Source organism: Photobacterium frigidiphilum (genome assembly GCF_003025615.1).
GTDB lineage: Bacteria > Pseudomonadota > Gammaproteobacteria > Enterobacterales > Vibrionaceae > Photobacterium > Photobacterium frigidiphilum.
The window spans coordinates 1-57,671 of sequence record NZ_PYMJ01000029.1 but is presented as its reverse complement, the minus strand read 5'-3'; the positions used below and the strand labels follow the sequence as shown (position 1 = coordinate 57,671).

The window sequence follows — 57,671 nt, the reverse complement described above, 5'->3', positions numbered from 1 at the left end:
ATTGGGCTTGTTGCTCCGCTTGTTGGGTTGCATTTACCAAACGGCGATTCAATTGTTCCAGCTCTTGGGTTCGCTTTTGTACCCGTGCTTCTAGGTGTTCATTGGCATCTTTCAACGCTTGCTCTGCTTGACGAAAAGCGGTGATATCAATAAAGCTCATCACAAAACCACCGCCCGGCATCGGGTTACCTTGTACTTCGATAACCTGCCCATCAGCACGAACACGGGAAGACGTATGCGCAGTACCTCGCAGCAAGTGCTCTACCCGTTTGGCAACATGCTTTTCAGGATCGCCGGATCCACATAATCCCTCCATCGCATTATGCCGGATCACATCCGCAATAGGTCGGCCCACTTGAATTAAGCCCGGAGGAAAGGTAAATAGCTCAAGATAACGTTGATTCCATGCCACCAGCCTTAATTGCTTGTCTACGACAGTAATACCTTGGCTAATATGTTCAATAGCCCCTTGCAATAAACCTCGGCTGAAATCGAACAGTTCAGAGGCTTCATCTACAATGGTGGCTACCTCCTCAAGCTGCATATTTCGCCCTTGCAACGCAGACGTTAATACCAGACGAGCAGAAGATGCCCCAAATACCCCAGCAAGTACTCGCTCGGTATGACGAATTAATACGCCAGATGCCTGCTGTTGAGGTAATAATGGATCTTGATGCTGTTCTGCGAATTGACGAAAAGCATGATGTACACGTTTACGCCCGACAAAACGTGCCGCTAACATTTCTAATTCTGCCACGGTGACACGCGTCTGATATAAGCTCGCATTTTCAGCTTCAGGTAACGGGGCACCAACAAACGTTGCCGCTTGTAATCGTTCAGTCAACGACGAACGAGTCATCAATGATACCGACGTATATAAGGTCACATTCGCTAAAATACTGAGTAACATGCCCCAATCAACCGATGTAATACTCTGTAATACAGGGATTTGCGGTGGGGTAAGTAACCAAAGTAAAACATTTGTATCAGCATTACCTGCCAACATGCTTGTTTGAGCCATCATGGTAATAACCCAAATAATTGAGCCACCAAACAAACCAGCATAAACGCCTTTTTTATTCCCTTTTCGCCAATAAATACCGCCCAACAATGCCGGTGCAAATTGCGCAATGGCAGCAAAAGACAACAAACCTATCGCTGATAGTGATGGAATATTATCGAGTATCTGATAAAAACCCCAAGCCGATAGTAACAATAATAAAATCAATGCTCGGCGTACATTCAGTAGCAACCCAGAGAAGGCACTAAAGTTTTTTCCAGACACTCTTAAACGGCGTAAAACTAACGGTAAAACTAAGTCATTGGAAACCATAATCGCCAACGCAATGGTCGATACAATCACCATGCCACTAGCAGCCGATGTGCCTCCTAAAAAAGCCAGCAGCGCAATACTTTCAGCCCCTTGCTGTAAAGGCAGACTTATCACATACGTATCAGCAGACACACTGGGCATCATCAGCGCTTGTCCGGCTAATGCCAGCGGTAAAACAAAGATCCCCATCAACACGAGGTATAACGGAAAAATCCAACGGGCTTTATGTAAATCTTGCGCCCGACTATTTTCGACCACAATGGTGTGAAACTGGCGAGGCAAACAAATAATTGCCGCCATCGTCAGTATGGTATGAATCAACAAGCTGCCCATATTTGGCGTTGATGATTCTAAATACGATGCTTTAACCACTTGTAAATCAGGTAATTCAAATAACAAGCCCACTGCAAAAACACCCACAATCAAGAAGGCGGCGAGTTTCACCAATGATTCAAATGCAACAGCCATCATCATGCCGCGGTGGTGTTCAGTGGTATCAATATGGCGGGTACCAAATAACACCGTGAAAGCGGCTAATGCAAGGGTGACCAACCACGCGGTGTCCATTTCATTAATGCCCATCCCGCTGCCTAAACTAGGCGCGATTTGATCAAGCCCCATCGTAATCGCACGCAGCTGCAAAGCAATATAAGGCAGAATACCCACAACGGCGATAATTGTGACTAATACCGCTAATCCTTGAGACTTGCCATAACGTGCCGCGATAAAATCAGCAATAGACGTAATGTGCTCGCGTTTCGCAATTAAGATCAAGCGGGCAAGAATGCGCCAACCGAGGGTGAAAACAATAATAGGGGCAAGATAAATAGGCAGGAATGACCAAGTATTTTGGCTGGCTTGACCAACCGTGCCATAAAAGGTCCACGAGGTACAATACACCGCGATGGATAAGCTATAAATCCACGGGCGATATTTTGCCATCCATTTGATTTTCTTATCGCCATACCACGCGATAAAAAACAGCAGCCCTAAATAGGCTAACGAGACCGGCACGACGATCCATCCTTGCGCCATGATACTTCCTGATTGTGTTAACGATAAGTTAACCCATACTAACCAATCTGGTTAACTACACCAATCAGGGTAGATCACAGTTCTTTCTGTGCCGATCTGTAATACGTTAAAAATGGTCAATTAAGACTAGAAGAACAATGTCTTACTCTCTTAATTTGTCGACATAGGTTGTGCTAACTCAGAAGACTGATCATTACTGTGTGGTTTTGATTCAATTTTCATCAGTAATACTGGAATACCCATTACAGCCATTAACCAGAAAAGATTCGCGCCCCACAAACCGTATAACCAACCACTGAGTGCTGTCATAATTGCCATAAATGCCCCTAATGGCAATGCATTATAAAGGGCTTGTAATGCCACCATCTGATTGCTTTTAGCATGCTGAATATAACGAATCGCCGCTAAGTGTGCCGCCGCAAAAGTCACACCGTGCAGCGCTTGTGCCATCACCAGTGCTGGCAACTCTGTCATGGTTGCGGTTACACCCCAGCGTAGTAATACGCCTACAGCCGCGAGGCGAAACATCATGCCGACGCTCCACTTAGCAAACAAACGCTGACTAAATGCAAATACGCACACTTCAGCAACCACACTAAAGCTCCACAGGTAACCAATAATGGCTTCGCTATAACCGACTTCTTTCCAATAAATCGCACTGAAACTGTAGTAGGCCGCATGACTACCTTGCAACAAGGCTACAATAATTAAAAACCGCATAACGCTATTATTTTTGATGATATCGATTAACGCTGGGCGGGGCTGGTCATGATGTTCAATTTCAACCGGGACAATGGCAGGAGTTCGCATTGAAAGTAATAATGCCACCACCAAGCCTGCAATCGCAACCCAAGGAATAACACTCGCCCCATATTTAGCCGCTAAGATCCCAACAATAGTTGAACCAGCAATAAAGGCAATTGACCCCCACAAGCGAGTACGCCCGTAATCAAGGTGTTTCCCTTTTGCATAGAAATTAGCTAATGCATCAGAAAGTGGAATAATTGGCCCAGCAGCCAAGTTAAACAACACCGTGACCGCCGCTAACGCCCACAGGCTACCGCCACAGAAAATATAAATAACACAAGCAATCAGGCAGGCTAATGTAAACCAACGCAAGGCTGGAATGAGGTGCTCCACATTATGAATGCGCGGTGTCAGCACAACATTCGCTACGCAGCGAACTCCAAGACCTAAACCCAGCAATAAACCAATATCAGAAGCATCCACCCCTAAATGCGCAAACCACAACGCCCAAAAAGGAAGGTAAACACCATAAGTGAAGAAAAAACCAAACAGATATTGCGAGGTCCATCCATAGGGACTACTACGAAACATGCCAATTCCAAAATGCATAATAGGAAATAATGCCGACATTATGCCCAACCTATCGCCATAACCCCAAAGATAAATAAGGCAAATCTTTCAATCTCTTTTTCCCCCTTTAAATATACGGGACCTTGCATATTGATCGCGCCTTCAAACACCTCACCAACAGCCACAATAAAAATGGCGCGATGGCTCATATACCCAAGCTACCTCAAGGTGCTCGTTTCAGCGAGAATTTATTGGGATCTAGGCTAGGCGCTCATTTATAGACCTAGTGGTTCTACGTTGAAAATGAGCAACACCGTATAGAGCCCAATAAAACTCGCCCTTCGGGAGTGACTCAACGTGTCTACTTCAGTGTCAAATATGTTTGAAAGGGAGTGCCATTCCTACACATATTTTCCTTGAATTAAACACGTTGAGGTCACTCTGAACCCTGCATTTTGAGGTAGCTTGGGTATAGACTAAAGTCGTCTAGAGCTTATCGCCTGCATCGGCGACACTGGCTATATGAAGTAATAGGTTATATGAAGAAATAGGTTCTAAGACGAGGTATAGCATGCCGGATAAATTCGACACATCAGTCACACCCTTTGATCGTCTTCATCATGCTCAGCAAAAAATGCTGAAAGATGCATTAGATGTCGCTTATTACCGTGAAGGCAATAAAATCATCACAACCGGTGAAGCTTGCAACCATTTGTTTATTATCATTAAGGGAGGTGTTGAAGAAACCTCTTCTGATGGTACGGAAACCTATGCCCATTACGTTACTGACGATATGTTCGATGTACGTGCTCAGCTTGAAAATAAAAGCCGTCATGATTATATCGCGCTAGAAGATACACTCTGTTATCTCTTACCTCGTGAAATTTTCATCGAGCTGTATCGTTCTAACGGGCAATTCGCCGCCTATTTCGATAATAATTTAGCACGTCGTCAAAATTTAATTGAAGAGGCACAGCGCCAACAAAATCTCGCCGAATTCATTTTGACAAAAGTGGATGATGACAACATTCAACCCTGCCTAATTGTGCCCCATGACACCGACTTAAAACGGGTGACAGAAAAAATGCGCACCCAAGGCTTCGATGCCGCTCTGGTCGCACTTAATTCAACACCGCAATATGGCATTGTTACCCGCACCGATTTACTGCATGCGGTAATGTTAGACCAACTGCCTTCTGACACTCCTGTTAGTCAAATCGCCACGACGCCAGTTATTAGCGTCAACAAAGATGATTTTTTGTTTAATGCCATGATTGCAATGACCCGTCATAAAGTGAAACGGGTACAAGTGCTTGATGCTGGGCAAGTTGTTGGCATGTTAGATTTAACACAAGTCTTGAGCTTATTTTCCACCCACTCTCATGTACTAACATTACGCATTGCACGTGCTGAAACCATTGAAGAATTATCGCTAGCAGCCAGTAGCCAACAACGTTTAGTGGCTACCTTGTTTAATAACGGCATTCACACGCTATTTGTGATGGAACTGATCGCCTCGGTAAATGAACAGATTATCGAAAAAGCATTCCAATTAATTGTCCCGCCAACAATGCACAATTATTGCTGCTTCGTTGTAATGGGATCTGAAGGACGTGGTGAACAAATTTTAAAAACCGATCAAGATAATGCACTCATTATTCAAGATGGTGTCGATTGGCCAGATTGTGCCAATGTCATGGATAAATTAACCCTTACATTACAACAACTCGGCTATCCACTTTGCCCAGGGAAAGTCATGGTGAACAACCCTAAATGGGTGAAATCACAAAGTGAATGGTTACATACGATTAGTCGCTCTTGCCAACAAGCAACCGAAGAATCCATGATGGATTTAGCGATACTTGCCGATAGTCATGCTGTCGCAGGCAATCGCGTTTTACTCAATCCACTGCAAACCTATTTGCATCAGCAGTTAGCAGAAAAAGAACTGTTGTTATCTACTTTTACTCGTCCTGCTTTGCGCTTCAGCGTACCTTTAACTCTATTTGGCAAAATAAAATCAACCAAGCAAGGAGTCGATATTAAACGGGGTGGGATCTTTCCAATCGTTCATGGTATTCGGGCATTAGCCTTAGAAAATAATATTGAACCCAATAATACCTTTGAACGCATTCATCAACTCGAATTGCGCAAAGTCTTAGAGCCAACCACAGCGTCTAATTTAAGCGAAGCCCTTAAACTATTCATCAGAACCCGTTTACGCCAACAGCTTAACCACCAAGCTGGTGGACAAAGCCAGCAATTGAACGTCAGTGACCTTAGTCGTGCTGAACGAGACCTACTGCGCCACAGCCTTCATGTGGTAAAGAAGTTTAAAGAATGGCTCAGTTATCATTACCAAATAAGGGATTAATGATGAACCTATTACGACGTTATTGGTATCAGCGAAAATTAAAAGATAACCCTTATGGTCAGCTCTTTAATCGCTATCAGGGTGATGAACTTGTCTCTGTAGATTGTGAAACCACCAGCCTTGATCCGCACAGTGCAGAGTTGGTTACCATTGCGGCAACCGTTATTAAAAACAATCGCATACTCACCAGTAAATCGATCCATTTGACCCTAAGAGCACCAAGCAGTTTAGATGCAAACTCGATCGCGATTCATCGCATTCGCCATCAAGATTTACGCGCAGGGTTAGGTGAAAAAGAGGCCTTAACCACACTGCTTAATTTTATTGGTAATCGCCCTTTAGTGGGTTATCACATTCGCTATGACAAAACGATTTTGGATCGCTATTACCGACGGTTATTTGGTTTTGCATTACCCAATAAATTGGTAGAGGTGAGCCACCTGTATCATGACCGTTTAGAACGGCTTCTTCCGAATGCTTATTACGATCTAAGTTTAGAAGCCATTAGCCGCCACCTTGACCTTCCAGTACCAGAGCGGCATGACGCGCTCGAAGATACGATTACTGCCGCTTTGATTTATGTACGGCTAAAACACGGTGATTTTCCGACGCTTCGTTCAGCGTAAATAATGCAAGAAGCCTTGTGCGGTGCAAGATTTTCTATGTAATTTCGATGTAATACCTACAATGTCTACATTGATCATGATCTCTAATCCTAAAGTCTAATTGTGGCAAACGTTGATCTATCGGAAGTTAGTATCAATAGCGACAAACGATATTATCCGGTCCCAGATTGGACAAAAAAACGGAAACACTAAGGAGAGTACGATGAGTGAAGTTCATGTTTATCCAGTCAATCAAGAGATTGCAGCTACAGCCCACGTAAATGATGAACAATATCGTGAGATGTACCAACAATCGGTTATCAACCCTGAAGGTTTCTGGCGCGAACACGGTCAGATTGTTGACTGGATCAAACCATTCACTAAAGTGAAGCACACTTCTTTTGATACTGGCCATGTCAGTGTTAACTGGTTTGAAGATGGCACACTGAACGTTTCTGCAAACTGTCTTGACCGCCACCTCGCGACCCGCGGCGATCAGCCCGCCATCATTTGGGAAGGCGATGATCCTACCGATGATGCCACGTTCACGTATAACGAATTACACGAACAAGTTTGTAAGTTCTCTAATGCACTGAAAAGCCAAGGCGTACGCAAAGGCGACGTGGTGTGTCTTTACATGCCTATGGTGGCAGAAGCGGCAATTGCCATGCTGGCTTGTACACGAATTGGGGCGATACATACCATTGTATTTGGTGGTTTCTCTCCAGAAGCACTTGCTGGTCGTATTATTGATTCCAACGCAAAAGTCGTTATTACTGCCGATGAAGGCGTTCGTGCTGGTCGCGCAGTACCGCTGAAAAAGAATGTCGATGATGCCTTAGCCAATAAAGGTGTCACAAGTATCGAAAAAGTCATGGTACTGAAACGTACAGGTGGCAATGTTGAGTGGCACAGTGAACGTGATGTGTGGTGGCATGAAGCAACAGCAATCGTGTCTTCTCACTGTGAGCCTGAAGAAATGAATGCAGAAGATCCTCTTTTCATTCTATATACCTCAGGATCGACCGGTAAACCTAAAGGTGTTCTTCACACAACAGGTGGTTACTTAGTGTATGCCACCATGACGTTTAAATATGTTTTCGATTACCAAGAAGGGGATGTGTACTGGTGTACCGCCGATGTTGGTTGGATCACCGGTCACAGTTACTTGGTGTATGGCCCGCTGGCTAACGGTGCGACAACCGTGCTATTTGAAGGTGTGCCAAACTACCCATCAACCAGCCGTATGAGTGAAGTGGTTGATAAGCATAATGTCAGTATTCTTTATACTGCACCAACAGCCATCCGTGCATTAATGGCAAAAGGCACAGAAGCGATTAAGGGTACGTCACGATCCTCACTGCGTATTATGGGATCAGTCGGCGAGCCCATTAATCCAGAAGCGTGGGAATGGTATCACCGTACCATTGGCGACAGCCGTTGCCCTATTGTTGATACATGGTGGCAAACAGAAACAGGCGGTATCTTAATTACGCCATTACCTGGCGCGACAGCGCTAAAACCTGGTTCTGCCACTCGTCCATTTTTCGGTGTTCAGCCAGCCATCGTTGATAATATGGGGAATATCTTAGAAGGTGTCGCTGAAGGTAACTTGGTTATGGTTGATTCATGGCCTGGGCAGATGCGTACTTTATGGGGTGACCATGAACGCTTTGAACAAACTTACTTCTCAACCTTCCAAGGTATGTATTTCACCGGTGATGGCGCACGTCGAGATGAAGACGGTTACTACTGGATCACTGGTCGTGTCGATGACGTCTTGAATATCTCAGGCCACCGTATGGGTACAGCTGAAATTGAATCCGCATTAGTGGCTTTCGATAAGATAGCAGAGGCTGCGATTGTTGGGGTGCCACACGATATTAAAGGCCAAGCAATTTATGCTTATATCACGCTGAATGATGGTGAAATACCCAGCGCTGAGCTGCATAAAGAAGTGAAAGATTGGGTACGTAAAGAAATTGGTCCTATTGCGACCCCTGACTTCCTACATTGGACCGATGCCTTACCGAAAACACGTTCGGGTAAAATTATGCGCCGAATTCTCCGTAAGATTGCCACGGGTGATACTGGAAGTTTGGGTGATACATCAACGCTCGCTGACCCTAGCGTGGTTGATAAACTGATCGCAGAAAAACAAACTATTTTATAACAGCACACTACCCGCTTAAAAAAGCCGCCGTCTGGCGGCTTTTTTATAAATGCAGCAATAACACTGACTATTTTTTTACCGTAATACCAACTGAAATAAAGATTTGCTTACAAAACGTACCGCTGTACGTGTGAATTTTTAAACCTTGGTCTCGATATCTGCGTAACAAAACCGCTACACTAAAAAAATGTATGCAAAAAACAAGTCGATTACGGTAGCAATAATCACTCACTCAAATTGATTAAACAGCTTCAATATGTGTAAAAAGTGGAACCATCCCTATATTTTCGCCTCTATTCTGCTGAACTTGCGGTAAAAATAGTCATCTAATAAAACCATAGAATACGCATACAGCTTACAAGTGTACGCGGTAAGTTCGGTGATTAGACCAGTATTTTGCTGCTATTTGCGGTGATTTCTCTATAATCGCTCAACAAACATTGTTTGGCAGTATAAATTAGTTCATCGGGATACAACTTTGCAGTTTACTGCATGTTGTTAGAGTAAAACCTCAAAAACAAGTGGATATACGTCAAGATGTCGACCGTTAAACGAATTTTACTTATTAACGGACCTAATCTAAATTTACTAGGTCTCAGAGAGCCAGGCCACTATGGTCATCACACATTGGCTCAACTCGTTGCTGATTTAACTGTCAAGGCAACCAATCTAAGCGTCACATTAGATCACATTCAATCAAATGCAGAACATGAATTGATTGATGCAATCCACCAAGCTCATGGCAATGTGGATTTCATTATTATCAATCCCGCAGCGTTCACCCACACCAGCGTCGCCATTCGTGATGCTCTACTCGGTGTCGCAATTCCATTTATTGAAGTGCATTTATCTAATGTTCACGCAAGAGAACCATTCCGCCATCACTCTTATCTATCAGATAAAGCAGTCGGTGTTATTTGCGGTCTTGGTCCAGATGGTTATGAATTCGCCCTGAATGCTGCGGTAAGACGCCTGCAATCAGAAAGCTAACTGAACAACATAAAAAGAGAAAGATAGATGGATATTCGTAAGATTAAAAAGCTAATTGAACTGGTTGAAGAATCTGGTATTACTGAATTAGAAATCTCTGAAGGTGAAGAATCAGTACGCATCAGCCGTAATATACCTGCATCTGCATTACCTTCACAGCAGTACATGGCAGCACCTCAATTTGCGGCACCAGCTCAAGCAGCACCTGTAGAAGCGGCTGCGCCAGTAGCACCTGTTGCCGCTGAACCTGCAGGCCACCAAGTTCTTTCTCCAATGGTAGGTTCTTTCTACCGTGCGCCAAGCCCTGAAGCAAAATCATTTGTTGAAGTGGGTCAATCTGTAAACGTTGGTGACACGCTTTGTATCGTTGAAGCGATGAAAATGATGAACCAAATCCAATCTGATAAAGCAGGTGTGGTTACTGCTATTCTTGCTGAAGACGGCGACGCTATCGAATTCGATCAGCCTCTTGTTATCATCGAGTAACAGAGGCCTATTATGTTAGATAAATTAGTTATTGCGAACCGAGGCGAAATTGCCCTTCGTATTCTACGTGCTTGTAAAGAATTAGGCATTAAGACTGTTGCGATCCACTCAACAGCTGACCGCGATCTTAAGCACGTATTGCTTGCAGACGAAACGGTATGTATTGGTTCTGCCAAAAGTACTGAAAGCTATTTGAATGTTCCACGCATCATTAGTGCAGCAGAAATCACAGGGGCAGTTGCAATTCACCCTGGTTATGGTTTCTTGTCTGAGAATGCTGATTTTGCAGAACAAGTAGAGCGCTCTGGCTTTATCTTTGTTGGTCCTAAAGCGGAAACTATTCGCATGATGGGTGACAAAGTGTCAGCAATTACCGCAATGAAAAAAGCGGGCGTTCCTTGTGTGCCGGGTTCTGATGGTCCATTAGATAACGACGAAGCAAGAAACAAATCTTTTGCTAAGCGTATTGGTTTCCCTGTCATCATCAAAGCATCTGGTGGCGGCGGTGGTCGTGGTATGCGTGTTGTTCGCACTGAAGCTGAACTAGCAGAAGCTATTGCGATGACACGTGCTGAAGCTAAATCGTTCTTCAATAACGATGTGGTTTACATGGAGAAATTCCTTGAAAACCCTCGTCATATCGAAGTTCAGATCATGGCTGATGGTCAAGGTAATGCTATTCACTTAGGTGAGCGTGACTGTTCAATGCAGCGTCGCCACCAGAAAGTTGTTGAAGAAGCACCAGCCCCAGGCATCACAGAAGAGATGCGTAAGTACATCGGTGAACGTTGTACGCGTGCTTGTATCGAAATCGGTTACCGTGGCGCTGGTACGTTTGAATTCCTATACGAAAACGGTGAGTTCTACTTCATTGAAATGAACACCCGTATTCAGGTTGAGCACCCAGTAACCGAAATGGTAACTGGCGTTGATCTGATCAAAGAACAGCTTCGTGTTGCTGCCGGTCAGCCACTATCATTCAGCCAATCTGATATTCAAATTCGTGGCCATGCTATCGAATGTCGTATCAATGCTGAAGATCCTGTGCGTTTCCTACCTTGCCCAGGTAAAATCACGCGCTTCCACGCGCCAGGTGGCATGGGTATTCGTTGGGAATCTCACATTTACTCAGGCTACACAGTACCACCGCATTATGACTCCATGATCGGTAAGCTGATTTCATACGGTGAAAACCGCGATGTGGCAATTTCACGTATGCGTAACGCATTAGGTGAATCAATCATCGATGGTATTAAAACCAACATCCCGCTACAGCAAGAAATTATGGCAGATGAAAACTTCCAGCATGGTGGTGCAAACATCCACTATCTAGAGAAGAAACTTGGTCTACAATAATTTCGCGATAAACGCGTGAATAAAAAATCGAGGCTACCTTTGGGTAGCCTTTTTTATGTGCCTTTCACTATATTTGCCCTCTATTTCACGGTTATTTCCTTTTTCTTCGACACGATTTTCTGACAAATTGATACAGGTCAGTGGTACTGATAAATAACTTTTGCCACAATACCCCCCTTTTTCATTTGTATGAGCATTACTCTCCTTCTCTCAATCCCTTTGAAGTAGTGCCAACACTATTGGAGACAACAGTGCATGAAAACACTCTCTGCGCGTTATCGTCAGGCTCATAAAGAAGCTAAATGGGCGGTAGGCTTAGCGATTGCCTATTTCATCTGGTGGTATATTTCGGCCTATGCTTTCTCATCGACAGAGATTACAACAACTCTGCCAGAGCTCTATTGGGGCTTTCCGCTGTGGTTTTTACTCGCCTGTATTATTGGCCCCATTCTCTTCACGGTACTGTGCGGCTTAATGGTCAAGTTCATCTACCAAGATATGTCTCTCGAAATTGAAAAGGACAGTGATCATGAATAGCCAAATACTCATTCCTTTAGCGATCTATTTGCTCGCTGTGTTTGCCTTGGCATTTTTCAGTCAACGTAAAAGTACCTCATCTAAAGGCTTCTTAAACGAATACCTGCTTGGCAATCGCAGCATGGGTGGCTTTGTATTAGCCATGACATTAGCAGCAACCTATTCCAGTGCCAGCTCGTTTATTGGCGGGCCAGGCGCCGCATATAAAATGGGACTCGGTTGGGTATTACTTGCCATGATCCAGCTTCCTGCTGCGTGGTTAACGCTGGGAGTACTTGGGAAAAAATTCGCCATTGAAGCCCGGCGACATAATGCCTTAACCCTTAATGATATTTTATATGCGCGCTATAAAAATAAAGCCGTCGTCATCTTCGCTTCTTTAGCGTTATTGCTCGCTTTCTTTGGCACCATGGTGGTGCAATTTGTAGGTGGTGCACGCTTATTACAAACGGTCACCGGATTACCCTATTCACAAGGGTTAATGATCTTTGCTGTGACTGTTGGCTTGTATACGACCATTGGCGGATTTCGTGCCGTTGCAATGACCGATACGTTGCAAGGGGTTATGATGATTATTGGCACCATTGCCCTGCTAGCAGGAGTGGTGCATGTCGGTGGCGGTGTCGGTGAACTGATAACGGAATTACATCACATTGACCCATCATTGATTACCCCCTTTGGTCCTGATAATTTTCTAAGCCAGCCTTTTATGTTGAGCTTCTGGATTCTAGTCTGCTTTGGGGTGATAGGCCTTCCTCACGCAGCTGTACGCTGTATGGCATATAAAGACAGCCGTTCATTGCATAGAGGAATGGTGATAAGCACTGCAATGGTGGCTTTCCTCATGTTAGGCATGCATTTATCCGGCGCATTAGGTCGTGCTATCGTGCCCGACATTGCCAGCCCAGATCAGATCATGCCCACCTTGATGATGACCGTTTTGTCCCCTTGGGTTGCAGGTATTTTCTTGGCGGGCCCTATGGCGGCTATTATGTCGAGCATTGACTCACAACTGATCCAAGCCTCGGCTACCTTACTGAAAGATTTGTACCTCAATTACATCAACCCCAAAGCCGCTGAAGGACCTAACGCCAACAAGCACCTTTCTAAGCTATCGTTGTGGGTAACCGGAATTTTTTCTATTTTGGTCTTTATTGCCGCAACTAACCCGCCCGACATGATCATCTGGTTAAATCTATTAGCCTTTGGGGGCATGCAAGCGGTGTTCTTATGGCCACTCGTGCTCGGGTTATACTGGGAAAAGGCATCGGCGACAGGGGCGTTAGCGTCAATGATATCCGGTCTAGCGTGTTATATTAGCCTATCGGTTATTAAGCCTGACTTAGGCGGGTTACATGCCATCGTGCCGACATTGGGCATTGGGCTGATTGCTTTTGTGCTTGGCAGCCTTACCAAACCGGCGATGGTAACCGCACCGCAACATTGATTCAGGTAAGTCTCTGCAATACATCTTAAAGATGGCGCCAACGGTGCTATCTTTTTTTATATCAATAAAAACGGCTGATGTGATTACGTACTATAGGTGTGGATTGCTGAAATTTCATGCTAGAATCTCGCCCTTATGTTCAAACCGTAGCCAAATAATAAGCGAATTAACCATGCCTTGGATTCAAATCAAACTAAACGCAAATGCTGAAAATGCTGAAGCGATTGGCGATATGTTAATGGAAGAAACGGGGGCTTTATCTGCCACTTTCCTTGACGCACAAGACACACCAGTATTCGAACCAATGCCAGGTGAAACTCGCCTGTGGGGTGATACTGATGTTATTGGTTTATATGATGCTGAAGCCGACATGGATTTCGTGCTGAACATGCTAAAGAACAGCCCTCTAATTGCTGACGATTTTGCTTACAAAGTTGAGCAATTAGAAGATAAAGATTGGGAACGTGAGTGGATGGTTAATTTCCACCCAATGCGTTTTGGTCGTCGTTTATGGATCTGCCCAAGCTGGCGTGAAGCACCAGAACCAAATGCTGTTAATGTACTACTTGACCCAGGTCTAGCATTCGGTACAGGTACTCACCCAACAACGTCGTTATGTTTAGAGTGGCTTGACGGTCAAGATTTAGTTGGAAAAACCATTATCGACTTCGGTTGTGGCTCTGGCATTCTAGCCATTGCAGCACTTAAGCTTGGTGCAGAGAAAGTGATTGGTATCGATATCGATCCACAAGCAATCCAAGCATCACGCGATAACGCAGAACGTAACGGTGTTTCTGATAAATTAGAGCTTTTCCTACCTAAAGATCAGCCTACCGACGTACAAGCAGACGTGGTTGTTGCAAACATTCTTGCGGGTCCATTACGTGAACTTTCACCAGTAATAAAAAGCCTTGTGAAGTCGGGCGGCAAGCTAGCAATTTCTGGTGTATTAGAAATTCAAGCTGAAGACGTCTCCACATATTACAGCGACGAATTGGCATTAGACCCAGTTGTTGCACGTGATGAATGGTGCCGAATTTCAGGTTGTAAGGCGTAATTTTCGCCATTAGTCATTTTAATTTACCTTTTTTATTGTGCGAAAAACATACAATCGATTGAAAAACATACGTTTTTGTTAAACAAAAACTAAATGCTCAATTATTGGTCTTTTCAGAAAGGGAAAAAATGCGTAAAATGCGCGCCCTTACTGGCACAGTCAGGTACAGACATTGCAAATCGGTCCATATCAACTAAACAACCAGCTGATAGTCGCGCCAATGGCGGGTGTGACCGATCGGCCATTTCGTGAACTATGCCTTCGCTACGGCGCGGGAATGGCTGTTAGCGAGATGATGTCGTCGAATCCAGATCTATGGAAAACGGCTAAATCGCAGAACCGAATGGTTCATGAAGGTGAATCGGGGATTCGCTCGGTTCAAATTGCAGGAGCAGATCCAAAGCTGATGGCTGAAGCTGCACAATTTAGTGTTGAGAACGGTGCGCAAATCATCGATATCAACATGGGTTGTCCAGCGAAAAAGGTTAACAAACGCTTGGCTGGTTCTGCATTACTGCAACACCCTGCGCTAATCGAAGAGATTCTTCGTAGCGTTGTGGGTGCAGTCGATGTACCTGTTACGCTAAAAACGCGTACGGGTTGGGATTTAGACAACCGTAACTGTGTCGACATTGCTAAAATCGCGGAACAATGTGGCATTCAAGCTTTAGCGCTTCATGGGCGAACGAAGTCTTGCATGTACAAAGGTGAAGCGGAATATGACTACATCAGAGCAGCTAAACAAGCGGTATCCATTCCGGTAATTGCTAACGGTGATATCGATTCACCGGAAAAGGCTCGCTTTGTACTCGATTATACGGGTGCAGATGCTTTGATGATTGGCCGTCCTGCACAAGGGCGACCGTGGATTTTTAGAGAAATCCAGCATTACTTAACAACCGGCGAATACCTGCCTGCCCCATCTATGGATGAGGTAAGTGGAATTATGTTGGGACATGTTCAAGAACTTCATCGTTTCTACGGTGAATATTTAGGGTTGCGCATTGCACGTAAACACGTGTCTTGGTACTTAAAAGAACATGCACCAGCTGGTAATTTCCGTCGGTCCTTCAACGCACTCGAGAATGCTCAAGAGCAAATCGATGCGCTGCAAGGCTACTTCGAAAACGTTGCATAAATACTAGAAGAGCTTACAGAATTATGTTCGAACAAAATCTGACTTCCGAAGCGTTAACAGTAACAACTGTAACGTCACAAGACCAAATCACACAGAAGCCACTACGTGACTCTGTTAAAGCGTCGCTAAAAAACTATCTTGCTCAGTTAAATGGTCAGGAAGTCGACGATCTGTACGAGCTAGTGCTTGCAGAGGTTGAGCAACCGCTATTAGATACAATCATGCAGTACACACGTGGTAACCAAACACGTGCAGCAACTATGATGGGTATCAACCGCGGTACACTTCGTAAGAAGCTTAAGAAATACGGCATGAACTAAACCGAAAGGTTTGGGAAAGCATTATTGAGGCTTGCACTTTTGGGTGTGAGCCTTTTTTTTGTCACATTTTTATTTCTCTCTTTCTTTCATCGCCCTTTTTAACAGTAACTGCTGAGCGGCATATTTTTCATTTTTACTTATACCGTTCGTTACCAAGGCTTTTAGTTGCCCATCAGATAACCGCTCTAGCGCTTGTTCATCCACACTGCCTTGCAACTCCGCCGTACAACTCTTTTGCATCCATTGCTTCAAGTGATCTTTTATATTTATTCGTATCAAGTTTCCTAACAATCGAGGCCTTTTCATCATCGATTTACCTTTCGTCTTGCTGGGTTAATGTCAGTAGCTTCGAGCGGTAAACTTCTGGTGTCATACCGGTTTGACGACGAAACATTTTTATAAATGAAGAGGCTTGGCTATAACCAAGGCTAAAAGCGACATCATTAATCGAATACTGCAATTTCAATAAATGCAGAGCATGAACCACCTTTAAGCGCTGTCGCCATTCATTAAAGCTCATCTTCAATTCACACTGAAAACGACGGGTTAATGTACGCTCGGTGGAATACACCTGTTTGGCCCATTCCCCCAACGAGCGAGTATCAGCAGGATCGGCCTCCAGAGACACCAGAATGGGATGCAACAAGGTATCTGATGTAGTAGGTAGAAAGTTATCCATACGCTTAGCAGAGGCTAGGCGTGCAATCAGAACATCAGTCAGGCATTGATCTTGATAGTTATCAACTGCCGCCACTTCTCGATGAACCAAATCATCAATGATTGCCTGCACTAAAGGGGATAATGCAATCATGCAGGCTTGCTGAGGCAACTGAGCCACAAGGTGCTGATTAATGTTAATCGCACAATATTCGATGTCTTTACGGTTATAAGCTCGGTGAACCACATTAGCAGGTGTCCAAATGGCATACCCAGCAGGCGACACCATTTTTTGTCCTTCAACTTCCATCTCTAATACACCATGCTTAATAAGGTGCACCTGCCCCCAGCGGTGATGATGAGGTAAGGTTTCTGTGCCTGCGGCGATATGGAAATAATGAATAAAAACATCAGTGGGCAATTGCTCAACTAATTGGGGCATAAATTGTCGTTGTTCCATCGTTCCACCTTGCTCACATGTACGTTGTCTGACACGGTCAATTGACTGTCTGGTTTGGCATATCAGGTTCTCTCCCGCCATGTAACACTCTCATTAGGTAAAACGTTTTACCTAATAATTTGTAATCCCCCTACATCAATGAGAGAAAATGACTATGACTAAGCATCACTCAGGGAGTCGATACGCTAACTATCCGTTTATCGGGTTTTTATTCCCCATTTTGGCAGTTGCTATTTGGGCGACCAATGCCGTGGTTAGTAAAATGGCAACAGCCACGATTGAGCCTGGGGCTATTGCATTTTATCGCTGGTTTTTCGCTTTGCTGTTGCTCACACCCTTCTGTCTTACAACCGTTTATCGACAACGCCTGCAAATAAAAGCGCACCTAACAAAACTAACTGTGTTGGCATCGCTCGGCATGGTATTAAATCAAAGCTTGGCGTATTACGCGGCTTACACCACCAGCGCCACAAACATTGCAATTTTTCTCTCGCTAATGCCCTTATTTGGTCTGTTTCTCGCCGTGCCCCTGTTAGGCACTAAATTGCGAATCCACACCTTAATTGGAGCGTTAATCTCATTCATTGGTTTGATATACATGCTGAGCGAAGGCAACCTGAACCAATTACTGACGCAAGGGTTAAAGCAAGGCGACATGCTTATGTTTGTTTCCAGCCTCTCTTATGCTTTGTATTCCGTATTACTGAATCGCTGGAAGCTACCATTAACACCTTGGTGCGCAGTGTATTGCCAAGTATTTCTGGGTGCCTTGCTACAACTGCCTTTATTGCTGAGTAGCGAGACAACAGCCATTTCGCTTAGCGCCTTACCTATGGTCGCATTTGCCGCCTTTGCTGCCTCAATTATTGCGCCATGGTGCTGGCTAAAAGGGGTAACTCAAATTGGCGCTGCACGCTCAACCTTGTTCATGAATTTAGTACCGTTATTTACCGCCAGTATTAGTATTGTGATGCTGGGTGTTCATCCTAGTCAGTACCATCTAATTGGAGGGGGCATGGTATTGGTTGGGCTCACTCTAGCTCAAATGAAGCGAGTACCAGCTGGAATGCTCGAGATTAACTCTCCAATAAAACCTCAATCACCCAGTTTGAAGTAACGCCTTAAACCATAAAGAACACCAGATTTAGCGTAGCAACTCTCAGCTACGCTAAATCTACCGTATAAAAAGTCGGTAAGTATTTACTAACACCCAACTATTTATAATTAAAAACATTACTGACGAGTCGTCTGCAATGCGGTAATCAGTGCTGCTACACCTGTTACCACTTTACTGCGGGGACAACCCACATTTAATCTGATGTACCCTTTGCCTGCAGAGCCATACGTATCACCTCGCATAATGGCCACTTTATGATCATTAATTAAAGTGCGCTGCAATTCATCCATATCAATATTCAGTGAATTCAAGTCAATCCACGCTAAGTAAGTACCGTCAGGAACTTGATAATTAATGGTTGGGAATTCCAAATTAAGCCGCTCGGCAACATACTCTAAATTCGCATGTAAATAGCCTTTCAATGCATCCAGCCATTCATCACCATATTGATACGCCGCGATATGTCCAATAACGCCCAAAATAGAAGGGGAAGATAACCCGTGCGCTGCCTTTAATTGCAATAAAAAAGCTTCACGTGTTGCCTTATCAGGCATAAATGCATATGAACCAGTCAACGCGGGAATATTGAAGGATTTAGATCCAGATGTAACCAATGCCCAATCATTATTCACCGCAACCTCAGACCAAGGAGTATACGAGGAGTAAGCGACATCCATATGAATATCATCAGAAATCACTTTGACGTTATGGCGCTGACAAACTTCTGCCATACGTATCAGCTCTGCTTTGGTCCATACCCGCCCAGTGGGATTTTGCGGGCTGCACAATAATAAAATCTTGCAATGAGGCAACGCCGCCTGTGCTTCAAATTGTGGCCAGTCAATTTGATAGCCCTCAGCTGTTTTTAATAATGGGCTTTCCAACAATTGACGTTGGTTCGCATTCAGCATATTGCCAAAGGCGTCATAAGCAGGAGTGTGTACTAACACACCGTCGCCTTGCTCAGACCAAATCTGCACCAATTGAGAAATAATGTAGATCACCGAGGGTCCGTAAACCACCGATTCGACAGGCAGGTGCACATTAAAACGTTTCTCAAACCACCCTGTTATCGCCAGCTTAAAATCATCATGATTCCAGCGGCTATACCCTAAAACGCCATGTTCAAGACGTTGCTGTAATGCTTGCTGAATACATGGCGCAGTTTCAAAATCCATATCAGAAATAGTAAACGGCAATAAATCAGCTTGGCCAAACCGATCTTCTACATAATCCCACTGCGTACAATACGTACCATAGCGATTCACCGTGGTAGAAAAATCAAACATAACAAACCTCAAATTCGGAAAAGAAAAACGGGGAGCTAAGCTCCCCGTAATATAAGTAGGTGGGTTTATGCTGGCATTAAGCTTTGCATTTCATTTTTAACCATATGAACTTGCGGTCCAATCACCACTTGTAGATTATGTTCATCTAACTTCACGACCCCTAGCGCACCATTAGCTTTCAGTACAGCATCGTTAACTAAAGACATATCTTTTACCGACATACGCAGACGAGTAATACAGTTATCTAACGCTAGAATATTATCTGCACCACCCAGTGCTGCTAAAATAATATCGCCTTTGTAACCCAAGTTTTTATCGCCTGTTACAGCTGCTGCCAACTCGTCTTGCACTTCAACTTCACGACCCGGTGTTTTAAGGTTAAAGCGCGTGATTGCGAAGCGGAAAATACTGTAGTACATCGCGAACCAAATTGCCGCGACAACCGGTACCACATACCACTTCGTCGCTGTACCTTGCAGTACACCAAAGATTAAGAAGTCGATAATATTGCCATCGGTATTACCAATCGTGACATCTAGCAGCCCCATAACCATGAAACCGAAACCCGTTAAGATGGCATGAATGAAGTACAGTACAGGCGCAACAAATAGGAACAAGAATTCAAGCGGCTCAGTAATACCACCAACCCAACACGCCACTACACCCGATAGCAACAATGCTTTTACCTTGCTGCGGTTTTCAGGGCGTGCACAGTGATACATTGCAAGTGCTGCGCCCGGTAAGCCACCTAAGAATGTTGGCATTTTACCTTGCGACAAGAACGCTGTTGCCGTAGGAGAGAAACCATCGGTGGTTGAACAAGATAACTCAGAGTAGAAAATATTTAGAGCGCCGCTAACGGTCTCACCACACACATCCATCGTACCGCCCGCTTCAGTGAAGCGAACCAATGCCACTAAAATATGGTGTAAACCAACAGGCAATAATAGACGTTCACCCGTACCAAATAAGAACGGACCAAAAGGACCTGCATGAGAAATAGCCGTGCCAACACCATTAATACCAGCAGCAAAATAAGGCCAAACAAGAGGAACAGCTAAACCGACAACGCCTAAAACAAGAGTAGTAATAATAGGAACAAAACGGGCGCCACCAAAAAATGCTAATGCATCAGGCATCTTATAGGTATAAAAACGTATATGCAGTTTGGCAACAATAATACCGACAATCACCGCACCTAGAATACCAGTATCAATTGAATCAACACCAATAATCGACTTCACACCATATGCAGCTTCCTGTTCAGGGTTACCCAATACATTCGCCACCGTCAGGTAGAAATTAATCGATAAATTTAACGCGGCATAACCGACAAAACCGGAAAATGCAGCAACACCTTTTTCTTCACGTGCCAAACCTAATGGAATTGCAACGGCAAACATCACAGGCAAATAAATGAAGGCAACTAAGCCAATTTTTGTCATCCACATGAAGATAAGCTGGAGCACCATATTATCCAGCAACGGCATACTTTCTTTTACTGCGCTGCTAGACAATGAACTGCCTACACCCAACAAGATACCGGAGAACGCAAGCAATGCGACTGGCAACATGAAGGTTTTACCGAGACTTTGGAAAAATTCCCATAGTGTCGTTTTTTTGGAAATCTGAGACATGATTGGCTACCTCTAACCTTTTATTATCGTTGTAGGTATAATGTGATAAAACGTTTTATCAAAATATTTAAAAAAAACGCCAACATAGATTAATAAGTCATCTTTGCCAGCGCTTTACTCATTCACTAAAATAATGATAAAACGTTTTACCAACTATTTTTGATACTTTGATCACGTAAATACCGCGACGTAAAACACATTATGTAAACTGTGATCCTGATAAGGTTATGGTTAAATAGATATAACGTTTTACTTCGTTATAATGCACCCTAAGGCGTGCTAATAAATTCCATAAGTTGTTGTTAATGAGCCCTCGAAAAATAAAAATCACTGATGTTGCAGAATACGCGGGGGTCTCGGTATCTACCGTGTCACTGGTATTAGGTCATAAAGGAAGGATATCTGAATCCACCATCAAAAAGGTCAATAAGGCCATTGATGAGCTTGGCTATGTGAGAAATAAGGCGGCGGCTAACCTACGATCAAACCAATCGAATTTGATCGGCTTGATCCTGCGTGACATTACGGATCCTTTTTATACCGAAATTACGGCAGGGATCAGCGAAGAGCTAGAAAAACACGGCTATATGCTATTTTTAGCCCAGTGTGGCGACTCACCAGATAAACTTTTGAAATGTGTTCAATCAATGGTGCAACAAAGCGTCGCAGGCATTGTATTCAGCCCGGTAAGGGGCTCTACACAACCGATTATTGACATGGCAGAGACCCACGAGGTACCGATAGTGTGTGTGGCTCGTGCATCAGTCGAGTTTGATATTGATTACATAGGCCCTGATAATAGCCACGCCTCTAAAATGGCAACCCAGTATCTTATTGAACAGGGACATCGCCATATTGCCTATGTGGGTGGAAGCAGCGATTCATTAACGCGTGCAGAACGCATTGGTGGCTATTGTACAACCTTGATGCAATTCGGCTTGCCCTTCAAAAATGATTGGGTGCTAGAATGTGGCAATTCACAAAAAGAAGCCGCTGAAGCTGTGCAGCACCTATTGAACCACCAGCCAAAAATTACCGCCATTTTATGCCACCGCCCAGCGACAGCATTGGGTGCTATTTACGGTGTGCGCCGCGCGAATCGTAGTGTTGGTAAGGATAATTACATTGGTCAGCAAGTGGCATTAATCGGTTTTGATGATGTACCCGAAGCAGAGCTTACTCAGCCATCGTTAACCTTTGTTACCTCACCCGCTAAAGAAATCGGCCAGCAAGCAGGTTTGCGTTTACTAGAAAGAATGAAGAAAAATACAGGCTCAGCACAAAGGATTATACTTTCTCCGACGTTATTGAAGCGTGATTCCGCCTAAAATCAGATATATAACATTAACTTATAACCATTTACCTTTTAATGGCTATAAAAAAAGCTTCGTAGAGACGAAGCTTTTTATGATGCGATACCAAGCATTATACTTAGTCGATATAGCACCAGAAATTAAAGATAGTCACACAGATATGCCGTCGATGACGTGATTTTCACCTCGAATGACGAATCGCCAGGCACTTCAAAATCATCCCCGGCATTGAATGTTTCCCATTCTACATGGCCAGGTCGCTTCACATCCATCGAGCCTTTAACCACAGTCATTCGCTCGGGTGCAGCAGTACCAAACGTATATTCCCCAGCAGCCATAACACCAACACTCACTCGATCGCCTTGAGCTTCAAAACCGATTGATTTCACTTGGCCTTCAAAATATTCATTAACATTCAACATGATATTCCCTATCATTTATTTTTATTGACTAACTTTGAAGCTATCACAGTTTATACACCCAAGCTATCCCCTATGGAAAAGTAAGATCACGTTAATCATTAAATTTTTAGTGAAATGTTCGTCGTATTAAAATATCTTATTTAACTCATCTCACGAACCAAAAAGAGGCGATATGAAAAAGCAACTTTTGTGTATCACATTAAGCAGCGTACTTTTAATAGGATGCTCAGCTCAAGAGAAGAAAGGGATTAAAGATGGCTTCACCGAAATCGGCCATACCACCCGCGATGTCACCCGTGCAACCGGCCACTTTTTCCGTGATACCACCAAAGATGTCATTGGCAATGCCAAAGAAGCGACATCTTCCGAGGAAGAATAATAGAAAAAGCCGCGCTTTGTACTCGATAATGTCTTTACTCTAATGTAGAGCAACAGTCTCGCTCATCAAGCGCCTCAAGGATAGAGCAATGGCTGGCATCATCGTCAGCATGACCACAACAGGCATCATTGAGTTTCTTCAATGCGACTCGAATTCGCGTTAATTCTGCGATTTTCATATCAACTTCATCCAACTTCGTTTGAGTGATGGCTTTTACCTCTGCGCAGCTATGCTGGCTGGCTTCTAGTCGAATACCCAATAACTCTCGAATTTCATCTAGGCTCAATCCAATTGCTTTCGCTCTAATAATAAAATTTATGCGCGACAAGTTTTCTTCACTATATAAGCGATAACCGCTATTGCTACGCCCTGCGGGCTTCATTAAGCCATTTTTTTCATAAAACCGCAGTGTATCGTTACTTACCCCGCATAATTTTGCGAGCTGCCCAATCAAATACATATATCAACTCCGCTATGCTTCTGTAATTTTGCAAGGTTAAAGAGAGTAAACAGCCAAGAGCAAACGTTTGCGTCACTCCGAAATTAATGTAAAATACGCACAACAGATGCTTCTACAGCTCAATGAAAGCTTGGCTTTTTCAATTTTAGCCGAGGATATTTCCCAAGACTACCGACATCGTGCAGTTGTTTTGGGAAATATCCTATTCACCGTGTATTTAGAGAGATGGTAGCAATGGAAAACGCTCGTCCTGTTCACCGTGCGCTTATTAGCGTGTCAGACAAAACTGGTATTGTTGAATTCGCTCAAGCACTTGCTAACCGCGGCGTAGAGATTCTTTCTACTGGCGGTACTGCTCGTCTACTTGCAGAAAAGAATATCAAAGTAACTGAAGTTTCTGAATATACTGGCTTCCCAGAAATGATGGATGGTCGTGTAAAAACACTGCATCCTAAAGTACACGGCGGTGTACTTGGTCGTCGTGGTCAAGATGATGCCATCATGGCTGAACATGGCATTGCACCAATCGATATGGTTGTTGTTAACCTATACCCATTTGCTGAAACAGTGGCGAAAGAAGGTTGTACACTGGCAGATGCCGTTGAGAACATCGATATCGGTGGTCCAACAATGGTGCGTTCAGCTGCGAAGAACCACAAAGACGTAACGATTATTGTGAATGCGCACGACTACGATCGCGTATTAACCGAAATGGCAACAAATGACGGTTCGCTGACTCACGCAACCCGTTTTGATCTTGCAATTACAGCCTTTGAACATACTGCCGCTTACGACGGTATGATTGCTAACTACTTCGGTACTATGGTGCCATCGTATGGTGATGCTCCTTCTCCTGAAAACAAGAGCAAATTCCCACGCACGTTCAACCAACAGTTCGAGAAGAAGCAAGACCTGCGCTATGGCGAAAACAGCCACCAAGCTGCTGCTTTCTATGTTGAAGCTAACCCTGAAGAAGCGTCAGTCTCTACTGCTCGTCAAATTCAAGGCAAAGCACTTTCTTACAACAACATCGCCGATACTGACGCTGCCCTTGAGTGTGTAAAAGAATTCGATGAGCCAGCATGTGTGATCGTTAAACACGCTAACCCTTGTGGTGTAGCACTTGGTAAAGACGTTCAAGAAGCGTACAACCGTGCTTATCAAACTGACCCAACATCAGCCTTTGGTGGCATCATTGCTTTTAACCGCGAACTCGATACGGTAACAGCAACGGCTATCACTGAACGTCAGTTCGTTGAAGTCATCATTGCGCCTTCAGTATCAGCAGAAGCGATTGAAATCATTGCTGCGAAGAAAAACCTTCGTCTACTTGAGTGCGGTGAATGGTCAACTAAAACCACAGGCTTTGACGTTAAGCGCGTTAATGGCGGTCTATTAGTTCAAGACCGTGACCAAGGCATGGTCTCAGCTGACGATCTTAAAGTAGTTTCTAAACGTCAACCAACCGCTGAAGAGTTAAAAGACGCATTGTTCTGCTGGAAAGTAGCAAAATACGTAAAATCTAATGCGATTGTTTACTCAAAAGGTGACATGACTGTTGGCGTTGGTGCTGGCCAAATGAGCCGTGTTTACTCTGCAAAAATTGCAGGTATTAAAGCTGCTGACGAAGGCCTTCAAGTTGAAGGTTGTGTAATGGCATCGGATGCATTTTTCCCATTCCGTGATGGCATAGACGCCGCTGCTGAAGCTGGTATTAAATGTGTTATCCAACCGGGTGGATCTATGCGTGATAATGAAGTTATCGCGGCAGCCGATGAACACGGTATGGCAATGCTATTTACTGGCATGCGTCACTTCCGCCACTAAGTTGCACATAGCAAAAAAGGCCAGTGCATTTCGCTGACCTGTTTAAACGAATACTATGCCTCTGATTGACATCAGGGGCTTCTCTATTTAGTAAGTACATTGAACATTAGGGAAGAATTACGATGAAAGTTCTTATTATTGGTAATGGTGGTCGTGAACATGCACTCGCGTGGAAAACGGCACAATCTGCAGACGTAAACACTATTTTCGTTGCTCCAGGTAATCCTGGTACTGCTCTTGAACCTAAAGTCGAAAATGTTGCTATTGGTGTTGAAGACATCGAGGCATTAGTCGCTTTTGCTAAAGAAAATACGATAGACCTAACCATTGTTGGTCCTGAAGCGCCACTCGTTATTGGTGTGGTTGATGCGTTCCGTGCGGCAGGTTTAGCTATTTTTGGTCCAACGCAAGCGGCTGCTCAGCTTGAAGGCTCAAAAGCATTTACTAAAGACTTTCTTGCTCGCCATGACATCCCTACCGCTGAATATCAGAACTTCACTGAAATTGAGCCCGCTTTAGCTTATCTACAAGAAAAAGGCGCCCCCATTGTTGTTAAAGCTGATGGCTTAGCAGCAGGTAAAGGCGTTATCGTTGCGATGACATTGCAAGAGGCAGAAAACGCAGTGCGCGACATGCTTGCAGGCAATGCATTTGGCGAGGCTGGTCACCGTGTGGTGATTGAAGAATTCCTCGACGGTGAAGAAGCAAGTTTCATCGTAATGGTCGATGGTAAAAATGTACTACCTATGGCCACCAGCCAAGATCACAAACGTGTCGGCAATGGCGATACTGGCCCTAACACTGGTGGCATGGGCGCATACTCTCCTGCACCTGTTGTTACCCAAGCGATTCATAATCGTGTCATGGAAGAGGTTATCTACCCAACCGTGCGCGGTATGGCAGCAGAAGGCACACCTTATACCGGCTTCTTATATGCAGGTTTGATGGTGATGGCCGATGGCACACCAAAAGTGATTGAGTACAACTGCCGTTTTGGTGATCCTGAAACACAACCAATCATGTTACGCCTACAGTCTGATCTTGTTGAATTATGCCTTGCAGCTATTGACCAGAAACTGGATACCGTTGAATCGAAGTGGGATCCACGTGCCGCTATGGGGATTGTTTTAGCCGCTGGTGGTTACCCTGCCGATTACGCAAAAGGCGCAATTATTTCAGGGCTTCCACAACAAGACGTTGCCGGTGAAAAAGTATTCCAAGCCGGTACAGCCAGTAACAATGGCGCTATCGTGACTAACGGTGGCCGTGTTTTATGTGCAACAGCAATGGGTGATAGCGTTTCTGACGCCCAGAAACGTGCCTACGCGCTTACTAAACAAATATCATGGGATGGCATGTTCCACCGTGATGACATTGGCTACCGTGCGATTGCACGCGAGCTAGAAGCATAGCTATATGCTCGGTACAGAATGAAACCTGAGTGATTTTCTGTAAACATCTTAGGTATTATTCACATCGTTGTATCAATAAAAACGCGCTGATATGTCAGCGCGTTTTTTTTATCGATTCTTAACCACAGATTTAAGTATTACTCATCCAATAATTTCGGTGGGTAAATACACTGCTGAGTATTACCTTTTAACAACAACAGTTGTTCTGCTATCAACGCTTTCTTCTGTATTTTACCGTTCACTGCCATAAAGCCATCTTGGGATTGTGCTTGTACTTGCTTCAACATTGAATCTGACAATGTTGGCTGAAAAGCGACTTCAAGCTCTCTATTGTCACCACAGCGCATGAAACGACTGCCAGCCCATCGCCCCTGAATTAATGACTTACCTTGCTTATTTTGATTCTTCACCAGATCAATCGCAGTATTGGCTTGAATCTTTAATTCAGTAAGTTGAGCATCAGATAATGGTAATACTGTATCTGCCACCGTATAACGCTGGAATACAGCATTACCTTCAGTGTCGTAACGCACATGCATTGTGAACGACTTTAATCCATCGTCATGTAATTGCGTGCCCTGGCGTTTCATCTCGCGCAACTTGCCTTCACGCCAACGATAATCAGATTGATATTGACTAGCATCGCCCCCGATTAACACTTCTGATAATTGAATCGCGCGCTTTTGTCGGTGAGAGTACCAATAGAGTGATGTCGTATCGCCAGTGATTTCACCACCAGAGATAGTTTGAATAGGTGCGATAGGGTTTTCAGGAACAGAACTAGCCACACAGCCAGTTAGAAGAAGGAAAGAAAAAAGAGGAACTAAAAGCTTCATAAAAGAAAACACCGCCAGATAATATTACCTGGCGGAGTATAGATTACTTCAGTGCATCTTTCAGTGCTTTACCGGAAACAAATGCAGGAACATTCGCTGCTGCAATTTGAATTTCTTGACCAGTCTGTGGGTTACGACCAGTACGTGCAGCACGGTGATTTACTTTAAATGTACCAAAGCCAATTAGCTGAACTTGATCGCCGTCTTTAAGCGCGCCAGTAATGCCCTCAAGAGTTGATTCCAAAGCTAGCTTAGCTTGCGCTTTTGATAGATCTGCTTTTTCTGCGATCTGGTCAATTAGTTGAGTCTTGTTCATTTGGTTTCCCCTCTAAGGTTTATGTTCTTCAGACGCCACAACTCTAATTCAAAATAAGCCCGTGTGGCAAAGGTTTGTCAGCTATCATGTGGCTATATGCGGACTCTTTAACCATAAACTGAGCGCAAGTTCACAAAACATTACAAATCTCATTAGTGAAATAGTTGTATTTCTTCCTCTCAACACCGCTTAATATAGGTCTATCTACATTTATCACTGACAGGTTTGCATGATCCTCCTTACGATTTACATCACAATTGCTATTGGTGTTTCGTTTATTTGCTCGGTTTTAGAAGCGGTTTTACTTAGTATTTCACCAACGTATATTGGTTCATTACGCCAGCAAAACCACCCTGCAGCACCGCGTTTAGCTGCCTTAAAAGAGAATATTGACCGTCCATTGGCATCTATTTTAACGCTAAATACGATTGCTCATACCGTGGGTGCAGCAACAGCAGGTGCCCAAGCAACGGTCGTATTTGGTAGTGAGTGGCTCGGTGTTTTTTCTGCCGTATTAACCTTCGGTATTCTGCTATTTTCTGAGATTATTCCAAAAACTCTCGGGGCAACCTACTGGCGTCAAATGGCACCAGCAGCGTCAACGATTCTTAATTGGATGGTGTGGGCATTAACCCCTTTTGTTTGGGTATCAGAGCAAATCACACGTCGTTTAGCTCATGGTCATGTGCAACCAAAATTACGTGATGAATTATCAGCAATGGCAATGTTAGCGAGAGAATCGGGTGAACTAGCAGAAGGTGAGTCTAAAATTCTGACCAACTTACTGCAATTCCGTGATGTGAGCGTGACCAAGATCATGACCCCTCGCCCAGTACTTTTTCGCGTTGAAGCTGAGCAGTCAATCAATACATTTTTATCAAAGCATAAAGAGAGTCCTTTTTCCCGTCCGTTGGTATACAGCGAGCAAAAAGACAATATTTTAGGCTTTGTGCATCGCCTAGAGTTATTTGCAGAAAGCCAAGCTGGCCATGGAAATAAAGAATTGGGTGCCATAATGCGCCCGATCCCAGTTGTAATGAACAACCAAAGCGTACCACAGGCATTTGAACGACTGATGACAGAACACTCTCAGCTTATTCTGGTGGTTGATGAATACGGTACTGTGCAGGGGCTAGTCACGCTAGAAGATATTTTTGAAAGCTTAGTGGGCGAAGAAATTGTCGATGAAGCCGATAAAAATACTGACATGCAGCAACTGGCCTACCAACGCTGGGAAAAATGGAAAAAACAGCACGGTGTGATTGAAAGTAAAGACGACGAATAATTTACACGCATACTAAATATTGCATACAAAAGGGACCACTAGCACTAGTGGTCCCTTTTTATTATCTGCAAGAGCATGCTGTACATTGTCGAGAAGCGTGCCTCGTTCCGTTAAGCATTCACGGCAGCAGGTGCAGGTTTATTGATAAGATATGTCATAACCAAGCCAGCCACCAGCATCACGATCGTAGGAACAATCCATCCTGCGTAATAATGGTATAACGGTACATGTTGCGTAAACCAAACATCCCACGCTTGTGGCATGCTACCCAAGATATGCGCGGCATCGAAACAACCAAAAATCAAGGCTATCGCCACCGTCATTAATACTGCAATCGGTGCGATACGATGACGTAATGGTGCAATCATCAATAACGCAATGGCAATCGGGTGCAACGCGACCACGACTGGTAATGTCACTGCCAATAACTGATCCAAGCCCACATTAGCAACTAAGCCCGCCAAAATCATCGTTACCCACACACTGCGACTGTACGACACTGAAGAGAAGGTACGGTTGTAAAACTCACTGCCCGCAGTAGTCACACCAATAGCGGTCGTTAAACATGCCAATATCATCACTAAACCCAGCAACATGGTGCCGAATACGCCGAAATGGTGATTAGTAAATGCCGTCAAAATCTCACCACCATTGGTAAAATCTGTTCCTAAATCAGCGCTGGTCGAACCGATGTAAGCTAGCGACAAGTACACCGCAGCCATGGCAGTCGCATACATCACTGCGGCAATAAAGGTGTATTTAGCGGTGGCTTTCGGACACTCCACACCCATACTTTTGATCGCGCGGAAAATTACCCAACCAAATCCGATCGAGCCCAAAGCATCCATCGTCATGTAGCCTTGGGTCAGGCCTTCTGCCAATGCACCATCAACATACGGACCTTTCGCCTGCATCACTTGACCTGCAGGAAACAAGAACGCAAAAGCTGCCATAACGGTTAAAATAACCAATAAAACAGGGGTTAGCCATTTACCAATGGTGTCGACCAATTTCCCCGGAAACAATGAGAACAAAATGGTGATAACACAGAACGCGATTGAGAATGGCACCAACACGTCACCACCAATAAATGGCGCAAAGCTGAACTGGTACGCCACGGTGATGGCACGAGGAATAACAAATGCAGGTCCAATCACGATGAACACCATCACCCAAAAGCTAGTCGCTAACGGACGAGGTAAAGCCGCAGTCAGGTTATCTGAACCTTTCACCAAAGCGACAATAATCAACGCCAACGCAGGCAGCCCCACACCAGTTAACAGGAAACCCGTCATGCCCGATAGGAAATGTTCACCGGCTTGAAACCCCAAGAATGGCGGGAAGATCAAGTTTCCAGCCCCTAAATACATGGCAAAAGTCATGAATCCTAAGGCTGCGATATTGCGCCCGGTTAATACGTTGGTAGACATAATGTTCCTCGATACAGCTGTTTGTTTAAGCTTGGAGGAAACTAGGAGGGAGCTTGAATGTAGAATATTACCCTGCCAGCTTCTTCACAAGCCGACAGAAAAAAGATATAGCCTGTCAGCCCCGAATGAGTTTCAGAGAGAGTAAGAGGAGCACGCGAATACCAACAGCAAGGTAACTGTTGTTATTTACGGTTTTCAAAAAAGCGGATGCTTTCATGCTCATTCCTACACGACAAGTAATGACGTAATTAATAGTTAAGATGACAAGGCAATGCCTCATCGATTACCTCCAGTTATAAACGCCTTTACGATCACAATTCAAGTGACAATATTAAATAAGTTGATTGGAACAAATAAGAACCAACAACCAGTCAATTAAACTGCTTTTAGTGTTACCAATTGGAATATTACACTTAACTAACGATTAACAAATTTACGTCAAAGTGATTTCCCCAATATGAATCGTCATTTTTTCGCTTTAGTCCTTATCAACCAGACGTAAAAAAGGAGCCATTAGGCTCCTCTTTTAAATATTGCTCAGTCACTCGTTCATGACTATCGTGGTTTACAGCGCAATACCAATGTTGCTGACTTGCTCATCACGTAATTCTTCACGTAGGCTTTTAATCAACTCGATATCACGTCGTTCAGCTTCTTTTAGTGCACGGAAAATAGCCCACTGGACATCCCATTCTTCACAAACTGCTTCGTTATCTTTTTGGTTTTCGTTTGTTATCTCAATACCCGTTTGAGCAAACTCAAGATCAGCAACCGTTTCTGCAGATAAGCTACTGATCTTTTCTAGTGTCTCAAGCATTAGATCACGATCTAACATCGCATGCAGTAGATCAGCAAGTGCAACACAAGCATCAATCGCAGGGTAAACCGCATAAAGATCATAATCAGCAGCACTTGGCACCAAGTCTTCTAATCTTTCTAGCTGACCTTCAAAATTAATTTTGGCACTCTTAACTGTCAATATTTCCCAAATACTGTCTACAATCACACGGTATTTTTGCGCTTCTGCGAATTTAGTTTCTTCACAAAATAAAGCAAAATTAGGATACATACGCTCACACAGTGAGACCATAAAAGTCAGGTGTTGCCATGGTTCTAGTTTTTCGACGCGAAGCTGAACAGGATTTTTAAGCATGGGATAATCTACGATAGTGATTTACAAGGGAGTTTAATGCATAACTCGCCCGCACAAAAGGAAAAGCGATGAACAAAGTACTGATTGTATCTCGACAACAAGCGACCTATCATCAATTAATCAAACAAGCACAATTACCACACTTGGAAATCACCAATGATCCCAAGCAAGCCTCGATAATACTAGCAGATCCTCCCAAGATCGCCCGACAATTAGATAGCTACCCAGCACTACGCTGGCTACAGTCCACTTTTGCAGGTATCGATGCCCTAATTAAACCTGAATTACGTCAAGACTATCAATTAACCAACATTCGCGGGCATTTTGGTCAACTCATTGCGGAATATGTTATCGGGTTAACGCTTAATTACACACGTCATTTCAGCCTTTATCACACGCAACAACACGCGGGAGTATGGCTGCCACAGCCTTATTGCTCTTTAACCAGCCAAACCATGGTGATATTAGGCACAGGTTCTATCGGTAGCCATTTAGCTCAGGTAGCAAGCGCACTCGGCATTAAAGTAATAGGCGTTAATCGATCGGGTATATCCGATACTGTTGCGTTTGATCAGGTTTACTCCCTATCAAACCTGACAGATGCCCTAGCTAAGGCAACGATTGTTGTTTCAACCTTACCTGCCACACTTAACACAGACCAACTGCTTAATGCTGGTACTTTGGCGCACTGTAATCACGTTTTACTGTTCAATGTAGGTCGTGGTAATGCCGTGTGTGAGCATGGGTTACTGGATGCGCTAGAGAAAAACTCAGTTCAACATGCTTTTCTGGATGTTTTCAATCAAGAGCCACTCGCACAGAATCATCCATTCTGGGAGCATGACAAAATTACGGTTACTCCTCACATAGCTGCCGAAAGCTTTCCTGAACAGGTATTCGATATTTTTCAAGGCAACTATTTGCGTTTTATTGCCAATCAACCATTACATTGCAAAGTTGATTTTGACAAAGGGTATTGAGGCTTACAGTATGGCGAAACATCTTGATAACATGCTCGATCAGATACGACACTGCGAGATCTGCAAGGATCATCTTCTTGCAGGGCCACGCCCGATCATTCAAGCACATTCACAAGCAAGGTTGATGATTATTGGTCAAGCTCCGGGGCTTAAAGTCCATGAGACTGGCACTCCCTGGAACGATCCCAGTGGCGATAGATTACGCCGTTGGTTAAACCTCGATAAAGATACCTTTTACGATGCCCAACAAATAGCCATTATGCCGATGGGGTTGTGCTACCCCGGAAAAGGAAAGTCAGGTGATTTACCACCGCGACCAGAATGTGCACCACAGTGGCATCATCAAGTTTTACCCTTATTACCCAATATCGGCATGACATTAGTCATTGGGCAATACGCGCAAAACTATTATCTCGACAATAAGCCTAAAACACTCACTGAAACTGTGCGAGCTTGGCGTCAATGGGCACCTCAGTATATTCCCATGCCCCACCCTTCACCACGCAATACACTGTGGTTAAAGAGGAACCCATGGTTTGAAGAAGATGTTGTGCCATACATCAGAGAGTATGTTCACCAGCATTTAGATAAACAGAGGATAGAAGTAACAAATGATAAAAAATAAGCACAAAAAAGCCCACGTAATAAGTCACGTGGGCTCTAGCTTAAAACATTAACTGTGTCGTATTACTTGTGGTATGGCTTAGACAGCTCATGCACAGCATCAACGAACACACCTGCATTTTCAGGCGGCACATCTAAGTGGATACCATGACCAAGATTAAAGACGTGACCTGTACCTTCATCGCCATAACCTTCAAGAATCGTCGCGACTTCTTGGCGAATACGCTCTGGTTGTGCATATAAAATCGATGGATCCATATTGCCTTGAAGGGCAACTTTGTCTCCTACTCGACGATTAGCGTCAGCAATATTAATCGTCCAATCAAGACCTATCGCATCACAGCCTGTTGCTGCAATTTGCTCTAACCACATACCGCCATTTTTAGTAAATAGCGTAACAGGAACACGACGTCCATCGTTTTCACGGATCAGGCCATCAACGATTTTATGCATATAGCGTAGCGAGAACTCGTTATAGTCACTTGGTGTTAATACACCACCCCAAGTATCAAATACCATAACCGATTGCGCACCAGCTTTGATTTGCGCATTCAAGTATTCAACAACGCTATCTGCTAACTTATCAAGTAATAAATGTAGCGTTGCAGGTTCTGCATACATCATTTTCTTGATCTTAGTGAAGGCTTTAGAGCTACCACCTTCAACCATGTAAGTCGCTAAGGTCCATGGGCTACCAGAGAAGCCAATTAGTGGCACTTCACCTTGTAGATCTTTACGAATTTGGCGTACGGCATTCATTACATATTGTAATTCGCCTTCCGGATCAGGTAGACCGATCTTATCTACATCTGCTTTACAGGTGATAGGACGCTCAAATTTAGGCCCTTCACCCGCTTCAAAATACAAACCTAATCCCATTGCATCTGGAATAGTTAAAATATCGGAGAAGAGAATCGCTGCATCCAAAGGAAAACGACGTAGTGGTTGAAGCGTTACTTCACTCGCTAGTTCCGCGTTCTTACATAGCGACATAAAGTCACCAGCAACGCTACGTGTCGCACGGTATTCTGGCAAGTAACGGCCAGCCTGACGCATCATCCATACGGGTGTGCAATCTACCGGCTGCTTTAATAACGCACGTAGGTAGCGGTCATTCTTTAATTCGCTCATTCGAAACTCCATGGATAAATTCTGGGGCGTATTGTATCACTCATCGACTACAACAAAAGAGCCTGATTGTTAAGCCGATCATGTTTATTACAACAAATTTGAAACACTATTTTCGATTCAGTATGAAGCTTAAAACAAATTCGACTCATGAATAGTTATAATTAAAGCATCGTGAATTCCACTCATCGAACCGAATCCCTTGTTTAAAGGTTCTTATATATGTTTAGTGCCTTTTATTAGATCAAGTGTCTCATCGATAAGCACTCGTGCAATCGTGCCTTTAGGAGCGATTGCAGGTAGCTCAGTCGCCTTTGCCCAAATCGCATCACTCAATTCTTCATAATCAGGCCTTAGCTCACCGCTTTCATAATCAGCTAAAAACGCCATCATAATGTTAGAAGGAAATGCCCAAGGCTGACTCGAAAAATAGCGAATATTGTGCACCTGAATGCCTGTCTCTTCTTCAACTTCCCGCGCAACACATTGCTCTAATGTTTCGCCAGCTTCAACAAAACCAGCAATGACAGTATATATCCCCGTTTTATGTCGCGGGTGCTGTGCCAATAATATTTGATCGTTTTTGCGCACAGCAACAATGATACAAGGCGATACTCGAGGGTACTGCGCATTACTACATTGTTGGCATACCATTGCAAATTGATCACCCGCCAATACCGCCGCTCCACCACAAACAGAACAAAAGCCCTGTGTATGCAACATATGAGAAAGCTGTGTTGCCCTTCCGGCTAAATCAAACAACGTCTGATCGATACCTAATAATTCTCTTTGTGTATAAAAATCATCATTATGCGAACAATCACTGGCTTCTAGCCAGTAAACAGGGTGATCTAAATATTCACCAATTACTCGTGCTGAGTCGGTATTAAATATTAATTCTGACTCTTCCAATAGTGGAATCGCATTATCTAATAGATATAATTTGCGATCATTTACCACACACCAATAAGCTAATTCTCGTTTATTTAACATCAATGTTACATCCATCCTTGCAGGGTATCGGTTTTACTGGCAATCTAACTACATAACGGATTTTAAGTCCGTATAACAAGGCTCTCTTTTTAAAGAGATTCATCAGTAATTGTACTGAGTCGCCTTTGTTTTGAAATACGTATTTTATAATACCTATTTTTAACCAATATCGTCATAGTGCAAATAGATCATGAGGGTATGGTCATGTTAAGTAAATTTGAGCAAGTTCAACAACAGTGGGGCGGTACGAGTGATGTTATCGATCACTGGCTGGTGTCCCGGCAGCAATTACTGATCGACTACTGTAAATTGGCCGGTCTCCCCCCCTTCGAAAGGAACACACGCCAATTACCTACCTCTTCACAGCTACAACTCTTTTGCCAACAAGTTGTCGATTATATTTCAGCAGGTCATTTCAAAATCTATGATATGGTCATGGAAAAGTGGAATACGGCAGGATATTCACCAACAGAAGACATTTCACTGCTTTACGCGAGCATCACTCAAACAACCGATCCGATTCTTAATTTCACCGATCGTTATAGCGATATCGCCGAAGAAAATACGCTGACAGATTTAGATAAAGACCTGTCTTCAATTGGTGAATTGCTAGAATTGCGATTTGGTCTTGAAGATAGCCTGATTGAATTAATTAGCGAAAGTTTAGCGTGCCCACCAGGCGCTTAATCAAACTCTGATCTAAACAGCTAAAAACTAAGAAGCAGCTTATACGCTGTTTCTTAGCGTGACTCCTCCACCAGCCCTTCATCGCCCAGCACTGAAACATTCGTGTTTTCCTCTTTGCGCCTCAAGTAATTATGCTGCTAACTATCAATTTCACCAACTAAACTATTTACACGGTCATAGCGAATAATGATTACCCAATTGCCAGAAACAAAAAAGGCACCCCGAAGGATGCCTTTTTTAGCTAACACTAAACAACAATGATTAATCGTCGCTTAGGCCTGCGTTAAGTAGTGCAGCTAGGTCTTGAGATGCTTGTTCAGCATCAACCTGAGGTGCTACTGGCTCTAGCTCAGCATTACGTTCGTTCTGACGACGCTGGTGGTAAGAGAAACCTGTACCCGCTGGAATTAGACGACCAACGATTACGTTTTCTTTCAGACCACGTAACGGATCACGCTTACCAGAAACAGCTGCTTCTGTAAGTACGCGAGTTGTTTCCTGGAACGACGCTGCAGAGATAAACGACTCAGTTGCAAGCGATGCTTTTGTGATACCTAATAGGTCACGGCTGAATGTTACGATGTCTTTACCATCAGCTTCTAGTTGACGGTTCGCAATATTCACGCGAGAGAACTCAACCTGTTCGCCAGGTAGGAATTCTGAACCACCAGCCTTAACGATAGTAACCTTACGTAGCATCTGACGAATGATAGTCTCAATGTGCTTATCATTAATCTTAACGCCTTGTAGACGGTATACTTCCTGAACCTCGTTTACGATGTACTCAGCAACTGCGTGGACACCACGTAGACGCAAGATATCGTGCGGAGCTTCTGGACCATCTGCGATTACATCGCCACATTCAACTTTTTCGCCTTCGAATACGTTAAGCTGACGCCACTTGTGGATCATCTCTTCGTATGGTTGACCTTCACTTGGAGTGATGATCAAACGACGCTTACCTTTAGTTTCTTTACCGAAAGAAACAGCACCTGTGATTTCCGCTAGGATTGCAGGCTCTTTAGGCTTACGTGCTTCGAACAAGTCAGCAACTCGTGGTAGACCACCCGTGATATCTCGAGTACCGCCTGATTCCTGAGGAATACGCGATAAGATGTCACCGATGCCAACTAGAGCACTATCTTCAAGTTGAACAATCGCTTTACCAGGTAAGAAGTATTGAGCTGGCATATCAGTACCAGGGATCATTACATCGTTACCTTTGTCGTCAACTAGCTTAACCGTTGGACGCATATCTTTACCGGCACTAGTACGCTCTGCAGCATCTAGAATAACGATAGAAGATAGGCCTGTTAGCTCATCAGTTTGACGAGAAACAGTTACACCATCGATAAAGTCAACGAACTGAACACGACCAGCCACTTCAGTGATGATTGGCATTGTGTGCGGGTCCCAGTTAGCTACAGTATCACCCTGCACTACTGAATCGCCGTCACCTTTGCTCAAAATCGAACCGTAAGGAAGCTTGTAGCTTTCTTTAGTACGACCGAACTCATCAATCACTGTCATTACTGACGCACGAGAAGTAATTACTAACTTGCTTTCGCTGTTAATAACGAACTTCGCATTGTGCAGACGCATTGAACCAGTGCTCTTAACCTGGATGTTGTTTTCTGCTGCTGCACGAGATGCCGCACCACCGATGTGGAACGTACGCATCGTTAGCTGCGTACCCGGTTCACCGATTGACTGTGCAGCGACAACGCCAACTGCTTCACCAGTATTAATCAAGTGACCACGCGCTAGATCGCGACCGTAACAGAACTTACAACAACCGAAGTCATTCTCACACGTTACTACTGAACGTACTTTAACTTGGTCAACTGAGTTGTCTTCCAACAAGTCACACCACTTCTCATCAAGAAGCGTGTTACGTGGAGCAAGAACTTCATCAGTACCAGGCTTAAGCACATCTTCAGCAACAACACGACCCAGAACGCGGTCACCAAGCTGCTCTTTAACATCACCACCCTCGATAAGAGGAGTCATGGTAATACCAGCGTACGTACCACAATCATCAGCAGTGATTACAACATCTTGTGCAACATCTACTAAACGACGTGTTAGGTAACCGGAGTTAGCTGTCTTAAGTGCCGTATCCGCAAGACCCTTACGAGCACCGTGAGTAGAGATGAAGTACTGTAGTACGTTCAGACCTTCACGGAAGTTCGCTGTTATCGGTGTTTCGATGATTGAGCCATCTGGCTTAGCCATCAAACCACGCATACCTGCTAGCTGACGAATCTGTGCTGCAGAACCACGAGCACCAGAATCGGCCATCATGTATACGCTGTTAAACGATTTCTGCTGCTCTTCTTTACCGTCACGGTTAATAACAGTATCGACAGACAAGTTATCCATCATCGCTTTAGCAACTTGCTCATTCGCCGTTGCCCAGATATCGATAACTTTGTTGTAACGTTCGCCGGCAGTTACAAGACCAGATTGGAACTGCTCTTGAATTTCTGCAACTTCTGCTTCCGCTTCTGCAATCTTGGTGTACTTTTCTTTAGGGATCAACATGTCGTCGATACCAACAGATACACCAGAAAGTGCTGCGTATGCAAAACCTGTATACATAATTTGGTCAGCAAAGACTACTGTCTCTTTCATGCCCAATTTACGGTAACACGTATTCAATAGGGTAGAGATTTGCTTCTTACCTAGTGCTTCAGTGTTTACAAGGCTGTACGGAAGACCTTTAGGAACGATCTGCCATAAGATTGCACGACCAACAGTAGTATCAATTAGCCCAGTTTCTGAAGACAAGTTACCTTGTTCATCATAAGCGTACTGAGTGATACGAACTTTAACGCGAGCATGTAACACTGCATTCTTAGTACGGTAAGCTTTCTCTGCTTCTGCAGGTCCAGCTAGGTACATGCCTTCACCCTTCGCGTTGATTTTCTCACGCGTCATGTAGTAAAGACCCAATACAACATCCTGAGAAGGTACGATGATTGGATCACCGGACGCTGGAGATAGGATGTTATTGGTAGACATCATTAGCGCACGAGCTTCAAGCTGTGCTTCCAGAGTTAGAGGTACGTGTACCGCCATCTGGTCACCATCGAAGTCGGCGTTATATGCCGCACACACTAGTGGGTGAAGCTGAATCGCTTTACCTTCGATTAGTACTGGTTCAAATGCCTGAATACCCAAACGGTGCAATGTTGGTGCACGGTTTAGCATTACTGGGTGTTCGCGAATAACTTCATCTAGGATATCCCAAACAACAGCTTCTTCACGCTCAACCATCTTCTTAGCAGCTTTAATTGTAGTCGCAAGACCACGAGCTTCTAGCTTACCGTAGATGAATGGTTTAAATAGCTCTAGTGCCATCTTCTTAGGAAGACCACACTGATGCAAACGCAGGTATGGACCTACGGTGATAACAGAACGACCAGAGTAGTCAACACGCTTACCAAGAAGGTTCTGACGGAAACGACCCTGCTTACCTTTGATCATATCAGCCAAAGATTTCAAAGGACGCTTGTTAGAACCAGTGATAGCGCGGCCACGACGACCGTTATCAAGCAATGCATCAACAGATTCCTGAAGCATACGCTTTTCGTTACGTACGATAATATCAGGAGCAGCCAGGTCTAATAGACGCTTAAGACGGTTGTTACGGTTAATTACGCGACGGTACAGATCATTCAGATCTGAAGTAGCGAAACGGCCGCCATCTAGCGGTACCAACGGACGTAGATCCGGCGGTAGAACTGGTAGTACAGACAGGATCATCCACTCTGGGTTGTTTCCTGAAAGTAAGAATGCTTCTACAAGCTTAAGGCGCTTGGTTAGTTTTTTACGCTTAGTTTCAGAATTAGTTTCTTCTAATTCTTCACGCATAAGATCGATTTCAGCATTTAGGTCCATGTTGCCTAATAGTGCTTTAACCGCTTCTGCGCCCATCTTAGCGTCAAATTCGTCGCCCCATTCTTCAAGTGCATCCAAGTACTGCTCTTCTGAAAGCAGTTGGCTACGCTCAAGATTGGTCATGCCTGGTTCAATTACTACGTAAGATTCGAAGTAAAGTACACGCTCAATATCACGTAGAGGCATGTCCATTAACAAACCGATACGAGATGGCAGTGATTTTAAGAACCAGATATGTGCAACTGGTGAAGCAAGCTCAATGTGACCCATACGCTCACGGCGTACTTTAGTCTGAGTAACTTCAACACCACATTTTTCACAAATAACACCACGGTGCTTTAGGCGTTTGTATTTGCCACAAAGACATTCGTAGTCTTTTACCGGGCCAAAAATACGTGCACAGAAAAGACCGTCACGTTCAGGCTTAAAGGTACGGTAGTTGATGGTTTCTGGCTTTTTAACTTCACCAAAAGACCATGAACGAATCATGTCAGGTGAAGCAAGACCGATTTTGATAGCATCAAATTCTTCGGTCTTATGTTGCGCTTTCAGAAACTTAAGTAAGTCTTTCACATTCGGCCCCTGTGAGGAGTTGACCCATAAAGGCGCCAGTCTGCTGGCGCCTTCATATTCATACCGGAGTAACTAATAAAATTGGCATAGCCAAGTCTTATTCGTCTTCCAGCTCGATGTTGATACCCAACGAGCGGATTTCTTTCAACAATACGTTGAACGATTCCGGCATACCAGGTTCCATACGATGATCTCCGTCGACGATGTTTTTATACATCTTCGTACGGCCGTTAACGTCATCTGACTTAACAGTTAGCATTTCTTGAAGAGTATATGCAGCACCGTATGCTTCTAGTGCCCACACTTCCATCTCACCGAAACGCTGACCACCGAACTGAGCTTTACCACCCAGCGGCTGCTGAGTAACAAGGCTGTAAGAACCGGTAGAACGGGCGTGCATCTTGTCATCAACCAAGTGGTTCAGTTTCAGCATGTACATGTAACCAACGGTTACAGGGCGCTCAAACATATCACCGGTACGACCGTCAAACATCTTCAGCTGACCAGACTCTGGTAAGTCACCAAGCTTCAACAGTTCTTTAATTGATGATTCAGGAGCACCATCAAATACTGGAGTTGCAATTGGTAGACCATCACGTAAGTTCTGGACCAACGTATGTACTTGAGCATCAGATAAAGCAGCAATATCTACATCCTGGCGAGTATCACCTAGATCGTAAACTTTCTGTAGGAAGTTACGGAACTTATGTAACTCCTGCTGTTGCTTCAACATCTCGTTAAGTTTGTCACCGATACCTTTCGCTGCAAGACCCATGTGAGTCTCCAGAATCTGGCCGATGTTCATACGAGATGGTACACCCAATGGGTTTAGTACGATTTCAACAGTCTGACCTTTTTCATCGTATGGCATGTCTTCAACAGGACAAATCTTAGAGATTACACCCTTGTTACCATGACGACCCGCCATCTTATCACCAGGTTGAATGCGACGTTTAACAGCTAGGTAAACCTTAACAATCTTAAGGACACCAGGCGCTAAATCATCACCCTGAGTAATTTTACGACGCTTAGTTTCAAACTTTTTATCGAACTCAGCTTTTAATTCATCATACTGTTCAGCTAGTTGTTCTAGTTGATTCTGTAGTGACTCATCATCAAGCGTAAGTGCAAATAGACGCTCGCGGTCCATTGAAGCAATTTTCTCTTCACTGTAACCGATAGAAAGTAGAAGCGTACGAACACGAGCAAGAAGACCACCCTCAAGGATCTGGAATTCTTCTGTGATATCTTTCTTCGCTTCTTTAAGCTGCATCTCTTCAATTTCAAGAGCACGCTTATCTTTTTCTACGCCATCGCGAGTAAATACTTGAACATCGATGATCGTACCAGACACACTGTTTGGTACACGTAAAGACGAATCTTTAACGTCAGATGCTTTTTCACCGAAGATTGCACGTAGCAGTTTTTCTTCTGGAGTAAGCTGAGTTTCACCCTTAGGTGTCACTTTACCTACCAGAATGTCGCCACCTTTAACTTCAGCGCCGATGTAAACGATACCTGACTCATCCAGCTTAGAAAGCGCAGCTTCACCCACATTCGGGATATCAGCAGTGATTTCTTCAGAACCTAGTTTCGTGTCACGCGCCACACAAGAAAGCTCTTGAATGTGGATTGTTGTCAAGCGATCTTGCTGTACAACACGCTCAGAAACTAAGATGGAATCCTCAAAGTTATAACCATTCCAAGGCATGAACGCGATACGAATGTTCTGGCCAAGAGCAAGTTCACCCAGATCGGTCGAAGGACCATCTGCAAGCACGTCACCACGAGATACTGGCTCACCTGGCATCACAGTTGGACGCTGGTTAATACAAGTATTCTGGTTAGAACGGGTGTACTTAGTTAGGTTATAAATATCGATACCAGCTTCGCCTGGTACTAGCTCGTCTTCGTTAACTTTAACAACGATACGAGAAGCATCTACAGACTGAACTTGACCGCCACGTTTAGCTACAGCTGTTACGCCGGAGTCAACCGCTACAGAACGCTCAATACCTGTACCAACTAACGGCTTATCAGCACGTAATGTTGGAACAGCCTGACGTTGCATGTTTGCACCCATAAGTGCACGGTTAGCATCATCGTGCTCTAGGAACGGGATTAGGGATGCCGCCACAGATACAACCTGGTTGGTTGCAACGTCCATGTATTGAACGTGGTCGCGTGGGTGCAAACCTGAATCGCCTTTCTGGCGAGCAGTGATTAGTTCATCGCTAAAGCTACCATCAGTTTCCAACGCAGCATTCGCCTGAGCGATAACATACTGGCCTTCTTCGATAGCAGACAGGTAATCGATTTGGTCGGTAACTTTACCATCAACTACTTTACGGTATGGAGTTTCCAAGAAACCGTAAGAGTTACAACGCGCATATACAGATAGCGAGTTGATTAGACCGATGTTTGGACCTTCTGGCGTTTCGATAGGACATAAACGACCGTAGTGAGTCGCGTGTACATCTCGAACTTCAAAACCAGCACGTTCACGAGTCAGACCACCTGGACCAAGCGCCGAAATACGACGTTTGTGAGTAACTTCTGATAGTGGGTTGTTCTGGTCCATAAACTGAGACAATTGAGAAGAACCGAAGAACTCCTTAACTGCAGCAGAAATTGGCTTAGCATTGATCAGGTCTTGAGGCATGATTGCATCAAGATCGCCTAAACTTAGACGCTCTTTAACAGCACGCTCAACACGAACTAGACCAACACGGAACTGGTTTTCAGCCATCTCACCAACTGAACGGATACGACGGTTACCAAGGTGGTCGATATCATCAACTTCACCACGGCCGTTACGGATCTCGATAAGCTTCTTCATCACTTCGATAATATCGCTGTGATCAAGAATGCCAGAACCAGTTGTTTCTTCACGAAGAAGAGAGCTGTTAAACTTCATACGACCAACTGCTGACAAGTCATAGCGATCTTCAGAGAAGAATAAGCTATTAAACAGTTGTTCAGCCGCTTCACGTGTAGGTGGCTCGCCAGGACGCATCATGCGGTAGATTTCTACTAACGCACTTAGACGGTCTGTTGTGCTATCAACACGTAGCGTCTCAGACATGTACGGTCCGTAATCTAGATCATTCGTAAATAGAACTTCAATAGACTTGTGACCTGCCTGAGAAAGCAATGCTAATATTTCCAGGCTTAATTCCTGGTTAGCAGCTGCAATTAACTCGCCGGTTTCTTCATTCACGTAATCACGTGAAGAGATCTTACCCACGATGTATTCAACAGGTACTTCGATTTGATCAACGCCGTCTTTGCCTAATTGGCGAATATGACGAGCGGTGATACGACGACCTTGTTCAACGTACACTTTACCGTTAGCTTCGATATCAAAGCTTGCAGTTTCACCACGTAGACGTTCAGGCACTAGTTCCATGACTAGTGACTTACCTTGAACTTCGAAAGAAACTTTATCGAAGAACATATCAAGGATTTGTTCTGTGGTGTAATCAAGTGCGCGTAAAATTACAGAAGCAGCTAGCTTACGACGACGGTCGATACGTACGAATACGTTATCCTTAGGATCAAATTCGAAATCCAACCATGAACCACGGTATGGGATTACGCGTGCATTATAAAGCACTTTACCTGAGGAGTGGGTCTTACCCTTATCGCTGTCGAAGAAGACACCTGGGCTACGGTGCAGCTGGGATACGATAACTCTCTCGGTACCGTTAATAACGAAAGTACCGTTATTTGTCATGAGCGGAATTTCGCCCATGTATACTTCTTGTTCTTTAATGTCTTTTACGGTGCCTGCAGGTGCGTCTTTGTCATACATGACAAGACGTAGCTTCACACGTAACGGTGCGGAGTAAGTTACGCCACGAATTTGACATTCTTTAACATCGAAGACCGGCTCACCGAGACGATAGCTAACGTATTGCAGCTCGGAATTGCCATTATAGCTCTGAATTGGAAAAACAGAACGAAAGGCAGCTTCTAGACCGTAATGCCCTTCTGGATCCTGCTCGATGAACTTTTGAAAAGAATCAAGCTGGATCGACAGCAAGTATGGAGCATCCAAAACGCGCGGACGCTTACCAAAATCCTTACGGATACGCTTTTTCTCGGTATAAGAGTAAACCATAGGTTCCTCAGATCGCTGATAAGTGATCCAAACTGTCCAACTAAGGGACAGTGACTAATAACACTGTTTATTGTAGGAACAGTTTTGAAGAATCAAAAACTGTTTTTTTGCAAGAATAATAGTTACAAAACAATGTGAAAATTACCATTATCCTACAGCGCAAAAAGGCCGGAGGCAATTCAGCCTCCAGCCATTAGCCTTTTCAGGCTAAGAAATTAAGTAATAATTACTTAATTTCAACAGAAGCGCCAACTTCTTCTAGCTGAGCTTTAAGAGCTTCAGCTTCAGCTTTGTCAACACCTTCTTTAACAGATGCTGGAGCGCTGTCAACTACTGCTTTAGCTTCTTTAAGGCCAAGACCAGTTGCGCCACGTACAGCTTTGATAACTTGTACTTTCTGTGCGCCAACAGCTGTTAGGATAACGTCAAACTCAGTTTGCTCTTCAGCAGCTTCAGCAGCAGCGCCGCCAGCAACTACTGCAGCAGCAGCAGTAACACCGAATTTTTCTTCCATAGCTTCGATAAGCTCAACAACTTGCATTACAGACATATCTGCAACTGCGTCTAGGATTTGCTCGTTTGTGATAGACATAACAATTCTCTTTGAAATCAACAATTAATTTAATATAGCGTTCAGATAAAACAAGGACAATTAAGCCGCTGCTTCTTCTTTCTGATCGCGTACAGCTGCGATAGTACGTACCAGCTTGCCAGCTGAAGCTTCTTTCATGCACATCATTAGGCGTGCAATAGCTTCGTCGTAAGTTGGTAGTGTCGCAAGAACTTCTGCGTCAACAACAGCGCCTTCGAATGCGGCTGCTTTGAACTCAAAATCTTTATTCTCTTTAGCGAAGTCTTTAAAAAGACGCGCTGCAGCACCTGGGTGCTCATTAGAGAAACCGATTAGTGAAGGACCAACAAAAACGTCTTTTAGACATTCGAAATCAGTACCTTCAACTGCGCGGCGTGCTAGTGTGTTACGAACAACTTTCAGGTAAACGCCGTTTTCACGAGCTTGTTTACGAAGAGAAGTCATCGCACCAACTGCAACACCACGAGAGTCAGCAACAACTGCAGACAGGGCACCATTGGCAGCTTCGTTGACTTCAGCAACAATTGCTTTTTTGTCTTGAAGATTTAATGCCATTGGATATAGCTCCTGGATTTTTTGCTGGGTTACCCCAGTCATTACACCACTCACTGTCAGCATGACAGGAGAGTCTTACGGCGCAGATCCAAGAAAGATAAAATCAATCATGTTCTGGCACCGTCTACGTAGGTAAAGATTAAGTTTCGAAAAACACCTACGGTCTTTGACGAAGGTCGATTACAAAGTAATCAACCTCAGCCATGAATTTGTGAACGCCGAATTATACATCAATCTAGCAATTCTGCAAATCAGTTTTATAGGCTAGCTTCCAGAGTACCCTGGTCTAGCGAAACACCTGCACCCATAGTGGTAGAGATGCTTATTTTCTTGATGAAAACACCTTTCGCTGAAGAAGGCTTAGCTTTCTTCAGAGCAACTAGAAGAGATTCTAAGTTCTCTTTTAGTTGAGCGCCATCAAAGTCCACTTTACCGATAGTAGTGTGGATGATGCCGTTTTTGTCGTTACGGTAACGAACCTGACCAGCTTTAGCATTTTTAACTGCTTGAGCAACGTTAGGCGTTACAGTACCAACCTTAGGGTTTGGCATAAGACCGCGTGGACCAAGGATAGTACCTAATTGACCAACAACGCGCATTGCATCTGGAGATGCGATAACAACGTCAAAGTCCATTATGCCTTTCTTAACTTGGTCAGCAAGATCTTCCATACCGATTAGGTCAGCGCCAGCTTCTTTAGCAGCTTCTGCGTTAGCACCTTGAGTGAACACAGCAACACGGATGTCACGACCTGTACCGTGTGGTAGCACTGTAGCGCCACGAACGTTTTGGTCTGATTTACGTGCATCAATGCCAAGGTTAACAGCAACGTCAACACTTTCTACGAATTTAGCAGTAGCTAATTCTTTAAGAAGAGCAACAGCTTCGTTGATGTCGTAAGATTTAGTCGCATCAACTTTGTCACGAATTACGCGCATGCGCTTAGTAATTTTAGCCATTTTCTTAACCCTCTACCACTAGGCCCATTGAACGAGCAGTACCTGCAATCGAACGCTTCATAGCTTCGATGTCAGCACCAGTCATATCAGCTGCTTTAGTTTCAGCAATTTCCTGAACCTGAGCGTCAGTAATAGTACCAACTTTTTCAGTGTTCGGACGGCCAGAACCAGACTTAACGCCAGCTGCTTTCTTAAGAAGAACTGCTGCAGGTGGAGTCTTAGTGATGAACGTGAAAGAACGGTCACTGTAAACTGTGATAACTACAGGAGTCGGAAGACCCTTCTCAACAGAATCTGTACGTGCGTTGAACGCTTTACAGAATTCCATGATGTTAACACCGTGCTGACCTAGAGCAGGACCAACTGGTGGACTTGGGTTTGCTGCACCAGCTGCAACCTGCAGCTTGATGTATGCTTCTACTTTTTTAGCCATTGCTATATACCTAAATTTGGGTTCAAACGTCCACTTTCAAAAAGTAGACTCCCCGTCTAACGAAAGGGCGCGAAATTATAGTCTAATCTCATGCCCATGACAATTAAAACTGATTATAAAACGATCAGTTCTTTTCTACTTGGCCAAATTCCAATTCGACTGGCGTTGCACGACCGAAGATAGAAACAGAAACCTTAACACGGCTCTTATCATAATCGACATGCTCAACAACACCGTTGAAGTCTGCAAATGGACCATCAGTAACACGAACCACTTCACCTGGTTCGAAGACTGTTTTATGGACTGGAGACTCACTCGCCTGCTGAAGACGATTAAGAATCGCATCCGCCTCTTTATCAGAGATAGGAGCAGGGCGGTCAGATGTACCGCCAATGAACCCCATTACACGAGGAATACTACGTACTAGGTGCCATGTTTGATCATTCATCACCATTTGTACAAGCACATAGCCTGGGAAGAACTTACGTTCACTCTTCCTACGCTGGCCAGCACGCATTTCAACCACTTCCTCGGTTGGTACTAGTACCTCGTCAAAATAGTCTTCCATACTATGCATTTTGATGTGCTCGCGTAGTGATTGTGCTACTCGGCCTTCAAAACCAGAGAAGGCTTGCACTACATACCATCGTTTTTTTGGAGCTTCGCTCATGAACTCTTACCTCATACACCGGTAACTAGGCGGACTAAACGGACCATAATGCCGTCGATGCCCCACAGGGCTAAAGCCATAACAACAGTGACGGCTAAAACAATAAAGGTTGTCTGCGTAGCTTCCTGCCGAGTTGGCCATACCACTTTGCGGACTTCCATGCGCGATTCACGAGCAAACGTAATCGCGGTTTTACCTTTCGCTGTAAATATGGCGATACCACCAGCAGCAGCGACAAGAATCACTACTGATGCAGCACGCAATACTACAGAAACATCACTGTACAGGTAATTACCAACCACAGCGGCAGCTAACAAAGCAAATATGGCGACCCATTTAAGGCCATCCATACTACTAGGGCTGTTTTGGTTTTCGGCATTCGCTTTCATACAACCAACCTGTAACTAGTCTCAATATAGACGAAAACAACCCCGCTATTGCGAGGTCCTAAATGAAGAAAAGGACTAAGCCTTTAATGACATTGATAAAAACTTCATTACTACGAACATTTATTCTACGCATTGTGACCAAAAAATATGCTCATCAAAATTTAAACGCAGAAAAAGGGCATCAAATGATGCCCTTTTTGGTACCGTGTCGTCAAATCTTATTCAAAGATCTTGGCAACAACACCTGCACCAACTGTACGACCACCTTCACGGATCGCAAAGCGCAGACCTTCATCCATCGCGATAGGCGCGATTAGCGTAACTTTCATCTGAATGTTATCGCCAGGCATTACCATCTCAACGCCTTCTGGCAATTCGATAGTACCCGTTACATCAGTTGTACGGAAGTAGAACTGTGGACGGTAACCTTTGAAGAAAGGAGTATGGCGACCACCTTCATCTTTAGACAGAACATAGATTTCTGACTCGAAAGTAGTGTGTGGAGTAATTGAACCCGGCTTAGCAAGAACTTGACCACGTTCAACGTCATCACGCTTAGTACCACGTAGAAGAACACCAACGTTCTCACCAGCACGGCCTTCGTCAAGAAGCTTACGGAACATTTCAACACCAGTACATGTAGTAGTGATAGTCTCTTTGATACCGATGATTGCAACTTCTTCACCAACACGTACGATACCTTGCTCAACACGACCAGTTACAACAGTACCACGACCTTGAATTGAGAAAACATCTTCGATTGGAAGGATGAATGGAAGATCAATTGCACGCTCTGGCTCTGGGATGTAGTTATCTAGAGCTTCAGCTAGTTCAATGATTTTCTCTTCCCACTGAGCTTCACCGTTAAGTGCGCCTAGTGCAGAACCCATGATTACTGGGCAGTCATCACCTGGGAAATCGTATTCAGAAAGAAGTTCACGAACTTCCATTTCTACTAGCTCTAGTAGCTCTTCATCATCAACCATGTCACATTTGTTCATGAATACGATGATGTAAGGAATACCAACCTGACGACCAAGAAGGATGTGCTCACGTGTTTGTGGCATAGGGCCATCAGTTGCAGCAACAACTAGGATACCACCATCCATTTGAGCAGCACCAGTGATCATGTTTTTAACATAATCGGCGTGTCCAGGACAGTCAACGTGTGCATAGTGGCGAGCAGGAGTATCATATTCTACGTGAGAAGTAGAAATTGTGATACCGCGCTCGCGCTCTTCTGGAGCGTTATCGATAGAAGCGAAGTCTTTTGCATCACCACCGTACACTTTTGCAAGTACAGTACAGATAGCAGCAGTTAGAGTTGTTTTACCGTGATCGACGTGGCCGATTGTACCAACGTTAACATGCGGTTTTAGACGTTCAAATTTTTCTTTAGACATGGATAGTCCCTCTAGACACGGCATTAAGTGGCATTACGACCACACAACCAAACATAGGTTTGTAGAGTATATATCAAATGATTTGAGAGCGACTTGGAGAGAATGGTGCTAATAGGCGGAGTCTAACCGTCGACCTCACCCCTTACCAAGGGTGCGCTCTACCAACTGAGCTATATCAGCGCACAAGAAGTATGGAGCGTGCAGCGGGAATCGAACCCGCATCATCAGCTTGGAAGGCTGAGGTAATAGCCATTATACGATGCACGCAAAACTCATCACTCGAAGAGCGGTCAAACTACTTGAAAATGGTGGAGGGGGAAGGATTCGAACCTTCGAAGGCAGAGCCGTCAGATTTACAATCTGATCCCTTTGGCCACTCGGGAACCCCTCCAGGGGTATTACAAAAATACTGGTGCCGACTACCGGAGTCGAACTGGTGACCTACTGATTACAAGTCAGTTGCTCTACCTACTGAGCTAAGTCGGCTTTAGTGCTGCGCATTTTAGTGAATGATCTATAGGCTTGCAATACCTTTAAGGCTATTTTTTAAATTTTTTGCTAACGGTTTTATGTTACAGCATTAACGACATTTGGCGTATAGGGCTAAACCTTCCAGTACTAACTCTGAGCAATGTTGATAATGTCTCGACCATTGAACTGGGAGATGGCGCATACCTCCACCACACAAAATCACTTGAGGCTCTTCGCCCAATTTATCTTTTGCCTGCTTTAAACCGTATTCGATTAAACCAATTAATGCAGCGCGACAGCCATTTTTTAAACCATCAGCGGTATTGTCAGAAAATGTAATACACTCTCCGTGCTCACGATCAGAAAAAACTTTACAGGTATTTTCTAGTACTGACTGCATCATAAGTTGGTAACCAGGCGCAATCCAACCACCTAAATGTTTGCCATCTTCAGCTAACACATCGAACGTTAAAGCCGTACCAATATCAACAATCACTGTTGGTTTTTTAAATTTTTGCCGAATGGCAACTAAAGTTAACCATCGATCAACACCAAGATATTGATATTCAGAATACGCATTTTTAACGCCAAAATCTTTTCGTAATGTTTTCACCTGCATTACAGGGATATTGGCCATCTGAGCAATACGTTGAATTGAATTATCAACCTCAACAGGCCCAACGCTAGCAAACACTATTCGATGAATTCCTTTCTCTAGTAGTGGTTCAAGTACCATTTCTAATTTACGGCTAGGATAACGACCCAACAGTTCAAATTTTCCAGATTCAAATAATTGGGCAACTTTAACGTAGGTATTGCCGGCTTCAATCAATAATTGCATCAACAACCTCTAAGGCTGATTTCACCACCGATATAAGGTTCAATCCCTGATTCGGTTTCAAGTAATAAGGCACCCTGCTTATCAATTCCACGAGCAATCCCTTCGATTACACGTTGGCCAATTAATAATTTAACAGGGCGATTCAAAAAGTTATCTATTCTATTCCAACGTTCAACAAAGCCATCTAATCCGACTTGTTCATAAGTTATTAATGTCTTTTGTAAACTATCAATAAGTTCAGCAGCTAGATGATTTCGCTCAGGCAGTTTATCGCAAGCTTGCGACAGATTTGTCCAAGCCTGTCCAATATCACTCCCTTCCGTATCCGGCATATTGATATTCAAGCCCATCCCTATGACAAGATGAGCAGCATCGCCAGCCTGACCAGTCATCTCAACTAAGATCCCTGCCAGTTTTTTATCTCTATAATAGAGATCATTAGGCCATTTCACTCTAACTTCATCAGCACCGAGTGATTGTAATGTTTCAGCAATAGCGACACCAACAACGAGACTCAACCCCATAGCAGCCGCCATACCCGCATCTAGGCGCCAATACATAGATAAATAAAGGTTGCTACCAAACGGTGACAGCCATTGTCGTCCACGGCGCCCCCTACCTGCCTGCTGGTATTCCGCTAAGCAAACAGCACCCTTAGGTAAAAGCCCAAAGCGATCCAGTAAATACTGATTAGTCGAGTCAATTATGGGAATTAACTCTAACTGCGGACACTTTACCTGAGACAAAATCTTATCGCAATCCAGTAACTCTATCGGAGTAGATATACAATACCCCTTCCCCTGAATACGAAATAGGTCTAACCCCCAAAGCTGTAACACTTTGATATGCTTACTTATGGCAGATCTTGAAATACCTAGAGACTCACCAAGAGCCTCTCCGGAATGGAATTGACCATCAGCCAATAGCTTAATTAATGCTAACCGCGTGGCATGTTCTTTCATGCTAACACCTCAGACAACGTCGTTTCTTTTGACGCCCCCATAAAGCGCACTTCATGTTCGAGCAACACCCCAAATTTATCATTAACTGCGTTAACAACGTGTTGGGCCAGTAACAATACATCTCTAGCGGTAGCATTTCCCGTATTGACTAACACAAGAGCCTGTTTTTCATGCACTTTTGCACCACCAATCTGCATACCTTTCAAATCACACTGATCAATCAACCAGCCAGCCGCTAGTTTATATTCAAGATTTGAAACTTTATAGTTTGGCATTTGAGGGTATTGATACAACAATGCATCTTTAATTGATTGCGTTATCACTGGGTTTTTAAAAAAACTCCCAGCATTCCCCAACACTTGTGGATCGGGTAATTTCGACTGTCTAATTCTGCAAACAGCATTAAAAACATCAATCGCAGCAACCGTTGTCTTGTTAAGCTCAGCTAAAGGACCATAGGTTGTTTTAGGCTCCCATTCCTTTTTCAAAGTAAAGCCGACCGCAACGATGATATGGGTTTCTTTCAATTCATGCTTAAAAACTGAATCTCGATAACCAAATTGACACTCTTTACGACTCAACCTTGATACTTCACCAGAATCAATATTTAAAATATCGACATATTGACAAATATCTTGCAGCTCTACGCCATAAGCACCAATATTTTGAATCGGAGAGGACCCAACACAACCAGGTATCAGGGCAAGGTTTTCTAGTCCTGGCATATTATGTTCAATGGTCCATTGAACGAAGCCATGCCAGTCTTCCCCTGCCCCTACATGTAATAAATAACTCTCTGCAGTCTCGTTAACCGTTATTCCTTTAATACGGTTAAGTACAACAACACCAGAAAAATCATCACAAAAAAGTAGGTTACTGCCCTTACCTAAAACTAATTTAGGCAGTGTCTGATATTGCTTATCACGCCAAATCAACAATAAATCGTCAACTGACTCAGCCTCAATAAGTGCATAAGCTTGTGACTCTATACCAAAGGTGTGAAAAGCAGCCAACGATGTTTCTTGTAAAATTCTCATGCTAATATCGAACCATACCTTTTATACTCATCGCAATATTTTACCCGATTCATACTAACTACGCAGTGTTTTCCCATGACTAAGCTTAGATTTCACCATTTAGAACCTCTTCGTTTTCCACTAGTAAACCGATTATATAAAAGCTACTACCCCGCAGGAAAAGCAAAAAAAGATGAAATAATATGGGTTGGAGATAATGAGAAAGGTATAATTTGCGTCGTTAGATTCAAGCAGTTTGAAAACATTCAGTTATTAACCGGAATGCTTGTTCACCCTGAATTTCGTGAACAAGGGATTGCTAAAGATTTGTTAGTGGCAACGAAAACGCAAATAAATTACAAGCCTTGTTACTGTTTTGCATTTCGGGAATTAATCCCACTTTATTCAAACGCTAACTTCCATTTAGTCGACAAAACTGAGTTACCTGAAATACTTTCTAACCGATTAATACGTTATATTAGCAGTGGGAAAGACCTTGTCGCGATGCGTTATGAACGCTTAACTTGACACATTTTAATATACTCGTGACATAAGCTAACAATAGGGTACATTGACATCAGAAATTTTCTGGTATAATCCCGCTCTTATTTAACAGGTTTATCTACCGTAAGTCGCGCAAACGAGGCAATAATGGATTCAGCTATTACAAATAGGCAGCGTATTGAACAGCTGCCATGTATTGCTCACAAGCCAGAAGAATTGGAAACACTTTTAGATGCTGGTTCATTCAGAGAGCGCCTTCATACTGAAATCATGCAGGCAAAGCATCGTATTTATCTAGTTGCTTTATATTTGCAAGATGATGAAGCTGGTAGAGCAATTCTGACATCATTATATGAAGCAAAACAGCTCAACCCTAATCTCGATATCAAAGTATTGGTTGATTGGCATCGTGCACAACGAGGACTAATTGGGGCCGCACAATCTGACGGCAATGCTGCTTTTTATCGTGAATTTGCAGAGAAGTATCAATATCAAATTGAAGTTCTAGGGGTACCAGTTAGAAACCGTGAAGTATTTGGTGTTTTACATCTTAAAGGTTTCATTGTTGATAACAAAGTTATCTATAGTGGTGCTAGCCTAAACGATGTGTATTTAGCTCAACATGTGCGTTATCGCTATGACAGATACCATGTGATTCACAATGTAAAGCTTGCAGATAGTATGGCAGGCTTTATCACAAATACTTTAGTAGAAAGTGATGCTGTCAATTGCTTGAACCAAGAAGTACGTCCTGACACCAAGTCTCTAAAAGGTGCAATCAAAAACCTTCGCTCTCAGCTACAGCGTGCTAGTTATAATTATCAAGCTGACGAAATTAACGAAGACCAAGTTGGTTTAACACCTTTACTTGGTTTAGGTAAGCGCAAAAATAAACTAAACGAACATATTTGCACTCTTATTGCTAGTTCACAAAAAGAACTCATAATATGCACGCCCTACTTCAATTTCCCTCGGACTGTAGGTAGAGAAGTTCGCCGTGCAATACGACGAGGTGTTAAAGTCACAATTGTTATTGGTGACAAAACAGCTAATGATTTCTTTATCCCACCAAATGAACCATTCAAAACGATCGCAGGATTACCTTATTTATATGAAGTAAACCTCCGTAACTTTGCAAAACAAAATGAAGCAGCAATAGCCCGTAGACAACTAGCCATACATCTATGGAAACACGAAGATAATAGTTTTCACCTTAAGGGGATATGGGTAGATCGGAGCTACATGCTAATTACGGGGAATAATTTAAACCCAAGGGCGTGGAAATTAGATCTAGAAAATGCCATTTTAGTTCATGATAAGAATCAGTTATTGGCAGACCAAAAACAAAAAGAGTTAGATTGTATTCTTAAACATACCCAATTAGTTGGCAGCTATAAATTCATCGAAAAAATAGATAGTTACCCAGCTCCAGTCCGAAAGCTTATTAAACGAATTCGTCGTATTAAAGCCGACCATATCCTCAATCAAATCTTGTAGGTATCAAATGATTATTGCAGCCATAGATGTTGATCCACAAAAAGCATTTACTCCTCTTTGCCCAAATGAGCTTCCGGTAAATGAGGGTGACATCATTGGTCCAGCATTAAATACACAGGCAAGAAAAGCAAATTTTCGAGTTCTCACGAAAGATGCCCATCAATCAAAGGCAATATGGACTGTAGATAATCATTCTCAAATGCTACAGCCTTTAAATCATCCAAATGCAGACTTAACTTGGGTATCACATGCGGTACCTGGTACCAGAGGCTTTGAGACTATTCCAGAGCTTCCAGCAGTCACTGATTATGATTTCGTTGTATGGAAAGGTATAGAAGAAGATTTGCATCCATACGGAGCCTGTTATCACGACATAGCAGAGCAGCTTAGTACTGGGCTTATCGAATGGCTCATAGTTAAAGAAGTAGATACTGTTTTGATTGGTGGCCTTGCTACTGATTATTGTGTAAAGACAACTGCACTGCAATTAGTTAAAAGTAAGCAATTCAAGGTCATCGTTAACGTAGAGGCTTGTCGAGGAATCGCGACAGAAACAATAGAATTAGCTTACAAAGAAATGTCTCAGGCTGGCATTACCATCATTCAAAATATTAATGACTTACAAATACATTTATAATCCCGCCCTAATAAATGCCTGATTCATTAACGTTTCAGGCTAGACACGCAATATGACTGCTTCTACTCTCATTAAAGATATTTGATTCCTCTTAAAATAAGCCTAATGCGCTTCATCAGATATAGTGAATAAAAGGTTATACTATTCTAGTTAAATATATGATCTAATTGAGGCTACCTACTTTGTCTGAGTTATTGCCATGGATAGCCTTAATAATATCGACTTTAAATCCCTTGCCAGCAAACAAACATCTATCCAGATGAAAATGCGTTTTTTGGCACTGGCTCACTTCCAAGATGGTCATTCATGTACTCAAATTGCTAAGTACCTAAAGGTGAGTCGTACCAGTGTAAACAAATGGATTCAGGTTTTTCTTAAAGAAGGACTCGACGGACTAAGGGAAAAACCGCGTACCGGGCGTCCTTCTTTTCTCTCTCATCAAGAAAAGCAACAGCTCGCCAAGTACATTGAAGAGAGCGCGGCTAAACCTGATGGTGGCAGACTCACAGGTCATGATATTCATGACTACATCACGCAAACATTTGGCAAAGCATACCACCCAGACTACATCTATATATTGCTCAAAAAAATGGGCTTTTCATGGATAACCTCTCGCTCAAAGCACCCTAAGCAGTGCGATAAAATCCAAGAAGATTTTAAAAAAATTCAAAATAGAAACGATCCTTAAGATCCTTGGTCACATAGGGCTTGAGAATGTTGATGTTTGAAGCACGATTCGGTTAATAGAACACCACAACAAGGGTCTGGGCAAAGACAGGAACGCGTCATCAAACAGCAGCAGTTTGAATATGCGTATCTCTTTGGTTCTGTTTGTCCTAGACGAGGCATTGGAGAAGCAATCGTTGTTCCTTGGAGCAATAAAGATGCGATGAAACTACATCTTCAGCAAATATCAAATGCGACAGAAAAAAGCAGGCATGCCGTTGTAATAATGGATGGTGCAGGGTGGCATACCGAGGACACCGCACATAGTTTTCATAATATCAGTATCGTAAAACTTCCTCCCTATTCACCAGAGCTCAATTCAATAGAACAAGTTTGGAGCTGGATGAGGCAACACCATTTAGCCAATCAAGCTTTTGAAAATTATGATGAGATTGTTGATAAGATGTGCAGTGCTTGGAACAGCTTTCTCAGTAACACGGAAGGGTAACAAAGATGTGCACGAGAAGCTGGATTGGCCTGACCAGTTATAATTAGCTAGAATGGTATTAAAGGCTCATAACCACCTTATAAAACTCAGGTAATACCAAAGGCTGTAAGGCCGTTAGAATGATATGAAGATAAGGTGCGAAATCCATCAGGGCTAGAGAATTCACATTCTCAACTAAGCCGAATATATGGCAGCAAACGAGTTTCATTAATCTTCATCATTATGCCTTGCAATGCGAGAGTGTCCATATATGGTATTAGTACCACTTATCTACAGACGAAAAAAAGCCCTAATCTTTCGATTAGGGCTTCTTCAATAATGGCGGAGTGGACGGGACTCGAACCCGCGACCCCCGGCGTGACAGGCCGGTATTCTAACCAACTGAACTACCACTCC

At 43.7% G+C, this 57,671-nt stretch carries 50 protein-coding genes, 5 tRNA genes and 1 pseudogene (1 of these 56 running past the window's edge); 24 read left to right on the top strand and 32 right to left on the bottom strand.

Annotated elements, in window-relative coordinates; all coding sequences use genetic code 11:
* The 3 genes from C9J12_RS22140 to C9J12_RS30800 all read right to left on the bottom strand — a co-directional run.
* On the bottom strand, positions 1 to 2,368 hold the 5' portion of the coding sequence (locus C9J12_RS22140) for a PAS domain-containing hybrid sensor histidine kinase/response regulator (protein WP_107244678.1). It extends 1,097 nt beyond the left edge of the window; only the first 2,368 of its 3,465 coding nucleotides appear in the window; its start codon is at positions 2,366 to 2,368; its stop codon lies off the left edge, out of view.
* A gap of 150 nt (positions 2,369 to 2,518) precedes the next feature.
* Positions 2,519 to 3,706 (bottom strand): 3-phenylpropionate MFS transporter, encoded by a 1,188-nt coding sequence (locus C9J12_RS22135; RefSeq protein WP_170111848.1) that lies wholly within the window; start codon positions 3,704 to 3,706, stop codon positions 2,519 to 2,521.
* Positions 3,707 to 3,744: 38 nt separating this feature from the next.
* Entirely contained in the window at positions 3,745 to 3,894 is a 150-nt protein-coding gene (locus C9J12_RS30800) for a hypothetical protein (RefSeq protein ID WP_170111847.1), read from the bottom strand.
* 362 nt (positions 3,895 to 4,256) lie between these two features.
* Between C9J12_RS30800 and C9J12_RS22130 the strand changes: the two genes are divergently transcribed.
* From C9J12_RS22130 to fis, 11 genes are all read left to right on the top strand, one after another.
* Entirely contained in the window at positions 4,257 to 6,059 is a 1,803-nt protein-coding gene (locus C9J12_RS22130) for a DUF294 nucleotidyltransferase-like domain-containing protein (RefSeq protein WP_107244676.1), read from the top strand.
* Between the two features lie 2 nt (positions 6,060 to 6,061).
* Positions 6,062 to 6,685, top strand: coding sequence for a 3'-5' exonuclease (locus tag C9J12_RS22125; RefSeq protein WP_107244675.1), 624 nt, complete (start codon positions 6,062 to 6,064; stop codon positions 6,683 to 6,685).
* 202 nt (positions 6,686 to 6,887) lie between these two features.
* Positions 6,888 to 8,837 carry an acetate--CoA ligase gene (acs, locus tag C9J12_RS22120; RefSeq protein ID WP_107244674.1) on the top strand — a complete coding sequence of 650 codons (1,950 nt, stop codon included), beginning with the start codon at positions 6,888 to 6,890 and terminating at the stop codon, positions 8,835 to 8,837.
* 537 nt (positions 8,838 to 9,374) lie between these two features.
* On the top strand, positions 9,375 to 9,827 hold the full coding sequence (gene aroQ / locus C9J12_RS22115) for a type II 3-dehydroquinate dehydratase (protein WP_006233731.1): 453 nt from the start codon (positions 9,375 to 9,377) through the stop codon (positions 9,825 to 9,827).
* A 27-nt stretch (positions 9,828 to 9,854) separates the two neighbouring features.
* Positions 9,855 to 10,313, top strand: a complete 459-nt coding sequence (gene accB / locus C9J12_RS22110) for an acetyl-CoA carboxylase biotin carboxyl carrier protein (RefSeq protein ID WP_107244673.1) — start codon at positions 9,855 to 9,857, stop codon at positions 10,311 to 10,313.
* Between the two features lie 12 nt (positions 10,314 to 10,325).
* Positions 10,326 to 11,669: an acetyl-CoA carboxylase biotin carboxylase subunit gene (gene accC / locus C9J12_RS22105; protein WP_107244672.1), complete on the top strand. Its 1,344-nt coding sequence runs from the start codon at positions 10,326 to 10,328 to the stop codon at positions 11,667 to 11,669.
* A 255-nt stretch (positions 11,670 to 11,924) separates the two neighbouring features.
* Entirely contained in the window at positions 11,925 to 12,206 is a 282-nt protein-coding gene (locus tag C9J12_RS22100; protein WP_011219935.1) for a YhdT family protein, read from the top strand.
* A complete protein-coding gene (panF, locus tag C9J12_RS22095; protein ID WP_107244671.1) occupies positions 12,199 to 13,653 on the top strand; it encodes a sodium/pantothenate symporter in 1,455 nt (484 codons plus the stop codon). Before C9J12_RS22100 ends, panF begins: the two co-directional genes overlap by 8 nt.
* Positions 13,654 to 13,825: 172 nt before the next feature.
* Positions 13,826 to 14,710, top strand: a complete 885-nt coding sequence (gene prmA / locus C9J12_RS22090; protein WP_107244670.1) for a 50S ribosomal protein L11 methyltransferase — start codon at positions 13,826 to 13,828, stop codon at positions 14,708 to 14,710.
* A 172-nt stretch (positions 14,711 to 14,882) separates the two neighbouring features.
* Positions 14,883 to 15,848 (top strand): tRNA dihydrouridine synthase DusB, encoded by a 966-nt coding sequence (gene dusB / locus C9J12_RS22085; RefSeq protein ID WP_107244669.1) that lies wholly within the window; start codon positions 14,883 to 14,885, stop codon positions 15,846 to 15,848.
* Between the two features lie 23 nt (positions 15,849 to 15,871).
* Positions 15,872 to 16,168 (top strand): DNA-binding transcriptional regulator Fis, encoded by a 297-nt coding sequence (fis, locus tag C9J12_RS22080; RefSeq protein WP_005372656.1) that lies wholly within the window; start codon positions 15,872 to 15,874, stop codon positions 16,166 to 16,168.
* A 69-nt stretch (positions 16,169 to 16,237) separates the two neighbouring features.
* Here fis and C9J12_RS30795 read toward each other — a convergent pair whose 3' ends face one another.
* Positions 16,238 to 16,408, bottom strand: a complete 171-nt coding sequence (locus tag C9J12_RS30795) for a hypothetical protein (protein ID WP_170111846.1) — start codon at positions 16,406 to 16,408, stop codon at positions 16,238 to 16,240.
* Between the two features lie 73 nt (positions 16,409 to 16,481).
* Entirely contained in the window at positions 16,482 to 17,285 is an 804-nt protein-coding gene (locus tag C9J12_RS22070; protein ID WP_107244667.1) for an AraC family transcriptional regulator, read from the bottom strand.
* 154 nt (positions 17,286 to 17,439) lie between these two features.
* Here C9J12_RS22070 and C9J12_RS22065 point away from each other — a divergent pair, with 154 nt between their 5' ends.
* Complete coding sequence (locus tag C9J12_RS22065; RefSeq protein WP_107244695.1) at positions 17,440 to 18,402, top strand: DMT family transporter; 963 nt, start codon at positions 17,440 to 17,442, stop codon at positions 18,400 to 18,402.
* Positions 18,403 to 18,518: 116 nt separating this feature from the next.
* Here C9J12_RS22065 and C9J12_RS22060 read toward each other — a convergent pair whose 3' ends face one another.
* Together C9J12_RS22060 and malX are read right to left on the bottom strand one after the other, a co-directional pair.
* Entirely contained in the window at positions 18,519 to 19,691 is a 1,173-nt protein-coding gene (locus tag C9J12_RS22060; RefSeq protein WP_107244666.1) for a MalY/PatB family protein, read from the bottom strand.
* Between the two features lie 65 nt (positions 19,692 to 19,756).
* The gene (malX, locus tag C9J12_RS22055; RefSeq protein WP_107244665.1) at positions 19,757 to 21,328 is read right to left on the bottom strand and encodes a maltose/glucose-specific PTS transporter subunit IIBC; all 1,572 of its coding nucleotides are present in this window, start codon (positions 21,326 to 21,328) and stop codon (positions 19,757 to 19,759) included.
* A 305-nt stretch (positions 21,329 to 21,633) separates the two neighbouring features.
* Between malX and malI the strand changes: the two genes are divergently transcribed.
* Entirely contained in the window at positions 21,634 to 22,656 is a 1,023-nt protein-coding gene (gene malI / locus C9J12_RS22050) for a Mal regulon transcriptional regulator MalI (protein WP_107244664.1), read from the top strand.
* Between the two features lie 125 nt (positions 22,657 to 22,781).
* Here the strand turns inward: malI and ppnP are convergent, their stop codons facing one another.
* Entirely contained in the window at positions 22,782 to 23,063 is a 282-nt protein-coding gene (gene ppnP / locus C9J12_RS22045) for a pyrimidine/purine nucleoside phosphorylase (protein ID WP_107244663.1), read from the bottom strand.
* A gap of 172 nt (positions 23,064 to 23,235) precedes the next feature.
* Here ppnP and C9J12_RS22040 point away from each other — a divergent pair, with 172 nt between their 5' ends.
* Positions 23,236 to 23,442, top strand: a complete 207-nt coding sequence (locus C9J12_RS22040) for a hypothetical protein (protein WP_107244662.1) — start codon at positions 23,236 to 23,238, stop codon at positions 23,440 to 23,442.
* Between the two features lie 34 nt (positions 23,443 to 23,476).
* Here C9J12_RS22040 and zntR read toward each other — a convergent pair whose 3' ends face one another.
* Positions 23,477 to 23,902 (bottom strand): Zn(2+)-responsive transcriptional regulator, encoded by a 426-nt coding sequence (gene zntR / locus C9J12_RS22035; RefSeq protein ID WP_107244661.1) that lies wholly within the window; start codon positions 23,900 to 23,902, stop codon positions 23,477 to 23,479.
* 234 nt (positions 23,903 to 24,136) lie between these two features.
* Between zntR and purH the strand changes: the two genes are divergently transcribed.
* The gene (gene purH, locus C9J12_RS22030) at positions 24,137 to 25,729 is read left to right on the top strand and encodes a bifunctional phosphoribosylaminoimidazolecarboxamide formyltransferase/IMP cyclohydrolase (protein ID WP_107244660.1); all 1,593 of its coding nucleotides are present in this window, start codon (positions 24,137 to 24,139) and stop codon (positions 25,727 to 25,729) included.
* 122 nt (positions 25,730 to 25,851) lie between these two features.
* Positions 25,852 to 27,141: a phosphoribosylamine--glycine ligase gene (gene purD, locus C9J12_RS22025; RefSeq protein ID WP_107244659.1), complete on the top strand. Its 1,290-nt coding sequence runs from the start codon at positions 25,852 to 25,854 to the stop codon at positions 27,139 to 27,141.
* 137 nt (positions 27,142 to 27,278) lie between these two features.
* On the opposite strand, the gene C9J12_RS22020 is transcribed toward purD, so the two are convergent.
* Together C9J12_RS22020 and hupA are read right to left on the bottom strand one after the other, a co-directional pair.
* On the bottom strand, positions 27,279 to 27,977 hold the full coding sequence (locus C9J12_RS22020; RefSeq protein WP_107244658.1) for a DUF1481 domain-containing protein: 699 nt from the start codon (positions 27,975 to 27,977) through the stop codon (positions 27,279 to 27,281).
* A 43-nt stretch (positions 27,978 to 28,020) separates the two neighbouring features.
* Positions 28,021 to 28,293 (bottom strand): nucleoid-associated protein HU-alpha, encoded by a 273-nt coding sequence (hupA, locus tag C9J12_RS22015; RefSeq protein ID WP_107244657.1) that lies wholly within the window; start codon positions 28,291 to 28,293, stop codon positions 28,021 to 28,023.
* A gap of 229 nt (positions 28,294 to 28,522) precedes the next feature.
* On the opposite strand from hupA, the gene C9J12_RS22010 reads away from it, so the two are divergent.
* Complete coding sequence (locus tag C9J12_RS22010) at positions 28,523 to 29,578, top strand: CNNM domain-containing protein (RefSeq protein WP_107244656.1); 1,056 nt, start codon at positions 28,523 to 28,525, stop codon at positions 29,576 to 29,578.
* Positions 29,579 to 29,688: 110 nt separating this feature from the next.
* Here the strand turns inward: C9J12_RS22010 and brnQ are convergent, their stop codons facing one another.
* Both brnQ and C9J12_RS22000 read right to left on the bottom strand, forming a co-directional pair.
* Positions 29,689 to 31,008 (bottom strand): branched-chain amino acid transport system II carrier protein, encoded by a 1,320-nt coding sequence (gene brnQ / locus C9J12_RS22005; RefSeq protein ID WP_107244655.1) that lies wholly within the window; start codon positions 31,006 to 31,008, stop codon positions 29,689 to 29,691.
* Positions 31,009 to 31,573: 565 nt separating this feature from the next.
* Positions 31,574 to 32,161 (bottom strand): YjaG family protein, encoded by a 588-nt coding sequence (locus tag C9J12_RS22000; RefSeq protein ID WP_107244654.1) that lies wholly within the window; start codon positions 32,159 to 32,161, stop codon positions 31,574 to 31,576.
* Positions 32,162 to 32,229: 68 nt separating this feature from the next.
* Here C9J12_RS22000 and C9J12_RS21995 point away from each other — a divergent pair, with 68 nt between their 5' ends.
* A complete protein-coding gene (locus C9J12_RS21995; protein ID WP_107244653.1) occupies positions 32,230 to 33,141 on the top strand; it encodes a D-2-hydroxyacid dehydrogenase in 912 nt (303 codons plus the stop codon).
* A 10-nt stretch (positions 33,142 to 33,151) separates the two neighbouring features.
* The gene (locus C9J12_RS21990; RefSeq protein WP_107244652.1) at positions 33,152 to 33,766 is read left to right on the top strand and encodes a uracil-DNA glycosylase family protein; all 615 of its coding nucleotides are present in this window, start codon (positions 33,152 to 33,154) and stop codon (positions 33,764 to 33,766) included.
* Between the two features lie 62 nt (positions 33,767 to 33,828).
* On the opposite strand, the gene hemE is transcribed toward C9J12_RS21990, so the two are convergent.
* Together hemE and nudC are read right to left on the bottom strand one after the other, a co-directional pair.
* Complete coding sequence (gene hemE, locus C9J12_RS21985) at positions 33,829 to 34,896, bottom strand: uroporphyrinogen decarboxylase (RefSeq protein ID WP_107244651.1); 1,068 nt, start codon at positions 34,894 to 34,896, stop codon at positions 33,829 to 33,831.
* 213 nt (positions 34,897 to 35,109) lie between these two features.
* Positions 35,110 to 35,886, bottom strand: coding sequence for an NAD(+) diphosphatase (gene nudC / locus C9J12_RS21980; RefSeq protein WP_170111845.1), 777 nt, complete (start codon positions 35,884 to 35,886; stop codon positions 35,110 to 35,112).
* A gap of 204 nt (positions 35,887 to 36,090) precedes the next feature.
* Here nudC and rsd point away from each other — a divergent pair, with 204 nt between their 5' ends.
* A complete protein-coding gene (gene rsd / locus C9J12_RS21975; RefSeq protein WP_107244649.1) occupies positions 36,091 to 36,573 on the top strand; it encodes a sigma D regulator in 483 nt (160 codons plus the stop codon).
* A 261-nt stretch (positions 36,574 to 36,834) separates the two neighbouring features.
* Here the strand turns inward: rsd and rpoC are convergent, their stop codons facing one another.
* The 16 genes from rpoC to murB form a co-directional block, all read right to left on the bottom strand.
* Positions 36,835 to 41,049 carry a DNA-directed RNA polymerase subunit beta' gene (gene rpoC, locus C9J12_RS21970; RefSeq protein WP_107244648.1) on the bottom strand — a complete coding sequence of 1,405 codons (4,215 nt, stop codon included), beginning with the start codon at positions 41,047 to 41,049 and terminating at the stop codon, positions 36,835 to 36,837.
* Between the two features lie 97 nt (positions 41,050 to 41,146).
* Positions 41,147 to 45,172: a DNA-directed RNA polymerase subunit beta gene (gene rpoB, locus C9J12_RS21965; protein ID WP_107244647.1), complete on the bottom strand. Its 4,026-nt coding sequence runs from the start codon at positions 45,170 to 45,172 to the stop codon at positions 41,147 to 41,149.
* A gap of 226 nt (positions 45,173 to 45,398) precedes the next feature.
* Positions 45,399 to 45,764, bottom strand: coding sequence for a 50S ribosomal protein L7/L12 (rplL, locus tag C9J12_RS21960; protein WP_011219959.1), 366 nt, complete (start codon positions 45,762 to 45,764; stop codon positions 45,399 to 45,401).
* A 60-nt stretch (positions 45,765 to 45,824) separates the two neighbouring features.
* Entirely contained in the window at positions 45,825 to 46,319 is a 495-nt protein-coding gene (gene rplJ / locus C9J12_RS21955) for a 50S ribosomal protein L10 (protein ID WP_006233765.1), read from the bottom strand.
* A gap of 257 nt (positions 46,320 to 46,576) precedes the next feature.
* Positions 46,577 to 47,278 carry a 50S ribosomal protein L1 gene (gene rplA / locus C9J12_RS21950; RefSeq protein ID WP_107244646.1) on the bottom strand — a complete coding sequence of 234 codons (702 nt, stop codon included), beginning with the start codon at positions 47,276 to 47,278 and terminating at the stop codon, positions 46,577 to 46,579.
* A 4-nt stretch (positions 47,279 to 47,282) separates the two neighbouring features.
* The gene (gene rplK / locus C9J12_RS21945) at positions 47,283 to 47,711 is read right to left on the bottom strand and encodes a 50S ribosomal protein L11 (protein WP_107244645.1); all 429 of its coding nucleotides are present in this window, start codon (positions 47,709 to 47,711) and stop codon (positions 47,283 to 47,285) included.
* 124 nt (positions 47,712 to 47,835) lie between these two features.
* The gene (nusG, locus tag C9J12_RS21940) at positions 47,836 to 48,381 is read right to left on the bottom strand and encodes a transcription termination/antitermination protein NusG (protein WP_011219962.1); all 546 of its coding nucleotides are present in this window, start codon (positions 48,379 to 48,381) and stop codon (positions 47,836 to 47,838) included.
* A gap of 11 nt (positions 48,382 to 48,392) precedes the next feature.
* A complete protein-coding gene (gene secE / locus C9J12_RS21935; RefSeq protein WP_107244644.1) occupies positions 48,393 to 48,770 on the bottom strand; it encodes a preprotein translocase subunit SecE in 378 nt (125 codons plus the stop codon).
* A 218-nt stretch (positions 48,771 to 48,988) separates the two neighbouring features.
* Entirely contained in the window at positions 48,989 to 50,173 is a 1,185-nt protein-coding gene (tuf, locus tag C9J12_RS21930; RefSeq protein WP_107244643.1) for an elongation factor Tu, read from the bottom strand.
* Between the two features lie 103 nt (positions 50,174 to 50,276).
* Positions 50,277 to 50,353, bottom strand: a tRNA-Thr gene (locus tag C9J12_RS21925).
* 12 nt (positions 50,354 to 50,365) lie between these two features.
* Positions 50,366 to 50,440, bottom strand: a tRNA-Gly gene (locus C9J12_RS21920).
* 39 nt (positions 50,441 to 50,479) lie between these two features.
* A tRNA-Tyr gene (locus tag C9J12_RS21915) sits at positions 50,480 to 50,564 on the bottom strand.
* A gap of 19 nt (positions 50,565 to 50,583) precedes the next feature.
* Positions 50,584 to 50,659 (bottom strand) — tRNA-Thr (locus C9J12_RS21910).
* 94 nt (positions 50,660 to 50,753) lie between these two features.
* The gene (locus C9J12_RS21905; protein ID WP_107244642.1) at positions 50,754 to 51,485 is read right to left on the bottom strand and encodes a type III pantothenate kinase; all 732 of its coding nucleotides are present in this window, start codon (positions 51,483 to 51,485) and stop codon (positions 50,754 to 50,756) included.
* Entirely contained in the window at positions 51,485 to 52,447 is a 963-nt protein-coding gene (gene birA, locus C9J12_RS21900; protein ID WP_107244641.1) for a bifunctional biotin--[acetyl-CoA-carboxylase] ligase/biotin operon repressor BirA, read from the bottom strand. Before birA ends, C9J12_RS21905 begins: the two co-directional genes overlap by 1 nt.
* Positions 52,444 to 53,484 (bottom strand): UDP-N-acetylmuramate dehydrogenase, encoded by a 1,041-nt coding sequence (gene murB, locus C9J12_RS21895; protein ID WP_107244640.1) that lies wholly within the window; start codon positions 53,482 to 53,484, stop codon positions 52,444 to 52,446. The genes birA and murB overlap by 4 nt, the downstream gene beginning before the upstream one ends.
* Before the next feature lie 75 nt (positions 53,485 to 53,559).
* Here murB and C9J12_RS21890 point away from each other — a divergent pair, with 75 nt between their 5' ends.
* From C9J12_RS21890 to C9J12_RS30790, 4 genes and pseudogenes are all read left to right on the top strand, one after another.
* Positions 53,560 to 53,991, top strand: a complete 432-nt coding sequence (locus C9J12_RS21890; protein WP_107244639.1) for a GNAT family N-acetyltransferase — start codon at positions 53,560 to 53,562, stop codon at positions 53,989 to 53,991.
* A gap of 123 nt (positions 53,992 to 54,114) precedes the next feature.
* Positions 54,115 to 55,464 (top strand): CDP-diacylglycerol--serine O-phosphatidyltransferase, encoded by a 1,350-nt coding sequence (gene pssA / locus C9J12_RS21885; protein WP_107244638.1) that lies wholly within the window; start codon positions 54,115 to 54,117, stop codon positions 55,462 to 55,464.
* A gap of 7 nt (positions 55,465 to 55,471) precedes the next feature.
* A complete protein-coding gene (locus tag C9J12_RS21880) occupies positions 55,472 to 56,101 on the top strand; it encodes an isochorismatase family protein (protein WP_107244637.1) in 630 nt (209 codons plus the stop codon).
* A 199-nt stretch (positions 56,102 to 56,300) separates the two neighbouring features.
* Positions 56,301 to 57,275: pseudogene (locus C9J12_RS30790) on the top strand (IS630 family transposase).
* A 319-nt stretch (positions 57,276 to 57,594) separates the two neighbouring features.
* Here C9J12_RS30790 and C9J12_RS21865 read toward each other — a convergent pair.
* Positions 57,595 to 57,671: transfer RNA gene (locus C9J12_RS21865), tRNA-Asp, on the bottom strand.

What these genes read in the sequence shown, in the direction of transcription:
- C9J12_RS22135 (WP_170111848.1), bottom strand. Translation starts at nt 3,706, where the DNA reads ATGTTTCGTAGTAGTCCCTATGGATGGACCTCGCAATATCTGTTTGGT.
- C9J12_RS30800 (WP_170111847.1), bottom strand. Translation starts at nt 3,894, where the DNA reads ATGAGCCATCGCGCCATTTTTATTGTGGCTGTTGGTGAGGTGTTTGAA.
- C9J12_RS22130 (WP_107244676.1), top strand. Translation starts at nt 4,257, where the DNA reads ATGCCGGATAAATTCGACACATCAGTCACACCCTTTGATCGTCTTCAT.
- C9J12_RS22125 (WP_107244675.1), top strand. Translation starts at nt 6,062, where the DNA reads ATGAACCTATTACGACGTTATTGGTATCAGCGAAAATTAAAAGATAAC.
- acs (WP_107244674.1), top strand. Translation starts at nt 6,888, where the DNA reads ATGAGTGAAGTTCATGTTTATCCAGTCAATCAAGAGATTGCAGCTACA.
- aroQ (WP_006233731.1), top strand. Translation starts at nt 9,375, where the DNA reads ATGTCGACCGTTAAACGAATTTTACTTATTAACGGACCTAATCTAAAT.
- accB (WP_107244673.1), top strand. Translation starts at nt 9,855, where the DNA reads ATGGATATTCGTAAGATTAAAAAGCTAATTGAACTGGTTGAAGAATCT.
- accC (WP_107244672.1), top strand. Translation starts at nt 10,326, where the DNA reads ATGTTAGATAAATTAGTTATTGCGAACCGAGGCGAAATTGCCCTTCGT.
- C9J12_RS22100 (WP_011219935.1), top strand. Translation starts at nt 11,925, where the DNA reads ATGAAAACACTCTCTGCGCGTTATCGTCAGGCTCATAAAGAAGCTAAA.
- panF (WP_107244671.1), top strand. Translation starts at nt 12,199, where the DNA reads ATGAATAGCCAAATACTCATTCCTTTAGCGATCTATTTGCTCGCTGTG.
- prmA (WP_107244670.1), top strand. Translation starts at nt 13,826, where the DNA reads ATGCCTTGGATTCAAATCAAACTAAACGCAAATGCTGAAAATGCTGAA.
- fis (WP_005372656.1), top strand. Translation starts at nt 15,872, where the DNA reads ATGTTCGAACAAAATCTGACTTCCGAAGCGTTAACAGTAACAACTGTA.
- C9J12_RS30795 (WP_170111846.1), bottom strand. Translation starts at nt 16,408, where the DNA reads ATGCAAAAGAGTTGTACGGCGGAGTTGCAAGGCAGTGTGGATGAACAA.
- C9J12_RS22070 (WP_107244667.1), bottom strand. Translation starts at nt 17,285, where the DNA reads ATGGAACAACGACAATTTATGCCCCAATTAGTTGAGCAATTGCCCACT.
- C9J12_RS22065 (WP_107244695.1), top strand. Translation starts at nt 17,440, where the DNA reads ATGACTAAGCATCACTCAGGGAGTCGATACGCTAACTATCCGTTTATC.
- C9J12_RS22060 (WP_107244666.1), bottom strand. Translation starts at nt 19,691, where the DNA reads ATGTTTGATTTTTCTACCACGGTGAATCGCTATGGTACGTATTGTACG.
- malX (WP_107244665.1), bottom strand. Translation starts at nt 21,328, where the DNA reads ATGTCTCAGATTTCCAAAAAAACGACACTATGGGAATTTTTCCAAAGT.
- malI (WP_107244664.1), top strand. Translation starts at nt 21,634, where the DNA reads ATGAGCCCTCGAAAAATAAAAATCACTGATGTTGCAGAATACGCGGGG.
- ppnP (WP_107244663.1), bottom strand. Translation starts at nt 23,063, where the DNA reads ATGTTGAATGTTAATGAATATTTTGAAGGCCAAGTGAAATCAATCGGT.
- C9J12_RS22040 (WP_107244662.1), top strand. Translation starts at nt 23,236, where the DNA reads ATGAAAAAGCAACTTTTGTGTATCACATTAAGCAGCGTACTTTTAATA.
- zntR (WP_107244661.1), bottom strand. Translation starts at nt 23,902, where the DNA reads ATGTATTTGATTGGGCAGCTCGCAAAATTATGCGGGGTAAGTAACGAT.
- purH (WP_107244660.1), top strand. Translation starts at nt 24,137, where the DNA reads ATGGAAAACGCTCGTCCTGTTCACCGTGCGCTTATTAGCGTGTCAGAC.
- purD (WP_107244659.1), top strand. Translation starts at nt 25,852, where the DNA reads ATGAAAGTTCTTATTATTGGTAATGGTGGTCGTGAACATGCACTCGCG.
- C9J12_RS22020 (WP_107244658.1), bottom strand. Translation starts at nt 27,977, where the DNA reads ATGAAGCTTTTAGTTCCTCTTTTTTCTTTCCTTCTTCTAACTGGCTGT.
- hupA (WP_107244657.1), bottom strand. Translation starts at nt 28,293, where the DNA reads ATGAACAAGACTCAACTAATTGACCAGATCGCAGAAAAAGCAGATCTA.
- C9J12_RS22010 (WP_107244656.1), top strand. Translation starts at nt 28,523, where the DNA reads ATGATCCTCCTTACGATTTACATCACAATTGCTATTGGTGTTTCGTTT.
- brnQ (WP_107244655.1), bottom strand. Translation starts at nt 31,008, where the DNA reads ATGTCTACCAACGTATTAACCGGGCGCAATATCGCAGCCTTAGGATTC.
- C9J12_RS22000 (WP_107244654.1), bottom strand. Translation starts at nt 32,161, where the DNA reads ATGCTTAAAAATCCTGTTCAGCTTCGCGTCGAAAAACTAGAACCATGG.
- C9J12_RS21995 (WP_107244653.1), top strand. Translation starts at nt 32,230, where the DNA reads ATGAACAAAGTACTGATTGTATCTCGACAACAAGCGACCTATCATCAA.
- C9J12_RS21990 (WP_107244652.1), top strand. Translation starts at nt 33,152, where the DNA reads ATGGCGAAACATCTTGATAACATGCTCGATCAGATACGACACTGCGAG.
- hemE (WP_107244651.1), bottom strand. Translation starts at nt 34,896, where the DNA reads ATGAGCGAATTAAAGAATGACCGCTACCTACGTGCGTTATTAAAGCAG.
- nudC (WP_170111845.1), bottom strand. Translation starts at nt 35,886, where the DNA reads ATGTTAAATAAACGAGAATTAGCTTATTGGTGTGTGGTAAATGATCGC.
- rsd (WP_107244649.1), top strand. Translation starts at nt 36,091, where the DNA reads ATGTTAAGTAAATTTGAGCAAGTTCAACAACAGTGGGGCGGTACGAGT.
- rpoB (WP_107244647.1), bottom strand. Translation starts at nt 45,172, where the DNA reads ATGGTTTACTCTTATACCGAGAAAAAGCGTATCCGTAAGGATTTTGGT.
- rplL (WP_011219959.1), bottom strand. Translation starts at nt 45,764, where the DNA reads ATGTCTATCACAAACGAGCAAATCCTAGACGCAGTTGCAGATATGTCT.
- rplJ (WP_006233765.1), bottom strand. Translation starts at nt 46,319, where the DNA reads ATGGCATTAAATCTTCAAGACAAAAAAGCAATTGTTGCTGAAGTCAAC.
- rplA (WP_107244646.1), bottom strand. Translation starts at nt 47,278, where the DNA reads ATGGCTAAAATTACTAAGCGCATGCGCGTAATTCGTGACAAAGTTGAT.
- rplK (WP_107244645.1), bottom strand. Translation starts at nt 47,711, where the DNA reads ATGGCTAAAAAAGTAGAAGCATACATCAAGCTGCAGGTTGCAGCTGGT.
- nusG (WP_011219962.1), bottom strand. Translation starts at nt 48,381, where the DNA reads ATGAGCGAAGCTCCAAAAAAACGATGGTATGTAGTGCAAGCCTTCTCT.
- secE (WP_107244644.1), bottom strand. Translation starts at nt 48,770, where the DNA reads ATGAAAGCGAATGCCGAAAACCAAAACAGCCCTAGTAGTATGGATGGC.
- tuf (WP_107244643.1), bottom strand. Translation starts at nt 50,173, where the DNA reads ATGTCTAAAGAAAAATTTGAACGTCTAAAACCGCATGTTAACGTTGGT.
- C9J12_RS21905 (WP_107244642.1), bottom strand. Translation starts at nt 51,485, where the DNA reads ATGCAATTATTGATTGAAGCCGGCAATACCTACGTTAAAGTTGCCCAA.
- birA (WP_107244641.1), bottom strand. Translation starts at nt 52,447, where the DNA reads ATGAAAGAACATGCCACGCGGTTAGCATTAATTAAGCTATTGGCTGAT.
- murB (WP_107244640.1), bottom strand. Translation starts at nt 53,484, where the DNA reads ATGAGAATTTTACAAGAAACATCGTTGGCTGCTTTTCACACCTTTGGT.
- C9J12_RS21890 (WP_107244639.1), top strand. Translation starts at nt 53,560, where the DNA reads ATGACTAAGCTTAGATTTCACCATTTAGAACCTCTTCGTTTTCCACTA.
- pssA (WP_107244638.1), top strand. Translation starts at nt 54,115, where the DNA reads ATGGATTCAGCTATTACAAATAGGCAGCGTATTGAACAGCTGCCATGT.
- C9J12_RS21880 (WP_107244637.1), top strand. Translation starts at nt 55,472, where the DNA reads ATGATTATTGCAGCCATAGATGTTGATCCACAAAAAGCATTTACTCCT.